This window comes from Microbulbifer sp. NBRC 101763 (assembly GCF_040371615.1).
Classification (GTDB): Bacteria; Pseudomonadota; Gammaproteobacteria; order Pseudomonadales; family Cellvibrionaceae; genus Microbulbifer; species Microbulbifer variabilis.
In genome coordinates this window covers 1-57,303 of the sequence record NZ_BAABQV010000007.1, presented here as the reverse complement: position 1 = coordinate 57,303, position 57,303 = coordinate 1, and the positions used below count along the sequence as shown (strand labels likewise).

58 protein-coding genes (1 of these 58 only partly in view) are annotated in these 57,303 nt (G+C 49.2%); 30 read left to right on the top strand and 28 right to left on the bottom strand.

The window, feature by feature from the left end; genetic code table 11:
• The 10 genes from ABWV76_RS17645 to ABWV76_RS17600 all read left to right on the top strand — a co-directional run.
• Window positions 1-1,039 carry the 3' portion of an argininosuccinate synthase gene (locus ABWV76_RS17645; RefSeq protein ID WP_353376796.1) on the top strand. Its footprint begins 182 nt before the window's first position, so the window shows 1,039 of its 1,221 coding nt (coding positions 183-1,221); its start codon lies off the left edge, out of view; the stop codon is at window positions 1,037-1,039.
• Between the two features lie 155 nt (window positions 1,040-1,194).
• A complete protein-coding gene (ccoN, locus tag ABWV76_RS17640; protein ID WP_020412289.1) occupies window positions 1,195-2,649 on the top strand; it encodes a cytochrome-c oxidase, cbb3-type subunit I in 1,455 nt (484 codons plus the stop codon).
• Between the two features lie 11 nt (window positions 2,650-2,660).
• Window positions 2,661-3,278 (top strand): cytochrome-c oxidase, cbb3-type subunit II, encoded by a 618-nt coding sequence (gene ccoO, locus ABWV76_RS17635; RefSeq protein WP_020412290.1) that lies wholly within the window; start codon window positions 2,661-2,663, stop codon window positions 3,276-3,278.
• Window positions 3,279-3,296: 18 nt separating this feature from the next.
• On the top strand, window positions 3,297-3,530 hold the full coding sequence (locus ABWV76_RS17630; protein WP_020412291.1) for a CcoQ/FixQ family Cbb3-type cytochrome c oxidase assembly chaperone: 234 nt from the start codon (window positions 3,297-3,299) through the stop codon (window positions 3,528-3,530).
• A complete protein-coding gene (gene ccoP / locus ABWV76_RS17625) occupies window positions 3,530-4,438 on the top strand; it encodes a cytochrome-c oxidase, cbb3-type subunit III (RefSeq protein ID WP_020412292.1) in 909 nt (302 codons plus the stop codon). Before ABWV76_RS17630 ends, ccoP begins: the two co-directional genes overlap by 1 nt.
• A 139-nt stretch (window positions 4,439-4,577) precedes the next feature.
• On the top strand, window positions 4,578-5,996 hold the full coding sequence (gene ccoG, locus ABWV76_RS17620) for a cytochrome c oxidase accessory protein CcoG (RefSeq protein WP_282951377.1): 1,419 nt from the start codon (window positions 4,578-4,580) through the stop codon (window positions 5,994-5,996).
• An 85-nt stretch (window positions 5,997-6,081) separates the two neighbouring features.
• The gene (locus ABWV76_RS17615; RefSeq protein ID WP_353376795.1) at window positions 6,082-6,606 is read left to right on the top strand and encodes a FixH family protein; all 525 of its coding nucleotides are present in this window, start codon (window positions 6,082-6,084) and stop codon (window positions 6,604-6,606) included.
• Window positions 6,603-9,047, top strand: a complete 2,445-nt coding sequence (locus ABWV76_RS17610) for a heavy metal translocating P-type ATPase (protein ID WP_353376794.1) — start codon at window positions 6,603-6,605, stop codon at window positions 9,045-9,047. The genes ABWV76_RS17615 and ABWV76_RS17610 overlap by 4 nt, the downstream gene beginning before the upstream one ends.
• A 15-nt stretch (window positions 9,048-9,062) precedes the next feature.
• Complete coding sequence (gene ccoS, locus ABWV76_RS17605; RefSeq protein WP_020412296.1) at window positions 9,063-9,242, top strand: cbb3-type cytochrome oxidase assembly protein CcoS; 180 nt, start codon at window positions 9,063-9,065, stop codon at window positions 9,240-9,242.
• A 3-nt stretch (window positions 9,243-9,245) separates the two neighbouring features.
• Window positions 9,246-9,989, top strand: coding sequence for a sulfite exporter TauE/SafE family protein (locus ABWV76_RS17600; RefSeq protein WP_353376793.1), 744 nt, complete (start codon window positions 9,246-9,248; stop codon window positions 9,987-9,989).
• A 54-nt stretch (window positions 9,990-10,043) separates the two neighbouring features.
• Here the strand turns inward: ABWV76_RS17600 and nadC are convergent, their stop codons facing one another.
• Window positions 10,044-10,898, bottom strand: coding sequence for a carboxylating nicotinate-nucleotide diphosphorylase (gene nadC, locus ABWV76_RS17595; protein WP_282951374.1), 855 nt, complete (start codon window positions 10,896-10,898; stop codon window positions 10,044-10,046).
• A 486-nt stretch (window positions 10,899-11,384) separates the two neighbouring features.
• Between nadC and ABWV76_RS17590 the strand changes: the two genes are divergently transcribed.
• The 8 genes from ABWV76_RS17590 to ABWV76_RS17555 all read left to right on the top strand — a co-directional run bounded on the left by ABWV76_RS17590 (window position 11,385) and on the right by ABWV76_RS17555 (window position 21,833).
• Complete coding sequence (locus ABWV76_RS17590; protein ID WP_353376792.1) at window positions 11,385-13,769, top strand: DUF1631 domain-containing protein; 2,385 nt, start codon at window positions 11,385-11,387, stop codon at window positions 13,767-13,769.
• A 167-nt stretch (window positions 13,770-13,936) separates the two neighbouring features.
• Entirely contained in the window at window positions 13,937-14,497 is a 561-nt protein-coding gene (gene ampD / locus ABWV76_RS17585) for a 1,6-anhydro-N-acetylmuramyl-L-alanine amidase AmpD (RefSeq protein ID WP_444902048.1), read from the top strand.
• 138 nt (window positions 14,498-14,635) lie between these two features.
• Window positions 14,636-15,511 carry a regulatory signaling modulator protein AmpE gene (ampE, locus tag ABWV76_RS17580; protein ID WP_353376790.1) on the top strand — a complete coding sequence of 292 codons (876 nt, stop codon included), beginning with the start codon at window positions 14,636-14,638 and terminating at the stop codon, window positions 15,509-15,511.
• Between the two features lie 178 nt (window positions 15,512-15,689).
• Window positions 15,690-17,117 carry an aldehyde dehydrogenase family protein gene (locus ABWV76_RS17575; protein WP_282951371.1) on the top strand — a complete coding sequence of 476 codons (1,428 nt, stop codon included), beginning with the start codon at window positions 15,690-15,692 and terminating at the stop codon, window positions 17,115-17,117.
• A gap of 107 nt (window positions 17,118-17,224) precedes the next feature.
• Window positions 17,225-18,211 (top strand): threonine ammonia-lyase, encoded by a 987-nt coding sequence (locus ABWV76_RS17570; RefSeq protein ID WP_020412304.1) that lies wholly within the window; start codon window positions 17,225-17,227, stop codon window positions 18,209-18,211.
• A 2-nt stretch (window positions 18,212-18,213) separates the two neighbouring features.
• Window positions 18,214-18,804 (top strand): YbhB/YbcL family Raf kinase inhibitor-like protein, encoded by a 591-nt coding sequence (locus ABWV76_RS17565; RefSeq protein WP_020412305.1) that lies wholly within the window; start codon window positions 18,214-18,216, stop codon window positions 18,802-18,804.
• A gap of 83 nt (window positions 18,805-18,887) precedes the next feature.
• Window positions 18,888-20,255 carry an AmpG family muropeptide MFS transporter gene (locus ABWV76_RS17560; RefSeq protein ID WP_282951369.1) on the top strand — a complete coding sequence of 456 codons (1,368 nt, stop codon included), beginning with the start codon at window positions 18,888-18,890 and terminating at the stop codon, window positions 20,253-20,255.
• 300 nt (window positions 20,256-20,555) lie between these two features.
• The gene (locus ABWV76_RS17555; protein WP_020412307.1) at window positions 20,556-21,833 is read left to right on the top strand and encodes an AmpG family muropeptide MFS transporter; all 1,278 of its coding nucleotides are present in this window, start codon (window positions 20,556-20,558) and stop codon (window positions 21,831-21,833) included.
• Between the two features lie 36 nt (window positions 21,834-21,869).
• On the opposite strand, the gene ABWV76_RS17550 is transcribed toward ABWV76_RS17555, so the two are convergent.
• Window positions 21,870-22,286 (bottom strand): MGMT family protein, encoded by a 417-nt coding sequence (locus ABWV76_RS17550; protein ID WP_353376789.1) that lies wholly within the window; start codon window positions 22,284-22,286, stop codon window positions 21,870-21,872.
• Window positions 22,287-22,514: 228 nt separating this feature from the next.
• On the opposite strand from ABWV76_RS17550, the gene ABWV76_RS17545 reads away from it, so the two are divergent.
• Together ABWV76_RS17545 and ABWV76_RS17540 are read left to right on the top strand one after the other, a co-directional pair.
• On the top strand, window positions 22,515-23,468 hold the full coding sequence (locus tag ABWV76_RS17545; protein WP_245556663.1) for a DUF481 domain-containing protein: 954 nt from the start codon (window positions 22,515-22,517) through the stop codon (window positions 23,466-23,468).
• Between the two features lie 84 nt (window positions 23,469-23,552).
• Window positions 23,553-24,314, top strand: coding sequence for an SDR family oxidoreductase (locus ABWV76_RS17540; RefSeq protein ID WP_020412310.1), 762 nt, complete (start codon window positions 23,553-23,555; stop codon window positions 24,312-24,314).
• Between the two features lie 83 nt (window positions 24,315-24,397).
• Here ABWV76_RS17540 and ABWV76_RS17535 read toward each other — a convergent pair whose 3' ends face one another.
• A complete protein-coding gene (locus tag ABWV76_RS17535; RefSeq protein WP_353376788.1) occupies window positions 24,398-25,174 on the bottom strand; it encodes a hypothetical protein in 777 nt (258 codons plus the stop codon).
• Between the two features lie 201 nt (window positions 25,175-25,375).
• Window positions 25,376-26,521: a cyclopropane fatty acyl phospholipid synthase gene (cfa, locus tag ABWV76_RS17530; protein ID WP_282951365.1), complete on the bottom strand. Its 1,146-nt coding sequence runs from the start codon at window positions 26,519-26,521 to the stop codon at window positions 25,376-25,378.
• A 143-nt stretch (window positions 26,522-26,664) separates the two neighbouring features.
• Between cfa and ABWV76_RS17525 the strand changes: the two genes are divergently transcribed.
• From ABWV76_RS17525 to groL, 3 genes are all read left to right on the top strand, one after another.
• Window positions 26,665-27,135: an FxsA family protein gene (locus ABWV76_RS17525; RefSeq protein ID WP_020412314.1), complete on the top strand. Its 471-nt coding sequence runs from the start codon at window positions 26,665-26,667 to the stop codon at window positions 27,133-27,135.
• Window positions 27,136-27,349: 214 nt separating this feature from the next.
• Window positions 27,350-27,643, top strand: coding sequence for a co-chaperone GroES (locus ABWV76_RS17520; RefSeq protein WP_020412315.1), 294 nt, complete (start codon window positions 27,350-27,352; stop codon window positions 27,641-27,643).
• 48 nt (window positions 27,644-27,691) lie between these two features.
• Window positions 27,692-29,332, top strand: coding sequence for a chaperonin GroEL (gene groL / locus ABWV76_RS17515; RefSeq protein ID WP_020412316.1), 1,641 nt, complete (start codon window positions 27,692-27,694; stop codon window positions 29,330-29,332).
• Between the two features lie 146 nt (window positions 29,333-29,478).
• On the opposite strand, the gene ABWV76_RS17510 is transcribed toward groL, so the two are convergent.
• Window positions 29,479-30,258, bottom strand: a complete 780-nt coding sequence (locus tag ABWV76_RS17510) for a DUF4886 domain-containing protein (RefSeq protein ID WP_353376787.1) — start codon at window positions 30,256-30,258, stop codon at window positions 29,479-29,481.
• Between the two features lie 330 nt (window positions 30,259-30,588).
• On the opposite strand from ABWV76_RS17510, the gene ABWV76_RS17505 reads away from it, so the two are divergent.
• A complete protein-coding gene (locus tag ABWV76_RS17505; protein ID WP_353376786.1) occupies window positions 30,589-33,315 on the top strand; it encodes a LamG domain-containing protein in 2,727 nt (908 codons plus the stop codon).
• A 122-nt stretch (window positions 33,316-33,437) separates the two neighbouring features.
• Here ABWV76_RS17505 and ABWV76_RS17500 read toward each other — a convergent pair whose 3' ends face one another.
• Together ABWV76_RS17500 and ABWV76_RS17495 are read right to left on the bottom strand one after the other, a co-directional pair.
• Window positions 33,438-35,228, bottom strand: a complete 1,791-nt coding sequence (locus ABWV76_RS17500) for a sensor histidine kinase (RefSeq protein WP_353376785.1) — start codon at window positions 35,226-35,228, stop codon at window positions 33,438-33,440.
• Complete coding sequence (locus tag ABWV76_RS17495) at window positions 35,206-35,883, bottom strand: winged helix-turn-helix domain-containing protein (RefSeq protein WP_353376784.1); 678 nt, start codon at window positions 35,881-35,883, stop codon at window positions 35,206-35,208. Before ABWV76_RS17495 ends, ABWV76_RS17500 begins: the two co-directional genes overlap by 23 nt.
• 878 nt (window positions 35,884-36,761) lie before the next feature.
• Between ABWV76_RS17495 and ABWV76_RS17490 the strand changes: the two genes are divergently transcribed.
• Both ABWV76_RS17490 and ABWV76_RS17485 read left to right on the top strand, forming a co-directional pair.
• Window positions 36,762-37,535, top strand: a complete 774-nt coding sequence (locus ABWV76_RS17490) for an SDR family NAD(P)-dependent oxidoreductase (protein ID WP_353376783.1) — start codon at window positions 36,762-36,764, stop codon at window positions 37,533-37,535.
• Window positions 37,536-38,552 carry an AraC family transcriptional regulator gene (locus ABWV76_RS17485; protein ID WP_353376782.1) on the top strand — a complete coding sequence of 339 codons (1,017 nt, stop codon included), beginning with the start codon at window positions 37,536-37,538 and terminating at the stop codon, window positions 38,550-38,552. It begins immediately after the preceding gene.
• A 108-nt stretch (window positions 38,553-38,660) separates the two neighbouring features.
• On the opposite strand, the gene ABWV76_RS17480 is transcribed toward ABWV76_RS17485, so the two are convergent.
• The 4 genes from ABWV76_RS17480 to ABWV76_RS17465 form a co-directional block, all read right to left on the bottom strand.
• Window positions 38,661-38,966, bottom strand: coding sequence for a hypothetical protein (locus tag ABWV76_RS17480; RefSeq protein ID WP_020412323.1), 306 nt, complete (start codon window positions 38,964-38,966; stop codon window positions 38,661-38,663).
• Between the two features lie 176 nt (window positions 38,967-39,142).
• Complete coding sequence (locus tag ABWV76_RS17475) at window positions 39,143-40,588, bottom strand: coniferyl aldehyde dehydrogenase (protein ID WP_020412324.1); 1,446 nt, start codon at window positions 40,586-40,588, stop codon at window positions 39,143-39,145.
• A 222-nt stretch (window positions 40,589-40,810) separates the two neighbouring features.
• A complete protein-coding gene (locus tag ABWV76_RS17470) occupies window positions 40,811-41,077 on the bottom strand; it encodes a PepSY domain-containing protein (RefSeq protein WP_020412325.1) in 267 nt (88 codons plus the stop codon).
• Between the two features lie 103 nt (window positions 41,078-41,180).
• Window positions 41,181-41,612, bottom strand: coding sequence for a hypothetical protein (locus ABWV76_RS17465; protein WP_020412326.1), 432 nt, complete (start codon window positions 41,610-41,612; stop codon window positions 41,181-41,183).
• 142 nt (window positions 41,613-41,754) lie between these two features.
• Here ABWV76_RS17465 and ABWV76_RS17460 point away from each other — a divergent pair, with 142 nt between their 5' ends.
• Window positions 41,755-42,786 (top strand): Fe(3+) ABC transporter substrate-binding protein, encoded by a 1,032-nt coding sequence (locus ABWV76_RS17460; protein WP_353376781.1) that lies wholly within the window; start codon window positions 41,755-41,757, stop codon window positions 42,784-42,786.
• Window positions 42,787-42,907: 121 nt separating this feature from the next.
• The gene (locus ABWV76_RS17455; protein WP_353376780.1) at window positions 42,908-44,593 is read left to right on the top strand and encodes an ABC transporter permease; all 1,686 of its coding nucleotides are present in this window, start codon (window positions 42,908-42,910) and stop codon (window positions 44,591-44,593) included.
• A 6-nt stretch (window positions 44,594-44,599) separates the two neighbouring features.
• Here ABWV76_RS17455 and ABWV76_RS17450 read toward each other — a convergent pair whose 3' ends face one another.
• Together ABWV76_RS17450 and ABWV76_RS17445 are read right to left on the bottom strand one after the other, a co-directional pair.
• The gene (locus tag ABWV76_RS17450; RefSeq protein WP_353376778.1) at window positions 44,600-45,706 is read right to left on the bottom strand and encodes an ABC transporter ATP-binding protein; all 1,107 of its coding nucleotides are present in this window, start codon (window positions 45,704-45,706) and stop codon (window positions 44,600-44,602) included.
• Window positions 45,707-46,289: 583 nt separating this feature from the next.
• Window positions 46,290-46,970, bottom strand: coding sequence for a DUF6629 family protein (locus tag ABWV76_RS17445; RefSeq protein ID WP_353376777.1), 681 nt, complete (start codon window positions 46,968-46,970; stop codon window positions 46,290-46,292).
• Window positions 46,971-47,376: 406 nt separating this feature from the next.
• Between ABWV76_RS17445 and ABWV76_RS17440 the strand changes: the two genes are divergently transcribed.
• The gene (locus ABWV76_RS17440) at window positions 47,377-47,538 is read left to right on the top strand and encodes a hypothetical protein (protein ID WP_157533383.1); all 162 of its coding nucleotides are present in this window, start codon (window positions 47,377-47,379) and stop codon (window positions 47,536-47,538) included.
• Between the two features lie 440 nt (window positions 47,539-47,978).
• On the opposite strand, the gene ABWV76_RS17435 is transcribed toward ABWV76_RS17440, so the two are convergent.
• The 11 genes from ABWV76_RS17435 to ABWV76_RS17385 all read right to left on the bottom strand — a co-directional run bounded on the left by ABWV76_RS17435 (window position 47,979) and on the right by ABWV76_RS17385 (window position 54,275).
• Window positions 47,979-48,482, bottom strand: a complete 504-nt coding sequence (locus ABWV76_RS17435; RefSeq protein WP_353376776.1) for a GNAT family N-acetyltransferase — start codon at window positions 48,480-48,482, stop codon at window positions 47,979-47,981.
• A 95-nt stretch (window positions 48,483-48,577) separates the two neighbouring features.
• The gene (locus tag ABWV76_RS17430) at window positions 48,578-49,177 is read right to left on the bottom strand and encodes a hypothetical protein (protein ID WP_020412332.1); all 600 of its coding nucleotides are present in this window, start codon (window positions 49,175-49,177) and stop codon (window positions 48,578-48,580) included.
• A gap of 727 nt (window positions 49,178-49,904) precedes the next feature.
• Entirely contained in the window at window positions 49,905-50,303 is a 399-nt protein-coding gene (locus ABWV76_RS17425) for a hypothetical protein (protein ID WP_353376775.1), read from the bottom strand.
• A gap of 510 nt (window positions 50,304-50,813) precedes the next feature.
• Entirely contained in the window at window positions 50,814-51,077 is a 264-nt protein-coding gene (locus ABWV76_RS17420; RefSeq protein ID WP_353376774.1) for a hypothetical protein, read from the bottom strand.
• Window positions 51,078-51,123: 46 nt separating this feature from the next.
• On the bottom strand, window positions 51,124-51,456 hold the full coding sequence (locus ABWV76_RS17415) for a hypothetical protein (protein WP_353376773.1): 333 nt from the start codon (window positions 51,454-51,456) through the stop codon (window positions 51,124-51,126).
• 67 nt (window positions 51,457-51,523) lie between these two features.
• Window positions 51,524-52,066, bottom strand: coding sequence for a hypothetical protein (locus ABWV76_RS17410; RefSeq protein WP_353376771.1), 543 nt, complete (start codon window positions 52,064-52,066; stop codon window positions 51,524-51,526).
• A 74-nt stretch (window positions 52,067-52,140) separates the two neighbouring features.
• Window positions 52,141-52,653 carry an HAD family hydrolase gene (locus tag ABWV76_RS17405; protein WP_353376770.1) on the bottom strand — a complete coding sequence of 171 codons (513 nt, stop codon included), beginning with the start codon at window positions 52,651-52,653 and terminating at the stop codon, window positions 52,141-52,143.
• Between the two features lie 112 nt (window positions 52,654-52,765).
• Window positions 52,766-53,161, bottom strand: coding sequence for a hypothetical protein (locus ABWV76_RS17400; protein ID WP_353376769.1), 396 nt, complete (start codon window positions 53,159-53,161; stop codon window positions 52,766-52,768).
• 38 nt (window positions 53,162-53,199) lie between these two features.
• The gene (locus tag ABWV76_RS17395; protein WP_353376768.1) at window positions 53,200-53,538 is read right to left on the bottom strand and encodes a hypothetical protein; all 339 of its coding nucleotides are present in this window, start codon (window positions 53,536-53,538) and stop codon (window positions 53,200-53,202) included.
• A gap of 98 nt (window positions 53,539-53,636) precedes the next feature.
• Window positions 53,637-53,906: a hypothetical protein gene (locus ABWV76_RS17390; protein ID WP_353376767.1), complete on the bottom strand. Its 270-nt coding sequence runs from the start codon at window positions 53,904-53,906 to the stop codon at window positions 53,637-53,639.
• A 42-nt stretch (window positions 53,907-53,948) separates the two neighbouring features.
• Window positions 53,949-54,275, bottom strand: coding sequence for a hypothetical protein (locus ABWV76_RS17385; protein ID WP_353376766.1), 327 nt, complete (start codon window positions 54,273-54,275; stop codon window positions 53,949-53,951).
• 41 nt (window positions 54,276-54,316) lie between these two features.
• Here ABWV76_RS17385 and ABWV76_RS17380 point away from each other — a divergent pair, with 41 nt between their 5' ends.
• Window positions 54,317-54,442 (top strand): hypothetical protein, encoded by a 126-nt coding sequence (locus tag ABWV76_RS17380; protein ID WP_353376765.1) that lies wholly within the window; start codon window positions 54,317-54,319, stop codon window positions 54,440-54,442.
• A 286-nt stretch (window positions 54,443-54,728) separates the two neighbouring features.
• On the opposite strand, the gene ABWV76_RS17375 is transcribed toward ABWV76_RS17380, so the two are convergent.
• The 4 genes from ABWV76_RS17375 to ABWV76_RS17360 all read right to left on the bottom strand — a co-directional run bounded on the left by ABWV76_RS17375 (window position 54,729) and on the right by ABWV76_RS17360 (window position 56,741).
• Window positions 54,729-55,070, bottom strand: coding sequence for a hypothetical protein (locus ABWV76_RS17375; RefSeq protein ID WP_020412340.1), 342 nt, complete (start codon window positions 55,068-55,070; stop codon window positions 54,729-54,731).
• Window positions 55,071-55,157: 87 nt separating this feature from the next.
• Complete coding sequence (locus ABWV76_RS17370) at window positions 55,158-55,736, bottom strand: hypothetical protein (RefSeq protein WP_353376764.1); 579 nt, start codon at window positions 55,734-55,736, stop codon at window positions 55,158-55,160.
• Between the two features lie 106 nt (window positions 55,737-55,842).
• Window positions 55,843-56,091: a hypothetical protein gene (locus tag ABWV76_RS17365; protein ID WP_353376763.1), complete on the bottom strand. Its 249-nt coding sequence runs from the start codon at window positions 56,089-56,091 to the stop codon at window positions 55,843-55,845.
• A gap of 83 nt (window positions 56,092-56,174) precedes the next feature.
• Window positions 56,175-56,741, bottom strand: coding sequence for a hypothetical protein (locus ABWV76_RS17360; RefSeq protein WP_282951338.1), 567 nt, complete (start codon window positions 56,739-56,741; stop codon window positions 56,175-56,177).
• Window positions 56,742-57,303: the final 562 nt, after the last annotated feature.

Below are 57,303 nucleotides of genomic sequence, written 5' to 3'. Positions count from 1 at the left end.
TATCGACGACCTGCGCGAAGAGTACGTGCGCGATTTCGTCTTCCCGGTGTTCCGTGCCAACGCGATTTACGAAGGTGAGTATTTGCTCGGCACCTCCATCGCGCGCCCGCTGATCGCCAAGCGCCTGATCGAGATTGCCAACGAGACCGGTGCCGATGCTATCTCCCATGGCGCCACTGGCAAGGGCAACGACCAGGTGCGTTTCGAACTGGGTGCCTATGCGTTGAAGCCAGGTATCCAGGTAATTGCTCCCTGGCGCGAGTGGGACCTAAATTCCCGCGAAAAGCTGATGCAGTATTGCGAACAGCATAAAATTCCGGTGGATTTCTCCTCCAGCAAAAAGAAATCCCCTTACTCAATGGATGCCAACCTGCTGCATATCTCTTACGAGGGCGGCAACCTTGAGGACCCATGGGCGGAAGCCGAGGAAGATATGTGGCGTTGGAGTGTCAGCCCCGAAGCTGCACCAGAAGAGCCGACCTATATTACTTTGGGCTTTGAGAAGGGGGATCCCGTTTCTATCGACGGTGAGCGCTTAAGCCCTGCTACTTTGCTTGAGAAACTGAATAAGTTGGGCGGAGCCAACGGCATTGGTCGCTTGGATATTGTGGAAAACCGCTACGTGGGAATGAAGTCCCGCGGCTGCTACGAAACACCTGGCGGCACCATTTTGATGAAGGCGCACCGCGCCATTGAGTCCATCACGCTGGATCGCGAAGTGGCTCATATGAAAGATTCCCTGATGCCGCGCTACGCTGAACTGATTTATAACGGCTACTGGTGGTCACCGGAGCGCAGCATGCTGCAGGCTGCGATCGATGAATCCCAGCTGGTGGTTAACGGTGAAGTACGCCTGAAACTCTATAAGGGTAGTGTGAGCGCAGTGGGCCGCCGTTCTGCGGACAGCCTCTTCGACGAGCGTATCGCTACCTTCGAAGACGATGCCGGGGCCTACGACCAGAAAGATGCAGAGGGCTTTATTAAGCTCAACGCCCTGCGTCTGCGGATCGCCGCCGGTAAGGGAAGAAAATTGATTTAGTTGATTTAGATCATCCTTGGCTAGTGCGGGGTGCGCTTAAATCCTTATCTGGCCAATAAAGTGACAGCTGTGTTTGCGCATAGCTGCCGCAGACCATGCGGTGGGCCAGTCCCGCTCAGTGGAACCGATTTTAAAAAAGCAACGGAAGTTTAAACATGACGACAACGGTGGCAAAGACCGGCCCTGTGCCGGACTATGACTACAATATCGTGCGCCAGTTCACCATCATGTCCGTGGTCTGGGGCATTTTTGGTATGGGCATGGGCGTATTGATCGCGGCCCAGCTGGCCTGGCCAGAACTCAATGATTTCTGGCAGCCCTTCTCGCACTTTGGGCGCTTGAGGCCATTACACACCAATGCGGTAATTTTCGCCTTTGGTGGTAGTGTTCTGTTTGCCACCTCTTACTATGTAGTGCAGCGCACCTGTCAGGTTCGCCTGTGGGGCGGCTGGCTGATTCCCTTTACTTTCTGGGGATGGCAGGCCGTTATCGTGGCAGCGGCTATCACCCTGCCGATGGGCTTCACTTCCACTAAAGAATACGCCGAACTCGAGTGGCCGATTGATATCCTGATCGCCCTGGTTTGGGTGGCCTACGCGCTGGTGTTCTTCGGTACCATCATGAAGCGCAGAACCTCCCACATCTACGTGGCGAACTGGTTCTTCGGTGCTTATATCGTCACTATTGCTGTACTCCATATTATTAATAATTTGGAGATCCCGGTTGCTCCTTTCAAGTCTTACTCTATCTACTCAGGCACCAAGGACGCAATGATCCAGTGGTGGTATGGCCATAACGCAGTAGGGTTCTTCCTGACTGCAGCCTTCCTGGGGATCATGTACTACTTCGTACCTAAGCAGGCGGGCCGCCCGGTTTATTCCTACCAGCTTTCTATCGTGCATTTCTGGGCCCTGATTTCCCTGTACGTATGGGCTGGTGGCCACCACCTGCACTACTCAGCGCTACCTGACTGGGCCCAGAGCCTGGCGATGGTAATGTCCCTGATCCTGCTGGCTCCATCCTGGGGTGGTATGATCAACGGCATCATGACCCTGTCCGGTGCTTGGCACAAACTGCGCACCGACCCGACCCTGCGCTTCCTGGTGGTATCCCTGTCCTTCTACGGTATGTCCACCTTCGAAGGCCCGATGATGTCCATCAAGACTGTAAACGCCCTGTCCCACAACACCGACTGGACTGTTGGCCACGTACACTCCGGTGCATTGGGCTGGGTTGCCATGATTTCTATCGGTGCTCTCTATCACCTGGTTCCAGTGCTCTGGAAGCGTCGCGAAATGTACAGCACCAAGCTGATTAACGCGCACTTCTGGCTGGCTACTGTAGGCACGGTACTGTACATCGCTGCTATGTGGGTGAACGGTATTACCCAGGGCCTGATGTGGCGTGCATTTAACGCTGACGGCACCTTGACCTATAGCTTTGTGGAAAGTGTGGTTGCGAGCCACCCAGGTTATGTAGTGCGCTGGTTGGGCGGAGCCATGTTCCTGCTGGGCATGCTGCTGATGGCTTACAACGTTTACCGTACGATCACCGAGAAGGTAAACGATGCCGAAGCCGATAACACCGTTCGAGCTGTACCGGCGGCATAGGAGAGCAGACCGTGAAGAATCATGACATCGTAGAAAAAAATATTGGCTGGATGATCTTTTTCATCATTATCGCCATTAGCTTCGGCGCTCTGGTGGAGATCGTTCCGCAGTTCTTTACCAAGGCGAACTACACGCCCCTGCCGGGCCAGAAGCCGCTGACGGCATTGGAGCTGGAAGGCCGCGATATCTATATCCGCGAAGGCTGTCACGTGTGTCACACCCAGATGGTGCGCCCGTTGCGCGCTGAGGTGGAGCGCTATGGACACTACTCCATGGCCGAGGAATCCGTGTACGAGCACCCCTTCCTGTGGGGCTCCAAGCGTACCGGTCCCGACCTGGCTCGTGTAGGTGGCCGTTACTCCGATGAGTGGCAGCGCGCTCACTTGTACAACCCGCGCAGCGTTGTACCCGAGTCCATCATGCCGGCCTACCCTTGGTTGTTCGACAATGTAGTTACTGGCAATTACACCGCGCGCAAGATGGAAGCACTGCGTTTCGTCGGTGTGCCCTACACCGATGAGGACATCGCCAACGCCTCCAAGCCTTTCGAAGGCGGCAAGGTTAAGGAAATCGATGCTCTGGTCGCTTACTTGCAACAGCTGGGTACCCTGGTTACCCAAAAACGCTAATAGCGAGGAAGGAAACTCGTGACTATCGAAACATTGCGGGAAATCGGACTGGTTTTGGGATCAATCGCCTTTCTGGCTATCTGCTGGTGGGCCTTCTCTCCGAAGCGCAAGAAGCGCTTCGAGGAAGATGCCAATTTGCCATTTGCCGATGAAGAGCAACAGGCCGATAAGGATGAGTCGGCCGCTCAGAAGGATGAATCCAAATCCGGGCAAGAGTCCGGGACTGAACGAAAACAGGGGCAGGACAAGTAATGAGTACATTCTGGAGTGTGTGGGTAATTGTACTCACCCTCGCCAATCTGGCGTTGATTACCTGGGTGTTGTTCGCCAACCGAAAAGTGGCAGTTGACGACCAGGCAGAACCGGAAAACAAAACCACAGGCCACGTGTACGACGGCATTGAGGAGTACGACAACCCTCTGCCCAAGTGGTGGTTCATGCTGTTTATCGCCACGCTGGTGTTTTCAGCGGTATACCTGGTGATCTACCCAGGCATGGGTAACTTCAAAGGCCTTGGTGGTTGGTCATCTGTCGGCGCGCTGGAAGCTTCCCAGGCTAAGGCCCAGGAGAAGTTCGACGAGCAGTTTGGCATTTATCTCGATATGCCCATCGAGGAAATCGCCCAGAGCCCGCAGGCACTGAAAATGGGTTCCCGTATCTTCGCCAACAACTGTGCTGTATGTCACGGTGCGGATGCCGGCGGTAACTTCGGCTTCCCTAACCTGACCGACAACGCCTGGCTTTACGGCGGTACCCCGGAGAAAATCCTGGAAACCCTGTACAACGGCCGTCAGGGCATGATGCCTCCGCAAGGGCCGGTGATTGGGGAAGAAGGTGTTAAGAACGCCACTGAGTATGTTCTCTCCCTGAATGGCCTCGAGCATGACAAGGCTATGGCTGCGGAAGGACAGAAGGTCTTCAATACCGTGTGTATGGCCTGTCACGGTATGGACGCCAAGGGTAACCAGCTCCTCGGTGCGCCAAACCTGACCGATGACCTGTGGCTGTATGGCAGCGATCGTGCGCAAATCCAGCACACGATCCGCAGCGGCCGTAGCAATATGATGCCCGCGCAGAAAGATAAGCTGCGCGAAGACAAGATCCGCTTAGTAGCGGCCTATGTCTACAACTTGTCCAAACAGGACGAGGAACAGCAGTAATCGAATAAGGCCCGGCTATGCTGGGCCTTATTTTTTTGGAAGGAACTCCGGGTGCTGCAGGGACGGAGATAAAAGCCTCATACATAAGTGGCTGACTGTGCCCGCGTGCAGATAATGCCCGTGCGAGAGTGAGGTTTTTGTGAGTGACTTGATTCCCACCCGCGAAGAGCAGGAAGGTAACGGTGAAGTTCGCTACCGCATGCTCTACGAATCGGATGACAAAATTTATATTCGCCATATCCGTGGTATTTACACCCGGATTCGCAAATATACCGGCCTACCGTTACTGTTGGCTTTCTTCTTTATCCCCTGGATTAATATCGACGGGCGCCAGTCTGTCTTCTTCGATCTTCCCACCCGCCAGTTTCATATCCTCGGTACCACCTTCGGCCCACAGGATGGCTTCCTGCTAGCCTGGTTGCTGATTATTGCTGCCTTTGCCCTGTTTGCCGTTACCACCTGGATGGGGCGGGTCTGGTGCGGTTTTACCTGTCCACAGACTGTCTGGACCATGATGTTTATGTGGGCCGAGCGAGTTTGTGAGGGCGATCGCAACAAGCGGATGAAGCTCGATAAGGCCCCCTGGAACGCGGAGAAAATCCTGCGTAAAGGTGGCACCCACGCTATCTGGCTGCTGATTTCTCTCGCCACAGCTCTGGCTTTCGTTGGTTACTTCTATGGTATCCGCGACCTGGTGGTAGACCTCGCGACCTTTGATGCCCATCCGCAGGGGGTCTTTTGGGTCGCCTTCTTTACTTTTGCCACCTACATGAATGCGGGCTTCCTGCGTGAGCAGGTGTGCAAGTACATGTGCCCCTATGCGCGCTTTCAGTCGGTGATGTACGACCAGGACACTCTTGCGGTCTATTACGATGCACAGCGCGGCGAGACCCGTGGTCCACGCAAGAAGAACGTGGACTACAAGGCCGAGGGTATGGGTGACTGTATCGATTGCTACTGGTGTGTGCAGGTATGTCCTGTGGATATCGATATTCGCGATGGCATGCAGTATGAATGCATTAACTGTGGTCTATGTGTTGACGCCTGTAACAGCGTCATGGACAAAATGGGTTATGACCGCGGCCTGATTCGTTTTACCTCAGAAGACGAGTTGGAGACCGGAAAGACCAATTACCTGCGTCCGCGCCTGTTTGGTTATGCCATTGTCCTGTTGGCAATGGTTGGCTTGTTCTCCCATCAGGTGGCTACACGCAACCCGATTGAGACTGAAATTACCCGCGATCGCGGTGCGCGAATGTACCGAGTATCCCAGGGACTGGTGCAGAATGTGTATACCGTGAAGATCAGCAATATGGATCAAGCGGCACATGAGTTCACTATCCGTGTGGAGGGCAACCCGAATTACGATTATTCGGTTCGCAAGCCGCGTACGATCTACCTGGAGGCGGGGGAGATTTTCCCGGTACCGATCCGGGTGAGTGTGCCCAAGACACAGTTGAAAGAGAGCAAGCACGATATCGATATCGTAGTGGAGGCTGTCGATAACCCTGAGCTGGTCGACAAGCACCGAACGGTATTTATTGGTCCCAAGCAGTAGACGGGACGCCGTTCCCGTTGCAAAGTACGGGCCCGCCCAGGTGGGCTCGACTTTTCTGCATAAAACGGTAATTTTTGGTAACGCGATGAATGAACCAACCTCGAAACCCTGGTATCGGGAATTCTGGGCCTGGATGGTCCTGGCACCGCTGATTACAGTGCTGGTAGTGTCCTCTATCACGGTTTCTATAGCTGTGCGCCACGCTGACGATGAGGTCAGGGACACTTATCACAAAGACAGCCGTATGTACCATTTTTCTGCTGAGCAGGACCAGCGGGCCAAAGCCCTGGGATTGGCGGCGATGGTCCAGTTCCAGCGGGGCGATCGCGGGGTGGTTGTCGAACTGAACGGTAATACCGAGTATCCCGAGAAGCTGTTGCTTACCCTCAGCCACCCGCTAGAGGAAGATCTGGATCAGCATATTGTGTTATCCCAGCTCTCCGTTGGGCGCTATTCAGGCTCTTTGCCCGTGGATTTGAACAATCGCTGGTATCTGCGCCTGATGCCTGAACTCGATCCTGAGCTCCACAAAAACGCAGAGTGGCGTCTTAAGGGAGAGATTAATTTCGATCTGGGTGAGGCGGCGCCCCTGAACGCTGCCAGTCGATGACATCCTCCTGTTATCACTGCGGACTTCCGGTCCCTGCCGGTAGCAACCATTCGGTTGTTATTGAGGGGGCTGCACGTGATATGTGTTGCCCCGGCTGTGAGGCCGTGGCGACGGCCATTGTTTCCGGTGGCCTGGATGGCTTCTATCGCTACCGGGAAAAGCAAAGTGACCGCCCGGAACAGGCCCAGCCGCGGGACCGCTGGACCGCCTACGATCTCCCCGAAGTACAGCAGCAGTTTGTTCACGACTGGGATGGCGGCAGCAAGATGGCGGCGCTGCTGATCGGTGGAATTACCTGTGCCGCCTGTGTGTGGTTGATTGAAAAGCACCTGGGACACTTGGCGGGGGTTGGAAAGGTCTCAGTCAATGCCAGTACCCAGCGTGCCCAGATTGTGTTTGATCCTGAGCAGATTAAACCGAGCCAGCTTTTTGAGGCGCTGGAGCGCATTGGCTATCGCCCGGCTCCGGCCACCGCTGCCAACCGGGAAAATGTAATCCAGGCCGAACATCGGGCAGCGCTGCGCCGCCTTGGGGTTGCGGGCCTGGGTACCATGCAGGTGATGATGTTCGCTATCGCCCTGTACTTTGGCGCTGGTAGCGATGGTGTCGGTGAGTTTGAGCGCTATTTCCGTTGGGTGTCGCTATTGGTAGCGACACCAGTGGTGTTCTATGCGGCGCGCCCCTTCTTTAGCGCAGCACTGCGCAGCCTGCGCGCCCGTCACCTGAGTATGGATGTACCTGTCTCCATCGCTATTGGCCTGGCCTACGGTGCCAGTTTCTACGCTACGGTGTTTGGCACCGGCGAGGTGTACTTCGAATCCATCTCCATGTTCACCTTCTTCTTGCTGCTTGGGCGCACGGTTGAGATGCGTGCGCGTCATCGTGCTGGGCTCGCCAGTGGCGGCCTGGCCCAGCTGCTGCCGATGACTGCAGCCAGGTATCAAGGCGATGAAGTGGTTCATGTACCGGTGGCCGCATTGGTGGCTGGCGACCGGATTTTGTTGCGGCCCGGCGACACGATTCCCGCTGACGGCGAAGTGCTGGAAGGGGAGAGTGGCGTGGATGAGTCGCTGCTCAGTGGCGAATCCGCCCTGCAGCAAAAGCTCGTGGGCAGTCCTGTGTATGCAGGCAGTGTCAACGGTGACTCCAGCCTGACTGTGCGCGTGACCGCAGCCGGCCAGTCTACAAGGCTGTCTGCCATCGAGCGTCTGGTGGAGCGCGCCCAGCTGGATAAGCCGGCCCAGGTGGCCCTGGCAGACCGGGTCGCCGGTGTTTTTGTCGGAGTTGTATTGCTGGCGGCTGTGGGGGCCTTTGCGGTTTGGTGGCAGCTGGACCCGAGCAGGGCTTTCTGGGTAGCTCTGTCTGTATTGGTGGTGACATGCCCCTGTGCTTTGTCCCTGGCGACACCGGCGGCGCTGGCCTCAGCGACTTTGCGATTGCAGGAACTGGGGCTCCTGGTGGCCGGTGGCAGCCTTCTGGAAACACTGCCGCGTATCAGTCGCGTTGTGTTCGATAAAACCGGCACCCTAACTCGCGGCGAGCCGCGCATCCTGGAAATTCAATTGATGCGCGATGGCTGGGCCGAACAGCGGGTTAAGGATGTAGCTGCAGCCCTGGAATCACAGACCCACCACCCCTTGGCCCGTGCATTTCGCGCTTGGCGCGGCAACCTTACAGCGAGCAAGCTGAAGGTGCATACCGGTCGCGGCCTGGAGGGGCAGATCGAAGGGGTTGATTATCGCCTGGGCCGTGCCGATTTCGCTGCACCTGAAATACTGGCGCAGCCGCAGGGTGAGGGGCAGTGGTTGCTGCTTGCTGATGGAGACGGCCCTATCGCCTGGATCGCCTTGGGGGATAAACTGCGTGAGACAGCTCGGGATGCGGTACATCAGCTGGAAAAACTGGGCTTGTCGGTAGAGTTACTGAGTGGTGATCAGTCCAACGAAGTTCAGCGCCTGGCCTCGCAGGCTTCCATTGCCCACTTCTGTGCCGGTGCTTCACCGGAAGACAAGCTCTCCCATATGCAGCAGTTACAGGCCGGTGAAGAGAAGGTCCTGATGGTTGGCGATGGGCTCAATGATGTCCCGGTACTGTCGGGAGCGGATGCTTCGGTGGCGATGATGTCCGCTGCGGACTTGGCTCAATCCCGTGCCGATGCCATCTTGCTGAATGGTGACCTGCAGGTGCTTCCCCAGGCAATTTCCCTGGCGCGCAAATGCCGCCAGATAGTTCGGCAAAATCTGGCCTGGGCCCTGGGTTACAACGCCATTGCACTACCGTTGGCGGTTTGCGGCCTGGTACCGCCCTGGGCTGCGGCCATTGGTATGTCGGCCAGTTCGCTGGTGGTGGTTCTTAACGCCTTGCGCCTGTCCCGTGCCAACGCGTCGACGGAAAGTGCGGACAGATCGGTGCCTGGTATGCAGGCACACCATGCAAATTAAAGAGAGGAGTGAATTGTGGACAGTCTCTATTTCCTGATCCCTATTGCAGTGGCCTTGGTTGCCTTCGCTGTAAAACTCTTTTTCTGGGCGGTAAATAACGGCCAGTACGATGACCTCGAGACTGAGGGCCGGAGAATACTGTTTGAGGATGACGTGCAGAATCAGCCCGCAGCGGATTCGGACAAGGAGAAGTAACCAGTGGGAGATTGGGGGTTTTTGGCGGCTGCGCTCGCCATCGGGTTTCTGGGCAGCAGCCACTGTATTGGTATGTGTGGGGGTATCTCGGGTGCGCTCGGAATGGCGGTGCCCGGCAAGCAAACAGCTTGGGTACAGCTCGGCTCATACCAATTGGGACGTCTCGGTAGTTATACGTTAATGGGGGCGCTCGCTGGCGCTCTGGGTGCTGCGATTATTCCTGCCCTGACGCCGCTGCGCTTCGCTGCGGGCATTATGCTGATCGTTATGGCGCTCTATGTGGCCGGTATCTGGCGTGGGCTGGTATGGCTGGAGAAGGGTGGCAGCTATTTATGGCGCTATGTGCAGCCTCTCTCTGCGAAATTGTTGCCAGTTCGCTCTGCGGGGCAGGCGGTTGCCCTCGGTTCCCTGTGGGGCTGGTTGCCCTGCGGCTTGGTTTACAGTGCGCTGACCTTTGCATTGGCTCAGGGCAGTGCTGAGCGATCGGCCTTGGCGATGTTTGCTTTTGGTCTCGGAACCTTACCGGCCATGCTGGCCACCGGTGCTGCCGCTGTGCAAGTGCGCAATATTGTGCAAAAACCGGGAGTGCGTCTGGGTTTTGCAGCGGCTATTTTATTGTTTGGTATCTGGACTATTTGGGGAGCTCTTGGTCATGGGGGCCACGGTGACCACGGCAATCATGGGGAAATGGGGGCGATGGAATCTCCTCAGGCAGAAGAGCAGGGGCACCACCACCATAATCACTGAGTCTTGAGCTGGCGCCGTTTTGACGCGGCGCCATTAGCCGACACCGGATAAAAACTAAAAATCAATTCTCAGGGAGAGGTCGATCGCGCGCAGGTGCTTGGTCAGGCTGCCGGAGGAGATGTAGTCGACATCCAGAGCTGCCAGCTTCTGAATCCGATCCCGGTCTACACTGCCGGAAATCTCTATTTTGGCTTTACCTTTGGCCAGGGATAGGGCGGAGCGAGTGTCTTCGTCATTGAACTCATCGAGCATGATTACATCGGCACCGCTATCCAGTGCCTGCTGTAACTCTTCAATGGTCTCTACCTCCACCTCGACCAGTGCGCCGGGTTTGATAGCCCTGGCCTGGGAGACAGCTGCATTAATACCGCCGGCGGCAGCGATATGGTTTTCCTTAATTAAAAATGCGTCGTAGAGGCCGATGCGATGATTGTGGCAGCCGCCACACAGCACGGCATATTTCTGGGCACTGCGCAGGCCTGGAATGGTCTTGCGGGTATCGAGAATCTTAACTTCAGTCCCTGCAGCACGGTTTGCGAATTCCGCTGCAGTAGTTGCCGTGCCGGATAGTGTCTGTAGAAAGTTAAGGGCGGCGCGCTCACCAGTCAGGATTGCGCGGGCATTACCCTCCAATTCAAACAGCACTGAATCTGCAGCAACCCTGTCTCCATCTTCAAAGTGCCAGGTCAGTTGCAGGTCCTGATCGAGCTGGCGAAAAACCTCTTCTACCCAGGCGCGTCCGCTCAGGGTGCAATCTTCCCGGGTGATTACTCGCGCACGAGCACTGCGCTCCGCTGGGATCAGCTGGGCGGTGATGTCTCCACTACCGACATCTTCATCGAGGGCGGTGTGCACGGCCCTTTTCAGGTCGGTCATGATGTTTGGGATCGCGGAGTCTTGTGGGTGCATTGGAGGACCTCGATAAAAAAGCGCGGGCAGTTTACCAAAACAGACTGGATTTGGGTTGCCTGGGGGATTTACTCGATTTTTACTGGGTTAAATCCTCGGGTAGCAGCTGGCCCTACATTTCGCTGTGACAAGCGTCTCAAATATGTCGCTAAAGTGTGTAAACAGGGGGGGGAACGCGAGTAGAATCGATGGGGTGAGAGAAAAGCTCACTGCGGGAGCCGTCGCCAAATTCGCTAGTCAAATTGACTGCATTAATGCGTTTAAAACCTGAGCAAAATCAAGTAGTTGTTGGATTTTCGGGTGCATTATCTCGAGAGAATTTTACCAGACCTATCCCCGCATGTTTTTAAGCCTTGAGGCCGCCTATTGAAGTGAGCAGCGAGGTGAACAAATGGGACTGGTGATTTAAGACGGCCTATCCGGCCGACAAGATTTCAGCCAGCAAGTGCGCAAAACGCCGGATGGCATGCGAAGGACTTCTTGGAAATGAGTGAATCCAGCAAGGTAGTTTCCCTTTCAGAGAAAAGTGCGGGTCGACATGGTACTTCTATGGGTAAGCCCGCAGTCCTGCCCTCGGCGGTTGTGCTGTTAAAGGAAAAAGCCAGCACCCAGTTGTTTGAGCGTGTCAAAGCGCTGTTTGGGACCGTGGATGATTCACTGTTTGCGATGGCGGAGCGTGCTCACGGCCAGGAAGAGCAGGATGGTCTGTTCCAGGCATTGCGCCTGCTGAGAGTAGAGCGCCGCAATGTCGCTGAGCGCTTCGTCAAAAACGTGCAGCGCGCTTTCCAGATCCGGCAGGAGGAACCGTCGGAACCCGCTTTTGCCCAGGACAATCTGTCACTGGTTCACAATGATGATCTGGAGCAGCTGGTGGCCGCGGATACCATGGTGGCCAATGCCAAGCGAGATTTTGCCGAGCCGCTGACCGAATTGTGCCTGCGCCTGGATACCCTCTACGCCGTTAAGGTGTATGACAAGAACAACCCTCTCGGCCCCGATGTGATCTGCGATGCATTTGTAGATGCAATTCAGGAGCTGGATCTCTATATCCGCGCGCGCCTTACGTTGCTCAAGAAATTTGAGCAAACAGTTATGCAGCAGCTGCGGGGTTTTTACGAATTCTGTAATCAGCTACTTGTAGAGCAGGGCGTTTTGCCCTCACTGCGGGAGCAGCAGCGCGCAGCGCGACAGCGCTCGGCTTATCCGGCAGGGCGTGGTCCCGGCAATCCGGGTGCGGCTCAGGCCGCTGGAGTTGGCAGCGCTGGGGATGGTGCTGCCCAGGCCGGACAGGGAGTACCTGTCAGCGGTCACTTTGCCCCAGGGCTCGTACCCGCTACGGCGGGTATGACACCCATGCCCGCTGGGGATCTGCTCACACATCTGGGAGCTTTGCAAAGTGGGGCTCATTACCAGGATGCCGGTGCAGCCCAATTGTTGAATGTTGGCGATCTGCTGCAGCAGCGCCTGGTTGACTCCAATCAGGCAGCTTCACTGGCAAAAGTGGATAGCGATGTAATCAAACTGGTGGAAATGCTGTTTTCCTTTATTTTGGAAGATCGCAGTCTCGCCACACCGATTAAATCCCAGCTCGGCCGTTTGCAGCTGCCACTGCTCAAGGTTGCGATTGCCGATAAGTCGTTTTTTAGTAAAGGTGGCCATCCCGCACGTAAACTGTTAAATGAGCTTGCCGATGCTGCCACTGGTTGGCAGGCTCCAGACAATTTCGAGTCCGACCCTCTATACAGTGAAGTCTCGCTGATCGTAGAGCGGGTTCTCAGCGAGTTCGATCAGGACATCAATATTTTTGCCACGCTTCTGGAGTCTTTGCGCGAGTTTATTATTCGCGAACGCAAGCGCGCGGAAATGCTGGAGCGCAGGGTTATAGACGAGGCGGATGGCCGGGCAAAAACCCAAGCCGCGCGCGCTCGTGTAGCAGCGGTAATGGATGCCCTGGTAGCCGAGAGAGACCTGCCGCCTGTGGTACAGGATTGGCTGCAAAAGGTTTGGAACAATGTTTTATTCCTCACTTGTGTGAAAGAGGGCACTGAAAGCGAGGCCTGGAGTCGCGATGTGCGCACAGCCCGCGACCTGGTGTGGAGTGTGCAGGCACCAATGCCGGATTCCCGTAAGCAGCTCCTGAGCTTGTTGCCGGTTTTGCAGGAGCGTTTGCGCGAGGGTATTGAAGCTCTCTCCTACAACGCCTTTGAGGCGCGCGCCATGTTTGCCGGTTTGAAGGAAGTTTATCGTGAGCGTTTTGCCCTAGCGCAGCGCCTTACCGAGGAACGCGAACTTCAGGTTAAAGAGCAGGTGGCCCGCGAGGTTAAGGCGGCTACTTCGGTGGATCATTTGGCGGAAGTGGCCGAGGTTCAATCCAGTGAAACTCTGCCGGTAGAGGCCATAGCTCCCGAAGCTGGCGAGCCGCAACCGGCCGCTGATGATAAAGACGAACCGGTAACCGAAGAGACCGCTCTGTTGCAGGAAGTGGCCGTGCCGCAAATGGAAGAGCTTGAGCAGGCGGTTGCCCAGGCGGAGTTAGCAGCATCTTCTGCGGAGCAGGAGGGCCTTGCTCCTCTCGATGAGGCGGACCCCCACTGGCAGATGACTTTCCGCCTCGCCCAGGGGAGTTGGTTTGAGTTGAAGCGCTCTGATGAGGAGCAGTTCCGCTGCCGTTTGGCAGCGGTTATCCGCGATATTGACCAGTTTATTTTTGTGAACCGCAACGGTGCCAAGGTAGCGGAGTTCGGCCGATTGGAGCTGGCTCATGCGCTGCGCTCAGCGCAGCTGTTGCCCCTTGATGACGGTATGTTATTTGAGCGTGCGCTGCAGTCGGTTATTGGCAATGTGCGCAAAAAACGCAGCGAACAGCGCTGATCTGCCTGTTTTAGCTCCCCTGTCCCGGCAACTATTGCCGGGGGCCCACTTCTGTCGCGATACGTCTCTAAACCGATTGGCATATCGATCAACGCTTCCATAGAATGGTAACTGCCAAGGCCCTGAGTTCATTTGGGGTGGTAGTTTGCTGGAACGGAGATCGCAGATTGAAATACCAAGTGGAATCTGGCTGGTTATCCGGTGCGCGCCGGGTGCCCAGTCCTCACTGCAACAGCCGGCCCGACGACTGCCCCGTGGACCTTTTGGTCGTTCACAGCATCAGCCTGCCACCCGGGCAGTATGGCGGGCCTTATATCGATGCGTTTTTCCTTGGGCAGCTGGATATTGATGCCCATCCCTATTTTGCTGAGATTGCGGCTCTGCAGGTTTCTGCACATATCCTTATTGATCGGGATGGTATCGTCACCCAGTATGTGCCCCTTGACCGGCGCGCCTGGCATGCGGGTAAGTCGGAATTCAAAGGGCGCACCAACTGTAATGACTTTTCTATCGGGATCGAGCTTGAAGGCTTGGATACGGATATTTATACCGATGCCCAATACCATGCCCTGGCAGAGGTGAGTGCGGCCATTATGCTGGCTTATCCAGCCATCGGCGTGGACAGGATAGCCAGTCACTCTGATATAGCGCCTGGACGCAAGCTGGACCCCGGCCCCGGCTTTGACTGGGAGCGCTACTTGAATGAGCTCAATAAGCTCGTTGAGTGAAACTTCCACTTCGCGGTGCTGGTGTATCAATCCACATCGCCTTTAAAATTGAACTGCCATTGTGTGAGGTTCGCCTACTTGTTTAGCAGACCCAGGGTGGCGCATCATGATTCAACTATGGGCTGACGCGGTATCACTATGACTCTGCTAATCGTTTTATTCACTTTGGCTCTGGTGCAAATCTGGGGGTCTGGTGCGCCTTTGCACCGCGATGGCTGGTTTGATAAATGGTGTGAGCGAATCTCTAAAGTGCCGCAACTGCAATCGAATGGCGGCTTGTTGCTGGGGGCCAGTATTCTGCCACCGGTGCTGCTGATTGCGGTGGTGATGGTAATTGCAGAATCCAACTTTGGAGGCTTGGGAGCGCTTTTACTTGGGGTGCCACTGTTACTTTATTGCCTGGGACGAGGCAATTTTAACGAGATTGTAAGCGTTTACCTGCGCAGCTGGTATCGGGGCGACTTCAAGGGGGCTGAGGAAGCTGCGGCCCCTTTTCTACAGGATATCCACGAGACTCCGGCAGATGGCAAGTGCCTGCATGAACAGGTCTTCCGCGGTGCCGCTTACAGTGCCTTCGAGCGCCTCTTTGCCGTTCTTTTCTGGTTTATTTTGCTCGGGATACCGGGTGCGCTGCTATTTCGTTTGAGTGCTCTCTATGCAGAGCGCGCTCGCGGGACACAGTGGCAGGCAACTGCAGCCCGCTGGCTTTGGTTACTGGAGTGGTTGCCGGTAAGGATCATGGGGCTCAGCTTTGCGATTGTGGGTAATTTTGCCGGTTGCTACCGAGCCTGGCGTCAGTGTCTGATGTGTCGTGAGAGAGATACGGCACAGGTGCTCGAAGCCTACCTGGAAGGGGCGTTAGGAGGAATTGACGCCAGTGAATGCAGTGCCAGTGCAGATCTTTCACAAGTCCAGCGTCAAAGTGGCGCGGAAATAGAGGGGCTGCAGTCCTTGCTTTCCAGAACCCTACTGTTGTGGGTTACCGTGTTGGCCCTGACGGTTTTGTTCGCCTGATTTTTTGAAGTTATTCAGAGCTGAAATGAGTAAATTATTCTTTAACTGAATTACATTTTGGAAAAATTTCCCAGTAATTGCTTGACTTTTAACCATCCTCCCAGATGATTGCGCCCGCTATCGCACTCCGGAGATTACCGGGTAGCGGGATGCTTATACTCAGTGGAGGAAGTAGGGTTTGAATGTTTCATTACTGGAACCGCAAATGCTGTCAGATCTCAGTGCTGCAAATGGTAGGGACTCCGCGGCGTTAGTCGCTGGACTAAGGGCATATTTTCGCAGTGGAAGTACCCTTGAGCTGGCCTGGAGGCGTCGCCAATTAATTCAGCTGCGCAAAATGCTCTCGGAGAATGAGGCGCGCTTTATTGGGGCCTTGAATGAGGACCTGCATAAGGCTCCCCAGGAAGCTTACCTGACTGAGATTTCGTTTCTCTATAGTGATATCGATCATACCCTCAAGCACCTCAAAAAGTGGGTACGCCAGCGCAAGGTTTCCTCGCCACTTCTCACCCAACCTGCGAAAAGCTATATACAGCCAGAACCTCTTGGGGTGATATTGATTATTGGCGCCTGGAATTATCCCCTTCAACTATTGCTGTCGCCTCTTGTGCCTGCCATAGCGGCGGGTAACTGTGCAGTGGTCAAACCGTCGGAATTATCCCCTGCGGTTTCTCATTTGATCGCTGAGTTGTTGCCCAGATACCTGGATAATGATGCCTTCGCCTGTGTTGAGGGAGCTGTGGCAGAGACCACGAGCCTTTTGGAGCAGCGCTGGGATCACATCATGTACACCGGCGGTGGTCGGGTAGCCAGGATTATTATGGGGGCAGCAAGTAAGCACTTAACTCCGGTTACCCTGGAGCTTGGCGGCAAAAGCCCCTGTATTGTGGCCGATGATGCAGATATCGATATTGCCGCGCGGCGTATAGCTTGGGGGAAATTTACCAATGCGGGGCAAACCTGTATTGCACCGGATTATGTACTGTGTACCAAGCACACCGCGGACCGTCTTGTCCCTGCTATCCAGCTGGCGGTAAGGGAAATGTTCGGGGACAGCCCCCGTCAAAGCAGCGATTATGGACGGATAATCAATACCCAGCACACATTGCGTTTGGCGGACCTCCTCGGTGATGGTGAGGTGATTTTTGGTGGGGATGTCGATGTGGATAGTTGCTACATGGCGCCAACCCTGATGCGCTGTGTCAATCTGGAGTCCCCGGTAATGCAGGAAGAGATTTTTGGTCCCTTGCTGCCGGTAGTTGAGTTGGATGACTTCGGAAAAGTGGAAGCGTTTGTTAATGAGAGGGAAAAGCCGCTAGCGCTGTATATTTTTACCCGGAGTGATGCCATCGCTGACCGGGTGCTTTCCCGCTGCAGCTCCGGTAATGCCTGCGTGAACGATTGCATGATGTTTATGCTGGCCCAGGATCTGCCATTTGGAGGAGTGGGAGCCAGCGGTATGGGCTGTTACCACGGTGAGCATGGTTTCAGAACTTTTAGCCACTACAAAGCCGTGATGAAACGCAAAAATATTCTGGATGTTGACCTGCGTTATGCGCCGTACACCAATCGAAAATTTAAGTGGTTGAAAATACTGCAGCGATAGAGTGGCCAAAAATATTTAGCGAGATATGGGCGAAAAGGGAATTTTGCTGGTTTTTTAGTGGCTTGAGTTGGTACATTCAGTCGTAAATTAAAAAGACCAACAGAGCTATGCCCTCGGACCCCAATGACCTGCCTACCAGTGCTGATGTTTTTTGCGCGGCACAAACAGTCTCCGGAACTGTCCATCGAACTCCCTTGATTCGCTCCCAGCTTCTCAATGAGCTGGGTGGCGCCAATCTTTGGTTTAAATGTGAGCACTTGCAAAAAGTGGGTGCGTTTAAAGCACGTGGAGCTGCAAATGCACTTTCCCTCTTGCCTGAAGGAGCTGAGTTGGTGGCGACCCACTCCTCAGGCAATCATGGCGCGGCGTTGGCATGGGCTGCTGCGGAGCGATGTTTGCCCTGTATTGTTGTAATGCCAGAGACGGCGCCCGATATGAAGCGCATGGCTGTGGAAAGTTATGGCGCAACAATTGTTACTTGCGGTCCTACCCTGGCAGACCGTGAAGAGGCTCTGCAAAAAGTGGTGCAAGAGACAGGGGCCCATGTAGTGCCGCCCTATGACGACAGCAGGATTATTGCGGGGCAGGGCACGGTAGCTCTAGAGGTTGTTCAGCAATGTCGGGAGCAGGGTTTTACTCCGGATGTGATTGTGGCCCCTGTGGGTGGCGGTGGTCTGCTCGCAGGCACTGGGCTGGCAATAGCGGCGTTGGCTCCAGATGTATTGGTAATAGGCGCAGAGCCCGCTGGCGCGGATGATGCGCAGCGATCTTTGCGTGGCGGTGTTCATATCACTACCCAGCAGCCCCATACTATTGCCGATGGCTTGCGAACAACGCTTGGGCACCGGAACTACAGGGTAATTCGCCGCACTGTGAGAGATATTGTGACGGTTTCTGAAAGTGGTATTGTGCGGGCAATGCAACTATTGTGGACTCGCACCAAGCAAATGGTTGAGCCCTCAGCTGCCGTGGGGCTCGCAGCTGTGCTCGAGCACGGAGCGCGTTTTCGCAACAAGAATGTCGCAGTTGTATTGACCGGTGGCAACATGGATCTGGGCAAGGTTTCAAGCCTGTTGGCCAGTGTGGAAGAGTAACAATGAGAGTGTTGGATATGAACCTAGGATTTCGCCGCATAAAGTACAGCAAAATTGCCAGTTTCTTTGCAGCGACAATATTTTCTTTGATGGCTGTTGCCTCCCAGGCCGGGCAGTTGACACTGTCTTCTACGTCTTTGAAACCCGGCAAAAAAATGCCATTAGCTCATGTATATGCCGGCTGTGGCGGGGAAAATGTCTCTCCGCAACTGAGCTGGGAGGGGGCCCCCGAAGGCACTAAAAGTTTTGCGGTGACGGTTTATGATCCCGATGCACCGACAGGCAGTGGCTGGTGGCACTGGGTGATTTTTAATATCCCTGCTGACGTAACCAGTCTGCCAGAGGGTGCTGGAGACCTGAAGAACGGCCTGATTCCCGAAGCTATTCAGGGGCGCAATGACTATGGAAATCCTGGATATGGTGGCGCCTGCCCACCCAAAGGGCACGGCGACCATCGCTATCGCTTCCGTGTATATGCCCTGAAAGTGGATTCCCTGCCGTTAGATGAAAATTCATCTCCCGCCAAGGTGGGCTTCAATGTGAATGCCAACAAGTTGGCCGAGGCAGAGCTCGAGGTTCTGTGGGGCCATTGAGTTAGGTAGCTTTTTGGGTGCAGACATATTGCCTGCGCTCTTTCTTTATGGCCGGCAATAGGGCTCAAAGGGGAAGATTGAATATGTCGCGGCAGCAACTGACATGGGGGCAAGCACTTGGAGCTTATTTGAAGCCCCGTGTAATCACCATGTTTTTCCTCGGCTTTTCTGCCGGCCTTCCGCTTTTACTGGTCTTCTCAACCCTGACTGCCTGGCTGCGCGACTACGGTGTTAGCCGCACCGCTATAGGCTTCTTTGCCTGGGTCGGAATTACCTTTTCAATAAAGGTGCTCTGGGCTCCCATCATTGACTATTTACGGTTGCCTTTACTGACCAAAAGCCTGGGAAAACGGCGGAGCTGGATGCTGGTGTCCCAAGTGGGCGTTGCCATTGGCTTGGTGGGTATGGCCAGTGTGGATCCCCAGCTGTCCTTGTTGCAAGTAGCTCTGCTCGCTCTGTGGGTTGCATTCTGCTCGGCTTCACAAGATGTGGCTATTGATGCCTACAGAATTGAAGCCATGGATGAAGACTACCAGGGAGCTATGGCGGCTAACTATGTGTTTGGTTATCGGGTTGCGATGCTGATTGCTGGGGCTGGGGCACTATTTATTGCAGATTTGTTCAGTTGGTCTGGCGCCTACCTGGCAATGGCCGTTTTGATGGGGGTAGGTGTGATCACCACTTTGTTGATCACAGAGCCCGATCACTCGAAGGTTAGTAAAGAGGCTGACGTACTGCAGAGTGAATGGGAGCAGCGCCTGTTGGGGAAGGGCGAACACAGTCGCTTGAAGCAGTGGTTTGTTCGTGCTGTCGCCTGTCCCTTTATTGAATTCTTCCAACGCAATGGGCGCTTTGCTTTTGTTTTATTGCTGTTTATCGGTATTTTCCGCCTAAGCGATATTGCGATGGGGATTATGGCCAATCCCTTCTACTTGGATTTAGGCTTTTCCAAAACAGAAATTGCAGAAATCAGTAAGCTGTTCGGATTCTTCTGTACTATTCTCGGCTCCTTTCTAGGTGGAGTCCTGGTGGTGCGCTATGGCATTTTGCGCCCGCTGATACTCGGGGCGGTAATGGTTGCCTGCACCAACTTACTGTTTGCCCAGCTTGCACTGATTGGTCCGGATAAGGCATGGCTGGCCCTGGTGATCAGTGCCGACAACATCAGCGGCGGTATTGCTAATGCGGTCCTGGTCGCTTACCTGTCGAGCCTGGCCAATAAGGCTTATACCGCAACCCAGTATGCCTTGTTCAGCTCTCTGATGACGCTGCCGGGTAAATTTATCAGTGGTTTTTCCGGTATGGTGGTTGATGCTCAGGGTTACGCCCATTTCTTTATTTATGCTGCCTTAATGGGAGTTCCGGCAATTTTACTCTCTATCTATTTCTGGCGGCGTGAACAGCGTGAATGGCATCTGGAAGAACCGCAGCCAGACTCACGCGCGACCTGAAGAGAGCCATTCCAGGGTCTAATTTTATTGCTGGCATACAGATCTGCTTTATGACAGAAGCTTTCCTGTGTGCCGGTCACTCATCTCGTTTCTACGCCCCCGGATAATTCCTCATCAACGGGCATTTTCTCCGACTTGTGTCTATGGTGGTTGTATTACTCCTCCGCTCGAAACCTGTAATGGTTATTGGTTTTTTATAGAGATAAGGGAGGGGTTTTGGTGTCACTTATGGCTGTTAGCTGGGATGTCTAAGAGCTGTAGTTTTCAAGAATGATAATCAGCAATTAAAAGCGACAAACTATGGCCCACGAAACGGTTCGGGAGGCGGTATTCAATCGGCGTATGCTGATCTGTATCGGTACCGGATTTTCCTCAGGAATGCCACTTTTTGTCCTGATTCAACTGGTGCCTGCCTGGTTACGTTCTGAGGGAGTAGACCTGGCTACCATCGGGATTTTTGCCTTACTTGGTCTGCCCTACACATGGAAGTTTCTGTGGGCTCCATTAATGGAGCGCTTTGCTTTCCCGATTTTAGGGCGTCGTCGTGGTTGGATGCTCGTAATGCAATTGCTGCTGATAGTCTTTATTGGCGGCTTAGGTATGTTCAATCCGCAGTTCAATATATGGACAATTGCCACTTTATGTTTTGGTGTGGCTTTTTTTAGTGCCAGCCAGGATATTGTCCTGGACGCCTTCCGTCGGGAAATATTGCCGGATCATGAGTTAGGTCTCGGTAATTCCTTTCATGCGAATGCCTATCGAGTAGCGGGCCTGATACCGGGTTCGCTCAGTTTAATCCTGTCGGATCATTTGGCCTGGGACCAGGTTTTTTGGATAACTGCAGCTTTTATGTTGATCGCTGTATTTATGACCTTGATGGTTTCAGAGCCCCAGCACCCGGCTGCGCCACCAAGGACTTTGCGCGAGGCTATCGTGCTGCCATTTGTCGAATTTTTTAACCGCAACGGCGTAAAGCACGCAGTATTGGTGCTTGCTTTCATGTTCCTGTACAAGCTCGGCGATAATATGGCCACTGCATTGGCGACACCCTATTACCTGGATATGGGGTACACCAATACGGATATTGGTATTGTGGCTAAAAATGCCGGTCTCTGGCCCGCCGTGATTGGGGGATTTCTCGGCGGCCTATTGATGGTGCGTATTGGGATTAATAAGTGTCTGTGGATCTTTGGAGTTATCCAGCTCGTATCCATTTTTGGCTTTATGATTTTATCTGAGGCTAATGGGGATCTGGTGGGCACACCGGGTTTTAAGCCGAGCCTGTGGCTACTGGCGATAGTGATTGCTTTTGAGTATCTGGGGGTTGGTCTTGGTACTGCAGTTTTCATCGCTTTTATTGCCCGCACAACCAGCAAATTACACACGGCTACCCAATTCGCCCTGTTTACTGCGTTAACCTCGTTACCCAGGACCTTTGCCAATGCTTCAACAGGGTATTTGGTTGAGTCTGTGGGGTGGACGAACTTCTTTCTTCTGTGCGCCGCGTTGGCAGTTCCGGGGATGTTACTGCTCTTTTATGTCGCGCCGTGGAATGGTGATGCAGCGGAGGAAGCCTGATTACTACCGCCTAAACTTGTACAGCTCCTTTCGGGGTTATGGTCTCCAGCGATACTTGGCCATGTCCACCCGCCCCTTTAACAAGGTAATCCCTTCTTCTTCCAGCCGCTTGCGTTGGCGGGAAGCCCCGGGTTCGGCTAATGAGATTCTTCCCTGGGCGTTGATTACCCGGTGCCAGGGTAATTTGGTGTCTTTGGGTAGTTTCCGTAATGTCTGACCAGCTAGTCTGGCGGCTCTTGGATAGCCGGCCATTTCGGCGAGATCTCCATAAGTGACGACCCGGCCTGTTGGTATTGAGGCCAAAACCCGGCATATTCTGGCGAGAGCGCTGCCTGGTGTTTCTGGGCCGGTGGTATTGATCTCTACAGGCACAAAAGCCTCATTTCTTAGTGGTTTATTAGATTTAGCCGCCAGTTTGCCGTATTTGTCTGCAAATAAGCTATAAAAAAGCACGGATTAAAGCCGGGGTATCATACTGAGCCGTTACAAAATAGGTAGCATTGGCGTGCCACATTTATGACAGTTGTGGCATTATTGCCGATTGAATAGGGCTTTCATCACAGTTTTCATCGCAAGCTCATCCAGAAACTTCAAGGTTCTCCTGTGGTTCTATCGACACAAATTCCCCGGATTTTTGCCAAAACTCTCCTTTGCCTTGCACCCTTACAGGTTTTTGCGGGTGTGCTCACCCTTGAGAATGGTGATCGCATTCAGGGGGAGCTGGTGCTTGTAGATACTGAACAAGTGGTATGGAAATCTGAGACCTTCGGTGAAGTTAAGGTCGATAAATCCAAGGTTGTATCCATGGATGTGGATACCGATCTCAAAGTTGCCGGGCGGGATGAGCCATGCACGCTGGCAGGGCACCGCCAGGAGCAGTGGGAACTCTACTGCGCAGAGGGTGGAGGTTGGTTGATCGACTTTCCTGGAGTGGAGCGTGCTGAGCCCTATCCACACTTTGTCAGTAATCCAATGACATTCAAGGGTAATGTGAGTGCGGGCGGCGTTTTTGAATCCGGGAACCGTGAGCGTGAGGACCTGGATGCAAATGTTAACCTGGATGTGCGCCATGGGGATTTCCATCACCTGGTCGGCGCCCTTTACCAGAATCAAGACAGTGAGGATGATGGCGCGCTGGAAAAATACCGGCTGACTTATGACCTGCGCTGGATTTTTGCAGAAAAGTGGTTTGCTGCAGCAAATACCGCCTGGGAGCATGAAGAGGCGCGGAACTTGGACCTCGGCACAACCATGGGTCTGGGTCTTGGTTACCTGTTTTATGACACAGACAAAACAGCATTTTCACTGGAAGGCGGTGTTAGTAGCCTGCAGGAAGATTTTATTGATACGGAGCTGAGTGAGAATCAGGACGACCAATATGTGGCAGGGCGTGTCGCGCTGAATTACCGTTATAAATTTTCCCTGGGCCCGGAAATTTACTTTGACCAGGAAACCCTGCAGTCTTTCGATCACAGTGATGACTACCAGGCAAATGCCAAGGTGGGGGTGAGAACACCACTGGTTGAAGGAGTGCTGATGGAAATTGGCTACCAGTGGCAGTACGACAACACACCATCGCTGGAAAGTGAAAAAGAAGATACCAAAGTAACCGTTGGTGTTGGTTACCAGTGGTAATAGCCTGGCGGCATTCTCCCAACTTTGCCGGAATAACAGGCCTTAGAGAAATAAAATCTAAAAAATACTAATGAGGAGTGCAACATGCAGATTGCCGGCAGTATTGTGGCGATTACCGGTGCTGGCCAAGGGCTGGGAAGAGCAATGGCCGTTTACCTGGCGGAGCGCGGGGCCCGTTTGGCATTGATTGATGTCAACGAAGAGGGGCTAAAGGAAAGTGTTTCTGCCTGTGAACAGCTCGGTGCCGAGGCGCGAAGCTATGTGATCAATGTCGCTAATGAGGAAGAGGTAGATAAAGGCTTCCTCCAGGTCGCAGAGGATTTCGGTGGTCTGCAGGTGTTGATTAATAACGCCGGTATTATGCGCGATGGCATGTTGCTCAAGTGTAAAGAGGGCAAGGTCACTGACCGTATGTCACTGTCCCAGTGGCAGTCTGTTATTGACGTAAACCTGACTGGGGTATTCCTTTGTGGCCGTGCCGCAGCCGGAATTATGGCGGAAAGTGGCAAGGGTGGAGTGATGGTGAATATCTCCAGCCTGTCTCGTGCCGGCAATATGGGACAGACAAACTATTCCGCCAGTAAGGCTGGTGTTGCTGCCATGACGGTAACCTGGGCCCGCGAGCTGGCTCGTTACGGCGTGCGCGTAGCTGCAATTGCTCCCGGTTTTATCGGCACTGATATGGTTGCGCAAATGCGCCCGGAAATCCTGGATAGTCTGGTTAAGCAAGTGCCATTGAGACGCCTGGGTGAGCAAGAGGAAATTGCCTCAACCGTGGCGTTTATTCTGGAGAATGACTATGTAACCGGTCGAGTTCTGGATATCGACGGTGGTGCACGTATTTAACGATTCAGTAGCGTGTTATCAGATGAGGGTGAACTTTGTTCGCCCTTTTTTATTTCCCTTTCAGTAATGATTTTAAGATTTATCTATCCCTTCCTCGCATATCTTGTGTTGAGAGTCTTTCGATAAAACAGGTATACAAACAAGGAAATAATGAGCCAGGCCAGGATGGATGCCACTTCGTGAAATACTGTTTGTTCTAAAGATAAGTGAAAATCCCGCAACGCAAAGCCTTTGATTAGTGCCGACCAGGCATACAGCATCTTGCACATATGCAGTGCCCACCATGGTCGGCCTGTTACTTGTGGTCGGAAAAAAAACGTATAGACATCGAGCCCCATAAAAACCAGCATTAATGCGGATGGAGCCAGGTAAATATTGGCATAACTTGGGTGTTTACCAATATCGTAAAGAAAAACCTGGAAATAGAATACTGCGACCCAGGCAGCTATGGCAGCCAGTATCCAATCGATAATATTGGAAGTGATTCTGCCATCATTGGAGTGCTTGATTCTCGGCCATATTCGATAGGCAGAAAATATGGAGTAGCTGAATATGCTGATCAATCCCAGTAATAAAAGGTTTGGGTGAGTATTGTAGACATAGGCAATATCGATCTGGTACTCGGGAATGTCGGCCTTGAGATGAGGAATGATGTAAGGGTTGAATAGCATCAGCAGGGCACTGATGGAAAAGATAATGGCAATCAAGAGTGAGCTGAGGCCACCGATCCGATGGTAACGGCTGCCCTTTTTCATCAGAAGAGTTAATGGAATAGTAATAAACGTTAGAACTATAGCCGCAACCGTATGAACCTCTATAAGTAACTTTAGCTCTTGAGGGGTTGTGAATAGATAATGCATAGAGTAACGACCTGGCGGCAGCAAGTATTATTCGGGCTTGCTGATAAGTAGCGATAGCTAATGGATTTGATTGTCAGGAGAAAGGTCTGGGTGAAGCATTGATAGTAGTAGAGCTAAATCACCGCCACTAATTGCTCCCCCAGACTTTTGAAACTCTCAATGTTGGAAGAATTTGAAGTCTTCAATCAAGAATTTCTTACCCTAGCAAATACGTTCCACACCATCGGTTCTATTTTTCGATAACATCCACTGCCATAACTGCATTCTGCGAACTCTAAAGGATGCCGCGCATAACAGAAGGTAATAACGCCACATACGATAAAAGCGTCGACCATAGCGATCGGCGAAGCGAGGCCAATTACGTTCAAAATTATCATGCCAGGCCATCAGGGTTTTATCGTAATCGGGGCCAAAGTTATGTAGATCCTCACAGGTCAGTAGCTCCTGAGCTGCCAGAGTGATTTGACTGGCGGCAGGTATTTCTCCATTGGGGAAAATATACTTCTCAACCCAGGGGTCGGTAGGTGCGGGTTTGGATTTACCAATAGTGTGAAGTAGTAAAATGCCGTCTTTTTTCAAACAGCGTTTTGACACCTCCATAAATGCGCGGTGGTTTTTTCGTCCTACATGCTCAAACATTCCCACGCTGGCAATTCTGTCAAAGGGTTCATTGAGTTCGCGGTAATCCTGAAGGTGCACGGTGATCGGCAGGTTGGCATAGCGTTCGGCGACGTAGGCTCTCTGCTCACGGGATACTGTAACCCCGACACACTCTACCTGGTATTTCTGTGCCGCATAACCGATGAGGCTTCCCCACCCGCAACCGATGTCTAATAACTTCATTCCTGGTTCAAGCTGCAGTTTGCGGCAGATAAGGTCCAGTTTTGCTTCCTGGGCCTCATCTAGGGTCTGGGCCTCCTTCCAATAACCACAGCTATATGTAAGGCGGCTATCGAGCATGGCGGCGTAAAACTCATTACCTAAGTCGTAGTGGTGCTCACCGACCTCGAACGCCCGGCGACGGCTTTGCAGGTTGAGCAAGCAGCTGCGTATATAGGGGAAGATATGGCGCCAGTTCTTGAAGTGACGGCTCAAGTCGGAATCTAGAATACGGTAGATGAACTGATCTATGGCCTGTACATCCCAGTCCCCGCGCATATAGGTTTCCCCCAACCCCATACTTTGGCGGGCGACGATCTCATCAAGTGCCTCTTCGCGATGGAGCTGGATATCCCAGGGGCGGTCACCGTTAATACGGATATCGGCCTCGGCTAAAATATCATCAACAAAGTGGCGGCTTCGGCCTATGGCTGGTGCCTCTATGGCATCTTGCTGCTCGCTTGCCATTCAAGTCTCCCTCTCTCCTGGTTAGCGTGGGGTCGATTATGGCGCCCTTGAATAATTTGCCTCCCCACTCCATTTAATACAGCATGTCGAAAATATCCCCAGCCCCGGATTAGCCGTGTGCTGTTAGATCAGGAATCCTCTCTATGCGTCCCTTGCTGCTGCTTCTATTTATAGCTCTACCTGTACTCGAATTGTGGGTATTAATCGCCGTAGGGAGTGAAATCGGCGCCTTGCCCACCATCGGCCTGGTGTTTCTAACGGCTATCATCGGCGTGACGCTGCTGCGTCGCCAAGGGCTCTCTACCCTGGCAAGGGCCCAGGAGAAGATGCGCACTGGTGATATTCCTGCCCAGGAGATGGTAGAAGGTATCTTTCTCGCCGTCGGCGGTGTTCTGCTGCTGACCCCCGGCTTCATTACCGATATTCTCGGTTTCGCCTGCCTGATACCGGGACTGCGCCAGTTATTACTGGGGCGGTTACTTCGCCATGTCACTATCGTTCGACCAGGTGGCCCCTTCCAACCGAATGCCTCCAGACGTGGCCCCGATATTATCGAGGGAGAGTACTCACGGGATGAGCGGAACTCCGTTGAGCACAAGCGCCACAAAGACTGATTTGGTTGAATAGTGCACACTTTTACACTTCAAACGGCACTTTTATAGTTTTTTCACTTTAGGGTGTTGAAATCTATTCTCCCGCCCATAGATAGGGATCAACTGAGAATTAAGCCCCGCCTCTGAGGACCAGAGAGGGGTGAGGTTACCGGCCCGATGGGCCTGTACCGCCAATGTTGGAAAACCTTAAAACGACTCAATGGAGAACTTATCCATGAAAATTCGTCCTTTACACGACCGCGTCGTAGTACGCCGTAAGGAAGAAGAAGCGATGTCAGCTGGCGGTATCGTGCTGCCAGGTGCTGCCAAAGAAAAGCCAAACCAGGGTGAAGTGGTAGCCGTGGGTGAGGGCAAGCAGCTGGACAATGGCGATGTGCGCGCACTGTCTGTGAAGGTAGGTGACACGGTTGTTTTCGGTCGCTATGCCGACAGCAATACCCTCAAGGTGGAAGGCGAAGAGCTGATCATCATGAGCGAAGGTGATATCTACGGCGTGTTGGAAGGCTAAGGCCAGCCTTTAACTTTACTCGCAAAAAGAATTTGAGGAATAAGAATCATGGCAGCTAAAGACGTAATTTTTGGTGACGACGCTCGTCAGAAAATGCTGAAAGGCGTAAACATCCTGGCAGACGCTGTAAAAACTACTCTGGGTCCTAAAGGCCGCAACGTAGTTCTGGACAAGTCCTTCGGCGCTCCTACCGTAACCAAAGACGGTGTTTCCGTAGCGAAAGAAATCGAGCTGAGCGACAAGTTCGAAAATATGGGCGCACAGATGGTTAAAGAAGTTGCTTCCAAAGCTTCTGACACCGCTGGTGACGGCACCACCACCGCTACTGTTCTGGCTCAGGCTATCGTAACCGAAGGTCTGAAATCCGTAGCCGCTGGCTTCAACCCAATGGACCTGAAGCGCGGTATCGACAAAGCGGTAACCGCAGCGGTTGACCACATCGCTGGCCTGTCCACTCCTTGTGCCGACACCAAGTCTATTGCTCAGGTAGGTACCATCTCCGCGAACAGCGACGAGAGCGTTGGTACCATCATCGCTGAAGCCATGGAAAAAGTTGGCAAAGAAGGTGTTATCACCGTTGAAGAAGGTTCCGGCCTGGAAAATGAGCTGGACGTAGTAGAAGGTATGCAGTTCGACCGAGGCTACCTGTCTCCTTACTTCATCACCAACCAAGAGAACATGACTGCCGAGCTGGACAATCCGTTCATCCTGCTGGTAGACAAGAAAATCTCCAATATCCGCGACCTGCTGCCCCTGCTGGAGCAAGTAGCTAAAGCCTCCAAGCCGCTGCTGATCATCGCTGAAGACGTAGAAGGCGAAGCGCTGGCAACTCTGGTTGTAAACAGCATGCGCGGCATCGTTAAAGTTGCTGCTGTTAAAGCACCTGGTTTCGGCGACCGCCGTAAAGCCATGCTGCAGGACATCGCTATCCTGACTGGCGGCACCGTGATTTCTGAAGAAGTTGGCCTGGAGCTGGAAGGTACCACTCTGGAGCACCTGGGTACTGCTAAGCGTGTCACCCTGTCCAAAGAAAACACTGTAATCGTTGACGGCGCTGGCAATGTTAAAGACATCGAAGCTCGCGTTAGCCAGATCCGTGCACAGATCGAAGAGTCCTCTTCCGACTACGATAAAGAGAAACTGCAAGAGCGCGTAGCCAAGCTGGCTGGCGGTGTTGCGGTAATCAAAGTAGGCGCCGCTACTGAAGTGGAAATGAAAGAGAAGAAAGCCCGCGTTGAAGACGCCCTGCACGCTACCCGCGCCGCAGTAGAGGAAGGCGTAGTACCTGGCGGTGGTACCGCTCTGGTTCGCGCTACCCAGGCTATCTCCGTAACTGGCGACAACGAAGACCAGAACCATGGCATCGCTGCAGCTCTGCGCGCTATGGAAATGCCTCTGCGTCAAATCGTTTCCAATGCTGGTGACGAAGCTTCTGTAGTTGTTGACAAGATCAAGCAAGGCGAAGGCAACTTCGGTTACAACGCTGCTACTGGCGAGTATGGCGATATGCTGGACATGGGTATTCTGGACCCAGCAAAAGTAACCCGCTCTGCTCTGCAAGCGGCAGCCTCTATTGCTGGCCTGATGATCACCACCGAAGCCATGGTTGCAGAAATCCCGGAAGAGAAGCCGGCTGCTCCTGACATGGGCGGTATGGGTGGAATGGGCGGCATGGGCGGCATGATGTAAGCCGGCCTTAAAGCCTACCCCAAAAAGCCCCGCAATTGCGGGGCTTTTTTATTTTAGGTACATGGAATGATAGGTTAATACTGGTGCTGCGACGCAGCAAACAATCTGATTAATGGGGATACAACAGACCCAGATCCAGGAATAGCCTATGGATCTAAATTAAGTTTCTTAGTTTGTTGTGCTAGTAATTCGGCTGTTTCCTTAGATATGCCATTGATTGGTGGAGCATTTAATTGAGGTTGTTTCAGTAGATAGGAAACAAAGACCGCGGCAGATAGATATACACCATTCTGATTGGGGTGGCTTCCATCATGAGCGTATAGGTCAATGACTTTATCTGAGGAGCTAATTGTTTCCCAAGCGAGGCCGACTGGTATTACTTTTGAAGATGTTGTCTGGGCTATATTCTGATAACCCTCAAACAAGCGGGATTGCATTTTACTGCGAGTATCATTGGAATAATTTTGAGTGTCTCCATGCTTACGGCCCCAGGTTAGAAAGAGGAGAGGAGTGGCACCGGCCAATCTAATTTCATTGGTGAGTTTTTTTGCGTAGGGGTAAATCTCTTTATGCCTCTGTTCTTCGGAGAATGAGGGAAGCTGGCTTTGCTCCTGAAGCACCACATAATCCCATGCCCTCTCATGAATAGCCTCTAGTGTATCCGCAGACTCAGAGTGTTTTTGTAAGGTCCACCCTCCCGGAGTTATGGAGCTATATATAATTTGTGCTCCATTGCTTTTAGCAATTGCCTGAATTATCGGAGGAAGAGGGCGTGTGTAGCTATTGCCGATAAAAAGCACAGATAGAATTTCCTGAGTTTTCTGCTCAGTCTGCTTCTTTGGCTCTACTAGTAAGTAAGCTCCTACCAATAATAGAAAGATAAGAAAAAATATTTGGATTTTTAGGTGGCTTTTAAATTCTTTCATTGTGTTAGATTTCCAAGTGGGGCTATTACCACTTAGGATAGGTCTATTTTGTAATTTGTTCTGTGCAGCGTGTTTAAGGATCTACATTCTTATGTGGTTGAATAGGTTATTGAGGGAATAACTTGTTATCTTGAAATTAGTCATCTGATTATTTTTCGTTACTTTATGAGCTGTGAGAATAATTATGAATATGAACGATCAAGATTCGCTAAATATAAGTCTTATTTTAATTTGGGGGGAAAACATTACATATATTTAATATTCAGTCCAGCAGAGGGTTAGTATGTCCTTTTAGACTTCCCTTTCAGTAAATGGGAGGAAAGAGCAGATATGTTGCTATCAAAAGGTAATCTTGTACTAGCTGCCTGTCTTGCAGTACTAGGCTGCAAGGATTCGGGGGACTCTGGAGGGAGGCAGGTGTTAGAATCCAGGGGTTCGCATGTAGACTTAAGCCAAACCTCGGCTGGTTTTTTTGCGCACTATACCCGTGTCAACTCAGTAGATATTCCGGAAAAGATCACAGGACCTTATGCTGACATCATTGTGAACCTTGAAGGGAAAGGTAAGCTTGTTTTTGCTCGTGATCATAGTTATCGGCCTGTTTGGCACTTTGGAAACAATTCTAATCCTGTAGCGCATTTGGCTGATATTTCGAGTGATGCCAATACTCGCTTTGATAAATCAAATGACTTTTCTTATGTTCGTATCTTAGAGCAGTCAGATGAAAAGGTTGTTATTCATTGGCGTTACTTCCCGAAAGCTAATGCGAAAATGGGGCGAGATCCCGAAGGGGTAGTCCATGAGATATATACGATTACTCGAGATGGCAATGTAACCAGGTTATACCGGCCAGGCACTGATACCATCACAGGCTGGGATGTGCGTCGAGGGGCTATTATTCAGACTATGCGTCTCACGGAAAATGGCATAGCCGATGTACAAAATAAGTCTGGAGAGCTACAGGCAGGTGTGTCTCAGGGTAATGGGAATACGATAGTTGATTATACTCCCCCTGCCTTACCAGTGGCGCATTGGAAGTTTGATGAGGGGGAGGGCACGAGTACTGTTGAGAGCTTGAAATCAGCGACTGGATATATTGACAGCCACGGGGGTGATTGGGTCGCTGGTGTGTCTGGTTCGGCCCTTTTTTTTGACGGTTATAGATCAGCAGTGGTGGTCGCGCAGGATGAGGCACCCATATTTAAGGAGGCTCTTTCTATTGAAGCCTGGATTAATCTAGCCGCTTATCCATGGAATAATGCTCCTATTATTCACCAGTCAGATAATATGGGAAATGAGGGGTATTATTTTGGAGTAAGTTCTGACGGTAAGCTGCTTTTTACGGTAAATGGAAAAACTTTAACTTCTGATAGTGTAATCCCAGTTAATCAGTGGATTCATGTTGGTGTTTCTGCAGAAAAGAGTTTGTCGCTCTATATCAATGGTGTTTTAGATAAAAGCCAATCTTATGATGTCAATCTTTCAATTCCAGATATGCCAATGATTGTTGGAATGAATAATTCACCTTTACCAGCAACAGATGGGGTTCGGGAGAGTGAATTGAATGAATTCAATCATTTCTCCAGTATATTCGGTATTGAGGGGGCAATAGACGAGATTGCCATTTATAAGCACTCTCTGACTTCTAAGGATTTTGATGATAGCTACAACGGTTTTTTATTGGCACAAAAGAAAGCTCCAGATCCTGGTTTTACGAAGCGGCAATTGCCAGACCTTGAAAAATACCCCCAGAAGTTTGGTGGGATTTATACAAAGTTAGACTTTCATGATGCTTGGGATAACCTATGGAGGGTTACGGACAACGAAGATATTGTAGTCCGATTCGATAATAAGCCGATCAGTTATGTATATTGGCGAGGAACATCACACGGCATGAACTTGGTGACAGATAATCGGTGGATGTCTGATCAAAGTGTGGAACTGGTGATTCCCGATCCGGATGATCCTGAAACCCCAGCTTCAGTCAACCCAATTGTTTCTTTGGCTGAACACATGTCTGATAAGGCCGCTCTACGCACCCATGTTCGTATGATTGAAAATACTCCTGCACGGGTTAAAGTTCACTGGCGTTATGCAGCCGCAGATGTATTTGATTTACTCGTTTTGGATACTGCTTATATTGATGAGGTGCATACAATTTATCCCGATGGGGTGGCAATCCGGGATGTTTTTTACCATCCTGCAGCTGATGAAGGTGGCGTAGAATTTTATCAGGACTTCCAATGGTTACTAGGACCGGGTCAAAAAGCTGAGGACTTCCTGAATTATAATGCAGTTTCGATTGCGGGGCTTACGGGTGACTCCTCTGATATCATTTATCCTATATCCTTAGACAGGCCTAGTGATGGAGTGGACCCCAGTCCTTTGCCCGGTAATATTGCGGTGCTCAATAGCCAAACTAACTGGAAGGTCTTTGGAGTAAGTCAGGCAGGTGGTTTTTTCCCCTCTGCTAATGAGGAGAGTTCAAAGCATATAGATTTCCTGGGAGGTATTTTTCCGTTTGCAGGCCCTTGGAATCATTGGCCAATAGCTCAAATTCCTTCCGATGGTCGATTCTCCGTTGCCAATGATAGAGTTTCTCACTTTGCGGTTGGTAATCTAGAGGCCTTTGAATATGGCTCTGGATCTATGATGTATGGCTTTACCCAGGGAACACCGGTTGATTTACAGGGCTTGGCAAGTTCATGGATTTCTCCACCTGTAATAGATGCGGTTCAAGGTGTTAAGGGCAATGTAATTAATTTTATCACTGATGAAAGAGCCTATAGCCTGACATCAGATGGGATATCAGGAGATATTTCTTTACTGGTGAAGGCTAATGATAGTAGTCCTTTGGTAAATCCATCACTAATTATTCGCCAATGGGAAACAAGCAAAACTCCGAAAGTAAAATTCAATGGCAAAGTACTATCCGATGTAAAATTGGGTATTATCAGAGATACAGATGGATCCCAGACTTTGATTGTGTGGTTACCTGTGACGGCAATCACGGATTCATCCATTGAAATTGTTCGTAATTCTGTTGGTGAGAGTTAATCTTCTTATTGGTTGTTGCATTTTAAGAATAAGCAGAATAGCCGTACCATAGTATGGCTATTCTGCTTTGTAAGTGGAAATTATCTGTATAGAATTTTTAACTTCCTCGTACGGATAAATATTCAATATAATTCACTGAATTTACTTTCCTGAGAATTTAATGAATGGGCGGGATGTGGATCTGTGATTGAAGGGATATCTATCTGTATCTTTAATCCATTGCAGTTAGCTAGGTGAATCTTAGCTTTGTGCAAATTACAAACAGCCAAAACAAGACTTAATCCAAGTCCATTACCTTTTGTATGCCTATGCGATTCCAACCGGTAAAATCGCTCAAAGACCTTTTTATGATCATCTTCTGGAATTCCCGGACCGCTATCGTGTAGCTGCAATTGAAGATATTCCCTACCTTGTTGAGGTTGAGCTGAAAGCCTAATATCCAGTTTGCCACTTCCTGGTGCGTACTTAATTATATTGTCAAATAGGTTTGCAATAGACTGAGACCATTGGTTTTTATCTCCAAAGATCATATGTTGGTCATCAATCAAAGTAACGGATGGAAGTATTCCCTGATCATGAAAAATCGGTTCATAGACTTCTACCAGGGTTTTAAGAAGGTTATGAAGCGAAAAGTGCCGAAATGCTGACCTTTGTGCTCCTTGCTCAATTTGCGAGATTCTGAGTAACGCATTAAAGCACTCGATGATCCTGTCGTTTTCATTAATAATGGCTTCGATAGTATCTTTATCTGGTTTTTCTATATGCAATAATAGTTCTAGCTGGCCTCGTAGCCGAGAAAGTGGGGACTTCAAGTCATGGGCAATATTGTCGGAAACTTGTTTTATTCCCATCATCAATTGTTGGATTTTGTCCAGCATTGTATTGATATGTATAGATAACTGATCATAGTCTCCGCCATTACTATTATATGGGATCCGTTTGTCCAGATCTCCAGACATAATTTGGCGGCATACTTTGTTAATCTCGCTTATTCTTCTGACTGCTTGCCTAGATACAAGATATCCACAAATTAGGCTAATAATTGCAGTGATCAGAAGTCCGTAAAAAATAACAGAGTTAAGACTTTTCAATAGGTGATATTCTTGGGTGAAATCCTTCCCCAGTATTAGTTCTCCCCCGTCACTTAGTAGAGAAGTTCTTGCTAGGCATATGTGCTGTTCATCTTCTTGACCAAATGTAGAGTCTGGATTGTAGGTTGCCGTGTAGGTAGACTTATAGTTCTTGCTTTGTGGGAAAATTCCTTCGATATTACTAAGTATAATATTTCCCTTCGCGTCTTGAAGTTTTACACAGAGATCCTCTGTATCTAGAAAATACTCTGTCTCAATGTAATATTTTGCGAATAGTGTTGCATCTATGTGGCGTTTCTTATGATATTGGGGCCAATGGCTAAATCGCTCATCAGTAATGTTGTCTACATAATCGTGAAAATCTTCGGGGAATTCACTATTAAGTAGATGCCAGATTAGGTTGGCGGGAATTTTTTCTAGTGGGGGATTGATATTCTCTCCCAGTGCGAATAATCGCCCTTGAATAGTAAGTTTCTCCTGATTGCTTAAGCTGCTTTTATTTAAAAGATTTTTGAAGTAGTGTGTGTAGTCGCTAGTAAATTTTGATGGTGAAGTGTGGTTGTTAATGAAATTTCTAGGTTTTACATTTTTAAAGTTTGGAAATATATCAGGGTGAAAAAACTCTAGATCATTGATTTCCGCAATAGATTCTTTTGTTATATTTTCAATTTTATGAAATGTTGGATTTGCCAACGATTGTTTTGTGATTAAATAGATGCTTGCCAATGAAATACTGGAGCTAAGGCAGACGCAGCTGAATGTGATAATTGCCAGTCTGAAACTGGAGCTTTTATGTAGTTTAATTTTTTTCGCGAAGGACATAGCCGGCCCCCCTTACTGTGTGAATAAGAGGACTGTCCTGAGATTGGTCAACTTTCTTTCTCAATCTGCTTACGTGCACTTCTACTACATTAGTTTTCGGGTCAAAATGAAGATCCCAGACTTGCTCCAAAAGCATTGTTTTTGTAACAATTTGACTTTCATGTCTCATAAGATATTCCAGGAGTTTGAATTCCTGGGTTAATAGTTCAATACTACGGCCTCTGCGTTGTGCCTTCCTTGTTAAGAGATTGAGCTCAAGGTCTGAAACAATAAGGAATTCGCAGGTGTTGGACTGAGGTTGGCGCCTACCAATGACTTCGACTCTGGCTAAAAGTTCTGCAAAAGAAAAAGGTTTGGAAAGGTAGTCATCACATCCACTACGTAAACCCTCTACGCGATGGTCGACGTCTCCGAGGTTACTTAGCATTAAAACTGGTGTACTGATTTCCATTCCCCGCAGGGATTTTAATAGTTTTAACCCATCCATACCAGGAAGCATTCGGTCAAGGATTATTACATCAAAATTTTCGATGCTGGCTTGAATTAACCCTGTTTTTCCATTATGGCATAGCTCTACACCATGCCCTTCCTGACTAAGGCCCTTGTGAAGGTAATGACTTAATTTGATGTCGTCTTCTATTATAAAGATTCGCATATATCTTTAGCTGGTAAATAGTTTTGGTTGCCGGTTATTTGTTGATCGAGTTGTTTTTTTAAGGTTTTCTGATTTGCCTCAGACTAAGCCATGTACATATGGTGAATATAAAAACGTAACTAAATATTGCTAGGCACTTTCAGCCTTTTAGATATGAAAAGACTTAATTAAAAGTGACAAATGCTATTTTTACACCATTCTGAAGAACTGGAAGTAGTGAAGTCTTTCTAGTTTTTTGTTTGTGGAGAACACTAACAAAAAAAGAGTTGTTAGGCTAAAACTGCGTCTTAAGTTGTGTGTTAAGTGTGCTTCATACCCCTTGTAATATCAATGCTATGTGGATCAGTTATTGATAGAATACCCTTTTGGTTAAGCTCACCTTGGTGTAAACAGTGCATTAAAAATGACCTGTAATCTATCGGGAAATTTAGAGGCTGTTAAAAAGCTTTGGTTCACGGAGTTACAGCAAATGACTCAATTGAGGTAGTAGTTCTTGCTCTCCAGAGTAGACAGACGTGAGACCAGGAAGTCAAAGCATCGGAAAAACATGAGTAACGATAGCTTGACTGCACTGAGTTTTAATATGGATGAAGTGCACGAGGGTAATGATCACAGCTATTGATAGGTACTTGAGAAAATTATCCCGTTTATACCGAAAGGAGCGCCTTCCGAATTCCTGGGGTTGCAGTTTCAAGGTCCGCAGAACGGGAAACGAGATCTTGAGCTGGTTTCGACGTTTCTGCGAAACTCTTAGAGTAGGGTGAAGGTATGCCTTTGGATGATGGCACGTTTGGATAGTCAACCGGCACAATCGGATTCTTAGCTGGCGTCTTTAGCTTATATACTGATTCCAAGATTAACGCTTGGGAGACAGTTAAATGGAAACGGCACTTATTACAGGAGCCTCAGGTGGTATTGGCCTTGAGTTGGCCAGGATACATGCGGCTAAGGGCGGCAACCTGGTTCTGGTCGCTCGGTCTGAGGGGAAGCTTTTAGCACTCAAACAGCAGCTGGAGAAGGATTTTGGTATCCAGGCAATGGTTATTGCTGAAGATCTTTCCGACCCTTTGTCCGCACAGAGAATTTTTGAGCGAACCCAAAGCGAGGGTGTGGAGGTTGGTACCCTTATCAATAATGCGGGATTTGGTGGTCACGGTCTCTTCTATCAGCGAGATCTGGAAGCTGAGCAGGGTATGATGCAGGTGAATATGGTTTCCCTAACCAATCTCACCCACCTGTATGTCAAAGGCATGGTTGCCCGCAATAGTGGGCATATCCTTAATGTTTCATCCACGGCATCTTTTATACCCGGTCCTTTACAGGCGGTTTACTACGCAACTAAAGCCTATGTGACTTCCTTTAGCCAAGCCTTGGCGGAAGAATTGAAGGGCACAGGTGTAACAGTAACCGCTTTATGTCCGGGCGCTGTTGCGACTGGGTTTGTAGCGGCTGGTGATCTTCAGGGAGTAGATATCTGGAAGAACGCCCGTTCAGCAGAATCCGTTGCAAAATGTGGTTACGGGGCTATGGAACGTGGGGATTTGGTTGCTTTTAATGAGAAGCGGCTTAAAGTATTTCTGAATTGGATAATGCCATTACTGCCCCGTAAAATGGTGTTGAAATTTTCCCGCCAGACGATGGAAAAATCTTGATTGCGAGTAGACCCGGTAATGACCAAGCGCGCAGCTAAATTTCTGGTATCCCCCAGCTGGAAGCTGATGTTACACGATATGAATATCGACTCAGCCATGGCTCTGGCTTATGCCGGGTTACCTGCAGATCTATTGCAGCGAGAGTCTGTGACACTTACTCCAATAGAGTACTTCCGCTTTTGGTGTGGTATAGATCAGGCCTCAAAGGATAGGCCGCTACCGCTCTTGTTGGCGGAGCATCTTACAGCTGAATCGTTTGATCCCCCTGTGTTTGCGAGTTTGTGTAGTGCAAACCTAAATCAAGCCCTATTGCGGATACAGCAGTATAAACCCTTGATTGGTCCCATGGATTTGCACCTGGATATTACCGAAGAATACACAAAGCTCAATTTAGAGTGCTATGGAAGTGATGGTAATATTCCTACTGCTTTGGGGCTAAGCGAATTAATTTTCTATATCCGCCTGGCCCGGTTGGGAACCCGGGAGAAAATTCGGCCATTGGAATTGGCGTTACCACAGTTACCAGAAGATCAAACGCCTTATAGAGAGTTTTTCGGTTGCTCAATTAAGCAATCAGATCGGGTACGAATTTGTTTCTCGGCGCAAGATGCGCAAAAGCCATTCCTGACCGCCAATATGCCTATGTGGGATTTTTTTGAGGGCAAATTAAGTCAGCAGTTAAAAGACTTGGATCGCGAAGCAACAATGGGAGACCGGGTAGGCTCTGTATTGATAGAACTCTTACCAGCGGGTGAGAGTTCTATCGAATCTGTCTCTGAGCGTTTATCTATCAGTAAAAGAACTTTACAGCGAAAACTTGGGGAGGAGAACCAAACCTTTCAGACAGTGTTACAGGAAGTCAGGTCAAATTTGGCCGATCACTATCTTGCCAGGTCCAGCCTACATTTGGGAGAGATCTCCTTTATGCTTGGGTTTAAGGAGCCCAATTCATTTATTCGAGCCTACCGAGGTTGGAAAGGAATAACACCATTACAATATCGGGATTCGATTGATTAGGCGACTAAAGTTATTTCTGGTAATAAAATTTAGTCGATTTTCTTTCGATTGTAGGTCTTACCGATGCACAATTCGAGAATATCAAAAATAAAAGATCTACTGGATTTGTTACCTGGCTGGACGATCAGCAAAAATTATTCCGTTATCTGGATTTACTTCCAGAGCTCTTAGTTCTCCTTGATACACGGCTTGTATTTTCCAGCGACCACCAACAAACCGCATACTGGTTATAGGTTTGAATCCCAGACTGTAGAGTTTTGCCCTAATAGTTGATGGATCAAGTGCGATTACCGAAGGGGTCGCCCCGTAAAGGTCGGGGCTATCATAGATAGGTGCTGGTTTATTAGGGTCTATCCCCGGGGGGATTGGATTGGTCAAGTTGCTCACGAGCACAACGGTTGTAATAAAACTCACATGAGGCTCCACACTACATAAAAGCCATATACTTAGTGTGGACAGGGGATGATCGTAGCGCCAGTGCTTAGGGGAGTATTTTTGGGTTTCCTTGCCAAAAAAATACCCCGGCAATGAGTTTTGCCGGGGCAATAAAATCAATTAGCGGTTAAAAATTTTACAAATGTATCTTGCGGTTAACGGGTCATCTTCAACATTACGTTCAAGATTTTGTTTGTGACATTCCCGTAGGGAGGGCGCATAAGTTTTAGTAGGTCAACAGGGCCCTGCTGAAATATTGGGCGTAACTTTGAAAAAGTGAGAAACCCTTCATAGCCGTGATAGTGCCCCATTCCACTCTCACCTATACCACCAAATGGAATATCGTGTTGGCCAACATGTAATACACAGTTATTAATCGATACACCGCCGGACATAATCCGCTCAATATAGCGGTTTTGCAGATTTTTATCGTAGGTATATGGGTATATTGCCAATGGTCTTGGGCGGGCATTGATATAGTCGATGACTTCCTCGGGCCTTGAGTAGGTCATAATTGGCAGGAGCGGGCCAAAAATTTCCCTTTGCATCGCCAGCATATCACCGTTCATATTAACCAGAATATGTGGTGGGAACTTGCGTAAGCTGTCATCCCGCTTGAGTTGCCCGCCACTGAGGTCATATACCTTAGCTCCTTTGTCGACTGCATCGTCCAGGGTTTTCCACAGGCGCTGGTAGGCGTTGCTATCAATAATGGAGGTGTAGTCAGAGCTGTGCCAATCTGGAAAGCGCTTCTTAATTAGCTGTGTCGCATGCGCAATAAAATTGTCCAGCTGGTTTTCTGGAAGGAAGAGGTAATCTACATTTACGCAGATCTGTCCGGCATTTACTAATTTCCAGTGGATCAGGCGCTCTGCCGCTTTTTCAATCGGGAAATCAGGGGCGATGATAGCCGGCGATTTTCCTCCCAACTCTAATGTGACTGGAGTTAGGTTTTCTGCAGCGGAGCGCATTACAGCGCGGCCTGTAGTACTTGAGCCAGTAAAAATTAGGTGATCAAATTTCAGGCTGGAGAATAGTGGGCCTATTTCGCCATAGTCGGCGATAAAAGAAAGCTTCTCCTGGGGAAAATACTTGGGGCTGATCTCTATTAACAGCTCGGCCAGCCGGCATGAGTTTGTGGACATCTTGACCATTGCCTGATTGCCTGCGGCAAAGACATTGGTCAATGGGGAAATGCTCAGGTTAATGGGAAAGTTCCAGGGCACTATCACTCCAACTACACCAATAGGCTGGGGCACCACAGTATTTTTTGAGAGCGGGTAGGCCTTGAGGTCAATATGGCGCCGTCGAGGTTTCATCCACCTTTTGAGATTTTTTATCGCATCCTTGATACCTGCAAGTGCCGGGTAAATCTCCAGGAGCAGGGTTTCTTCCCTCGAGCGGTTCCCATAGTCTGAACATATGGCTTCTATGATCGCCTCCTGTTGTTCCCTCAACATTCGCGCCAGGGTTTTCAGGTCCTGTACTCGCTGTTGATAACTGGGGACTGGGTTGGCGTGATAGGCTCGACGCTGGCTATCCAGCTGACTCTGGAGTAGCGCCTTGTCTGCATCCTGCCGGGTAAGGGTCTGGATGGTCATTTTATTATCCTATGGCGTTTATCTTCGACCAGATTAACCGAATAATCGTTTGGGAGATTGACCAATCGCGTCAGCAGATTGACTAAATAGTAATTAAAGCGCACGTTCCAACTTTGAGGGTGGAAGTGCTAAGGGTCTGGCCCCGTCACAATAAATGTGTGCGGGGCGATAAGTAGGATCCTCGTAATTCGAGGGTCAGCACTTCTTTGTAAAGGCGACTGCTTAACTGTTGTCAGGTTTGTCAGACAAAACTTCTGCAGAATTAGGATCTACTTCCAAGTCGTGTTTCTGGTCTCCTTTATAGGCCTCAATTTTCCAGCGCCCATTGTCCAAGTCTACTTCGACAATGGGAGTAAAGCCTTGTTGTTCGAGTTTTGTCAGAACAGTGGATAGAGCCATAGCACCAGGAGGGGGTTTCTCATCGGCAAGAGCGGGATGGAGAGCGACCGCAGCGATACTCGCTAGTAATAGCTGGTAGGTGGTCTTCATGGTTGTACTACCTCGCTTGTAGTTGATTGACCGCTATTAGCGGAATAAATTGACCCCGCTCCTCTTCCCAGAGGAACGGCGGTAGAAGCGGTTTTCTGGCTCTTTATGGGCCCTGGCTACCTCCTTGAGTAAGGCGCTTTTGGATCTGCTCACACCACTCGGGACTTCCCGGTTCTATTCCGGGAAAGCTGCCACCTGTCAATATGGTTACTGCAGTAAACCATTCTTTACTGCCAACTGGAGGCAGGCCGGATGGGTATAGTTTTGCTATATGGGCACTTTGTCTGGCGATGATTTGTTGCTGCGCCCAAGCGAACCACTCTGGGGTGCAATCCCTTGCGTTCATACTGTGTTCTGTTGGTGGTGCTGGAGTGTTCCCTATAGGCGTGGGCGGTGCGACTGGCTCTTTCATGGCTTCTCTGGCAGTCCCGTCAGGGGCAGGGGTGTCGGGCTCGGGAGATCTGTGGCTATCGGACTGACGCTCACAGCCGTGAATGACAAGCATCAAGACGAGTAGGGGAGCAAAGCGGACCATGAAAACTCAAAAGGGTGACTGATTTGCTCCTAAGCATAGGAGGGATTTTGCGACTTTGCCGGTTACAGAGGTTCCAGGTTGACATTAACATTCATCCAAATGAGAATGCTTCTCAAGTTATCCCGAGGGTGATAGGACTCCCATGTTTACCAGATCTCTATTTCAAAAAGCGATTGCAACTATTGGTTTGATTGGTGCCATTGGTGCCAATGCCGCTGAGCAAGTCAATATTTACTCTTACCGCCAGCCCTTTCTGATTGAGCCGATACTGGAAGAATTCACCGAGAAAACCGGTATTGAGACCAAAGTGGTCTACGCGAGCAAAGGCTTGAACGAGCGACTGCAAAGGGAAGGGCGCAACAGCCCCGCCGATCTGGTGCTCACCTCCAATACCAGTAGCCTGATGGACCTGCTTAACAAGCAGTTGACCCAACCAGTAAACAGTGAAGTCCTGAAAGACAATATCCCGGCACAATTCCGCGATGAGGCCGGCAACTGGTTCGGCCTGACCACCCGGGCGCGTTTGATTTACGCTTCCAAAGACCGTGTTAAGCCCGGTGAAATTACTCGCTATGAAGAGCTGGTAGACCCTAAATGGAAGGGGCGAATCTGTACTCGCAGCGGCAAGCACCCCTATACCCTGTCCCTGATCGCCTCCATGATCGCCCATCACGGTGAAGCAGAAACCAAGCAGTGGCTGCAAGGCGTGAAAGCGAACCTTGCACGTAAGCCCCAAGGCAATGACCGGGCTCAGGTAAAAGCGATCAGCGAGGGTGTCTGCGACCTTTCCCTGGGTAATAGCTACTACTTCGGCAAAATGATTACCAATAAGGAGCAGCCGGAGCAGGTGGATTGGGCCAAGTCAGTCAACCTGGTCTTCCCTAACCAGAAGGATCGCGGCACCCATATGTTTATTTCCGGTGCGGCGCTGACCAAGCATGCCCCCAACCGTGAAAATGCCGTTAAGCTGCTGGAATTCCTCAGTGGCGCCGATGCTCAATACACTTACGCTGAGAAAAACTTTGAGTTCCCGGTGCGCCCCGGCACTGCCCGGTCTGGGTTGATTAAGGAATATATGGGTGAATTCAAGGAAGACGATCTGAGCCTCACAGAAATCGGTTCCTACGTTCCGGCGGCTTCCCGTATGGTTGATGAAGTGCGCTTTGACTTTTAGAATGGTCAACTAATGGGAATTGCTGTCTGGCATATTGGCAGCACTATCTCAGCCTTATTCGAACGGCCCTGTCGAGAGACCAGGGCCGTTCTTTTATAATAAGCTTTTGATTCCTTAATCCATGCTAAACCGAGCGAATTTATCAGCTTCCCGCTGGCTGCTACTGATAGCTACTATTTCCCTACTAGTGGCCCTGCCAGTGTTATCCATCTTTTGGTTGGCATTTTTCCCTGAAGAGAATATCTGGCCGCACCTGTTAGACACGGTGCTGCTCCACTATGTGTCCTCCACATTGATTCTGGCTGGTGGTGTCGGTTTGGTAACGCTGATGGCGGGCGTGGGCAGTGCCTGGCTGGTGAGCATGTGCCAGTTCCCCGGACGCCGTTTGTTCGAATGGGGGCTGTTACTGCCGTTTGCTGTTCCCGCCTATGTGATTGCCTACGTCTATACGGATTTGCTGGAGTATGCGGGCCCTGTGCAAAAGTCCTTGCGCGTCTGGTTTGGCTGGCAGACGGCCAGGGATTACTGGTTCCCCGAAATCCGCAGTATGGGTGGGGCGATTGTCATGCTGTCACTGGTGCTCTTCCCCTATGTGTATATGCTCGCACGCGCGGCATTTATTGAGCAGTGCGGCAGTATACGTGCGGCGAGCCGGTCATTGGGCTGTACGCCCTGGCAGAGCTTTCTGAGAGTATCCCTGCCAATGGCACGCCCGGCAATTGCAGTGGGTTTATCACTGGTGTTGATGGAAACCCTGAATGACTTCGGCACTGTCGACTTCTTTGCCGTGCGCACCTTGAGTGTCGGGATTTACGATACCTGGCTGAGCCACGGAAATTTAGGGGGCGCAGCACAAATTGCCTGTAGCACTCTGATTTTTGTTGTTCTGTTAATTACGCTGGAGCGAATGGGGCGGGCGAGACAGAAGCACTTTGTACAGTCACCAAATTCCCAACGTGAACGCTATGTATTGCGCGGTTGGCGAGCCGGCGTAGCCCTGTTGTTCTGCGGGTTACTGCTGGTGGCGGGTTTTATTATTCCCCTGCTGGTTTTGGGAGGATACGCACTTAGTAACTTCTCCAGCTATTGGAGCGAAGATTTTATACAGATCGCCAGCAATAGCTTGTTACTGTCTATCGCAGCCGCATTGGTCTCTGTATTGCTGGGCTTGCTGTTGGCTTACGGTAAGCGGTTGCAACCCAAAGGGCCCGTGAAGCTTTTAGTCGGCTTTTCCAAGCTGGGTTATGCAATGCCAGGGGCGGTATTGGCGATTGGTGTCCTGATTCCACTGGCTGCATTTGATAATGCCGTCGACGCTTTTTTACGTGAGCACTTCGATATCTCCATAGGGCTACTGTTAAGCGGTAGTATTTTTGCCATTATTTTTGCCTACACGGTGCGCTTCCTGGCCGTATCCACGGGGGCCATAGAATCCAGTCTGGAGAAGGTAACCCCATCAATGGATAGGGCTGCCCGCTCTTTGGGGCGTAATAGCTGGCAAACCCTGTGGGCCGTGCATTTACCTTTGGTGCGTACAGGCCTTCTCACAGGCGGCTTGGTGGTCTTTGTGGATTGTATGAAAGAACTGCCGGCGACTTTGCTACTGCGCCCCTTCGGCTTTGACACCCTGGCGACCTATGTTTATCAATTTGCTTCCGATGAGATGTTGGAACGCTCGGCCATGGGGGCTTTATTGATTGTCCTGGTGGGATTAATTCCGGTGATTATGCTGAGTCGTTCCATTGGTTGGCGTAGAGGTGAGGAGCGCACAGCCCTGGCGAGCTCTGAAACGCCCGCCTTGTCTTGATAGCTTCTATTGGGCTTGGTCAAACACCAGTGCAGAGGAGAGGTGTAGGGGAAGTTTATCGCCCGGTGCCGCTTGAATATCTGCCTTCAAAGCGGCCTCGATAGTATCCCCTGCGGCCAGCTGGAAGCGATAGCTTACCTGGTTACCGAGAAAATTCTTTTCCAAAACCTGAGCCATCACAGCACCGGGATGTTCGCCTGCGGCAATATCCTCACTGCGCACAAACAGCTCGAGCTGATCTCCACTTTCGTACGCAGCTGTCGGCACCTTTACTTCCCCCAGAGGGGTGCTGATCAGGTCATTGCCCACAACAGTACCGGAAATGATATTTCCTTCACTGACGATTCTCGCAACCGCCAAATTCCTCGGCTTCTGATAAGTATCCTGTGGGCTGTCCCACTGCTGTAATTGACCTTGGCTGAGTACTCCCAGCTTGTCTCCAGCAATAAAGGCCTCGTGGCGGTCGTGGGTAACAATAATCGCGGGGATTTTTTCCTCACGTAGTATATGGCGGACTTCGGCGGCGAGACTTCGGCGCAACTCGGTATCCAGATTGGAGAAGGGTTCATCCAGAAGCAACAACTTGGGGCGTGGTGCCAGCGCTCGAGCCAGAGCGACACGCTGCTGCTGTCCGCCGGATAGTTGGTGCGGGTACTGTTGCCCGAAGCCTTCGAGGCGCACTAACCGTAGTAACGACTGAGTACGGGATTGCCGCTTGTTTTTTGGCATCGACTGGATACCGAAGGCAATATTCTGCTCAACGGTAAGATGTGGGAAGAGGGCGTAGTCCTGAAATACCACCCCTATTTTCCGCTGCTCTGCTGGAACCTGTATCTCAGGGGAGGAAATCACCTCCTTTGAGAGCTGGATTCTCCCTTCAGTAACCGGCTGAAAACCTGCAATGGCGTGCAGCAGCGTCGTTTTGCCACAGCCGCTGGGGCCCAATAAACAGGCAATTTCCCCTGCCTGCAAAGCAAACGAGACTGATTCGATAACCACCTGCTCGCCGTAGCAGCACTGCAGGTTTTCTATAGAGAGTATGGGGTGCACAGGTTTTCCGGTAGTTTGGCTTTTAAACACTTCGGGCAGCTTTCGAGTGTAGTTGCTGATCATACTTACCACTAAACCAACCAGTCTAGTGTGAAGCATGCTTTTAGCTGTACAGCGGACGCTTCTTTTGATCGGAGTAGAGTTGGGTGTTTTTTAAGCAGGCAGGTTGTTTAAACACTCAACATAAACCTCATACGCTAATATATCCATTCTCAAGGATATTGAGATTTCGCCTACTCCATAATCATAGTGATCAGCTGAATAGTATCGACATCTAATTGTAAAATAAGCTGGTCCAATTCAGATTATACCATCAGCCTAGGTATTTAGTCGTGTATTGGGCTACAAGTGATTTCGAGCGGAGATAATAATACATCACTTACATTGAATTTTTCAGGGAGGGATATCTTCACTGGACGCTCATCAATACTGAGGTCGATGTGATGATTGGAATTCGCTTTTGAAGTGAGGAAAACTGGAGTAAAACTTTTTGAAGAGGCTAATCAAAGCTCCGTATACGCCTGAGTTTTCCTCTGGTCTATGCCACACTTCCGTTTTAGGCCGAAACCTAACTATACAAGGTATCTACTAAACGTGGGTAAGTTCTACCTTTAGCGCTGTGGCCAAATTAACTTTGCCACTATAGTCATGAAGCTTGTTTTTTAATCTTTGCTTTATGATCATTTATTAATAGAAAGTAAATCCATAAGGTCGATATTGCAGCAAAGAAACACCAGGTTGATACCCATGTTTCACGCTGAGTAAAGTAGACGATAACACCGAGTAGCATGACAAGTGCCCAAAACTTTCTAAAAATTCGATTGCTCGATAATAGAAATAAGAAACCAAGTGAAGAATAAATAATATGTCCTGCTGTAATGGAGAATAAGCTGTCATCGGACATGATATAACATAGGCTATGCCCACATACACTCGTTTTTATTAAGTGTCTTGGCCCTGTTTCTAATAGGACCGGTATCCAAAGGTATAAGCCAAAAATAAAACCTACCATAATTAATATAATAAAAAAAATCCTTTTCCATCTTTTTGTTTCAAGGCTAAAGGCTACGATTGGTATCCAGGCAAGCCAAAAAAGTAGAGCAAAAAATAAAAAGAAAATAGAAGATGCTGTTGTCAGTGAGGTTAAGTTTCCGTTGTGTCCAATCCATACCACGCCTTCACTCACTTGTTGTAGCGCAAAAAGAATAGGGGTAATCGCGAGCAACAAATAGGTTTTATCATTTTTTATAGCGTGTCTTATACACAAAGTACCGCCGACAAGAAGCAGCGCTGCTGATCCGAATGATGCTGTGGCTGAAAAACACATAAGGATATTCTCTATATGTAGAATAATGTATTTTAAGCCAGGGTCTTATGACTTAATCTACAACATAACAATAGCCTTAACCTGGAAAATCAGTATAACTTCGCTAATTTGTACTAAACTTTGGAGTTGATCTGTGAAGACTATATCAAGTTCAGTTCTTTCAATTCTTCCAGTGAGTGAATCTGAAAACATCAACAAAGATGCATCAAAATTGCCCACGGAAATCGATACTTATACAGACAAAGTCTATGTCGCATGAGGGTAACAAGCCAATGCGATGCCGCTCGGTCAGTAGTCGTTCTTTATTCAGTTATAAACGCTGGCCACCGTTTTGACCCTTGAATTGAGGATCGCCCGTTGCATATTAAGGTAATAATGCTCCCACTAAATTCAATGTATTTGGGGTATGTCGGTACTATCTGGTCAAACGCGTTACGCGCGTTTAGCTTGGATCGCCACTGATCCCGCGACAACGGAGCTATTGAGTATGACTAATGTGGTTAGCGATGGCTCAGTCCGTCGCGTCTTGCTCAAACTGGCAGAAAAGCTCGCTAAAGATTTGTTGTAGCAACATTTACTTGAGAGTTATCGTCTCCTATCAACGACAACTTGGATTTTAGACGTGGATACCACGGTTAAACCTACCCGCGGTAAACAAGAACCGGCAGTCAAAGTTGATAACCCCATAAACCTGGGCGTCCTTGTCACACTTTTATGATCGTGAATTTACGGCTCATTTTGGATGTTGTGGTAAAGGCGGACACTCACTGCCATTCGAGTCACAGTTTTCCCGGATTACTGGTCATACTCGAACGACTAGAGCGTTCAAAATGGCCTCGTTTTGTACTTTGGTAACCCCAAGTAACTTAGTTGCATGCCACGGAAATAGCCGACAACAATAAAATTAGAAAAGTCATCTTGATATTTAGGTTATTTATAGATGACTTCCAACACTCTAATAAGGTGAAAAAAGAGGCGTAGCGTATAGAGATCGGATTAATTGGTTTTTTAGGCTGGTTTAGGTAATGCGTAGATATCTCTACTCAAACCGTCATTAAACTGTACCCGCCTAGTTTTTTTTCCGCCTAGCCTTTCTACTAGGGCACGTGCAGCAATATTCTCATCATCCATATAGGTTTCTACTATATTCCATTTGAACTCATTATAAGCGTGCAACAAAGCTGCATTAGATGCTTCTGTAGCTATACCTTTTCCTCGCCCTTCAGGTGTTACCCACCAAGTAAGTTCTCTAGGCCAGTCTTTACCCTGCCAAAAACCACACGTTCCAATATAGCTATTATCTGATTTTAATTGGATGGCCCAAACACCAAAGCCAAGTAAATGCCATGATCCTAGATCGGCTTTCAATCTAGACCAAACTTGTTCTTTTTTAATAGGCCCGCCATACATTTTTGATGCTTCTTTATCTGTATAAAATTCCTCATATACTTCAAAGCACTCTTCGCTTGGCGGAACTAATCTGAGCCTTTCGGTCTCTATTATTGGTATCATAATTTTCCCTTCAGTTTAACGCCTTTAGCAGCGGGCCGAAAAGGCGCCAGGATTTTTGATCCGTTGCCTAAACTTGTTAGAGTAAATATCGCACATTAGTTTTCGCGGACAAAGTTAATCAGACAGAGCGCTAAAAGCAAGGTTGCAATAACGCCAGATCCTCCAGCAATAGCAGAGGGCAAAAAGGCATCTCGTCCAAACGCAATCAAAATTGCATTAGCGAATATGGCAACAGCGCCAACTAATGCAGTCACACCTCCCAATGCCTTGCTATTCCCATGCATTTTGGCTATTCCAAAAATGAGTGCAGCAAATCCTAACAAGAGCTTTGCTGCGTAATAGATCATGAAGGACAAGGCTACAACTGCTCCTGCCGTAGTTCCAAGCACGTCAAGTTGACTAGCGGCTTCGCGAAATGGTCCGAACATAGTAAGACCAATACTAACCTGGACTACATTCAGTACTGCGCTGAACGCAATAGCGGACCATCCAACTTGATAGTTACTAGCTTGCACCATCGCGGCTCCGGCAAATGCTGAGAGAATAGTGAAGAGTAAGGCTTCGAGCCCCCAGAGAATTTGCCGCGGGGCGTTAATCTCAGCAATGTAGAGAGCAGTATAAACTGTCTGCGTAAGCGCCAGTACCAACAGCAGATATGATGTGATTTGGACAGTTTGTTTATTAGTAAAATTCATAATTACATGCCTCGTATTTTCTATGCCCGACTTTTGCTTTTAGGTGTAACTATCGTTCCAATACAATCCGTCTAAAGTTATTAGCTGGTGGCCGATTAGTCCAATTCATCAGGTTCCGTCTCACGCCGCCATCACCCACCGGAAGTAACTGGCGCTTTTTGTGCTCAGCAAAAAAGGTGACAGTTACCGGAGGTCCGTTGTCTGCCCTTGTTTGGTTGTTCTTGCCCGATTCTGATGTTGAAAATCCTTTTCTCCAATGGGTAAATTGAGATCCACCTTCGGCAGCTACCGAAGGCTTTGTTTACCACAGTTCGTTGCAGAGCCGGTTCATAAAGACCGATAGCAAGTAGGAACGTGACAGGCACTCACTAGGCATAATTCGAACAGTCATGTGGGCTTTGAGCCCGAATAGCATTGACGATGATGCTTCTCACCATCTAGATTTCTACTAGAGACGGTACTCTGAAACCCGTCTATCTATATGAGAATAGAGAGGCATGTAAATAAACATAAAAGTGCCATACAAAAGAGTAAAATTCCTTGTGAATTTTCCTCTTCCAATCCTTCCAGTTCTTTCCAAGCCCTTTGACTGCTTTTCTCGCCATTTAAACACTTATAGCTACCATGCTCTTATCAATAACGCCCACAGCAGGAGCGGCAGAAACGTAGTGTAGGCCGTCCCGCGCAGGCCCGAAGGCGAAGGGCCGGAGCAACCTGCCTGTATTTTTTAAGCATTTTTTCGCTCAGCAAGTTTTAACATACTGCATATCACCAAGGCCATTAACTCTGCAGGTAGAGTGAAAAGCAAGAGCACTATTGGTGCGACGATAACATGTATTTGTGTCGCTGATGTGTCTGAGTTTTCAGCGCGACCGTTCAAGGTGTAGTAGGTATAAGCAACCATGCTTAAGGCTACAGAAAAGATAGCTACAAGCTTGAAAGGTAGCTGGGGAAAACTGGAAAATTTAGAAACACCTTGTAAGATCAGATTGGCCAATATTGGCGCAGCTACAGCACCAAGGTTAGCTACGCAAAAGCCCCAAAAGTTGAAATAGCCTTCTTCGTACCAATTGTAAATCGATAGTAAGAAAATAAACGCTATCAGAACCCAAAGATATTTGTTCATACTTATGCTTAACGTTGCTGACACGCGCTTGTCGTGTGCTCAGTATTATTAAATTTTTTAACGTCCATAAGGCCACTCCGAGCCAATCGGCTCTGAAACATGCCAATAAAGAAGCTCGATGTACCGCAGGGGGCCATATACCCATACTGCAACTTGTCCTACCCCGGCAGCGAATGGCTGAAGTGAACCAACAAAGTCCCCTCTGCGCACACTATGCTGATATATCTTCTTACCAGTCCCTACCTCTGATTTGTAACCAGTCGCATGTACGAGAATGTCACTACGCCTGATCTCAACATATCCCAGTAGGTAAATTGCTAAAGCAACTAGGAGAGCTATTTTTTTCATGAAATTTAACGCCTCAATGTGCGGCGAGCGTTAGTGAGTCCAGCCCAAGCTCGCTTGGGCGATGCACCATTGACTTGTTATGAGTGATTCCTAGTACCAACTCGAATTGCTTATAGTTTTTTATTTGATAAAGACCTACTGATGCAGATTTAGCTAATGGCATTAACCATCCGCCACGATACAGCCAACGCCCAGAATCGTTGCCACCAGTTTAAAGCCCTTTGACCAATCCATTCGTATCTTTTTGTCAGACGCAACCTTGGTTTGCCACAATGAGTAAAAGGCTTCAATATCTTTTGGCTGAGTTAGCTCATTTATTTTTTTGAACTCACCATCAAAAACTGTAACGGACTTATTCTCTGCGAATGTCGCGCTACAAAATAAAGTCAGTGACAGAAATAGTATGTTCTTCATTAAATTACTCATAACGCCCGCTGAGGCCCGAAGGGCCGTAGCACCCTGCTTGCGTTTGTTAGGTGATTGATGCTTGCGCAGAGCTTTGCGTACCATTTTCACTTGCCGATAAATAGTGATTCCATACACCCGCTGCACCTGTAATTGCTACGCACACTAGAAAGCAGCCGATACATCTAAGGGCATTTACTCTATTTTTGTTACCTAGATCAGTAAACAAAGAAGGCATGAAGACCGCAAATGGGAGCGCCGCTCCCCATTTTCGATTTTCCCTCATGTTCTTGTTCGCTTCAAAGATATAGAAAAAACCAGCGATTCCAAATCCTAACCCAGCGACACTGGATAGCAAGAATAATACGTAGCTAACTAAGGCTATTCCTTCTGTACTCATAATCACCTAACGCCTTGCGGAGGGGCGAAGGGCGCAGCACCTTGTCCCGCTTGCGCAATTGTTATGTTTATGGCTGGCACGGTACTAGGTACTTAGCGTCAGGTTTTGGGACATTTTCTTCTTTTCCATTTATCCAGTAAGGGCTAGGGTGGACTAGGGAGAAAGATGGTAGTTCGATTTCCATTTCCGTACCACCTGAGGTTATGCTCCCCCGAACAGCCCAATATCTCCCAATTGTTCCCCACCCATGGTGAACTACTCTTGAGATGGTAATCTGAGTGCCTGACGGAACCTCAAATAGCATAGTCCTCTGTTTTTCAAATAGGAGCTTATCGAATTGTTTTTTATCAAATGCTTCACGATTTTCAAGATAAACAGTCCAGCTAGACGGAAATCCACCTTGTCCTACCGCCTGCACACTATTACATAGTTCGCTATTTTCATTAAATCCAGTTAAGTCAGCACATCGCCCTTCGTAAATGAATGCATTCTTCTTGAATTCGAAGCACTGCCCGATTAAATGCATTGCTTCAGGGGCCTCGCCCATATCCATGGAGGTGATGCAACCTGCCAGCAACGCAGGCAATAGTAAAACTAATTTTTGATGCATAAAAAATAGTTCTTAGTAAACATAACGCCCGCGTCATTTGCCGCAGCGCATCGGAGGTCAAATGCACGCGTTTATTATATTTTCGCCGCATTCTTTAGGTTGCTACCCTTTAGCGACACAATTTGATCTGCCAAAGTGAAAAGCTCTTCATCAATGGTACTGCCGTAGTATGGTTTAACTTCAATCACATTATTGTATTCAGACTTCACCAGATGTGGCTTATCATCAATGACTATAAAATTTTCGTAGCTCCAACCTAGCTCAACGATTTTTCTTGTATCTTTGACAAGCGCATCATAACCGTCATTTTCAGTTATTTGAGCGCAATCTTCCCTAGTCAAAAGAAACTCTAGGTTATCTACACCACCAAAAAGTCTTTTAACGATATCCTGAGTATACAGGCCATAAGACGCTGTCCAAACCGCTAAAACGAAATGCTCGGACAATTCTGCAAGGAGTCTCTCGGCTCCGGGCCTTATATGCACCATCGCATTTGATATAGAAAAACTTGGTTTCTTACCAATCCATTCATGGCATGAGTGAATTAGTGTTTCATCCAAGTCAAGAACAACTAGTTGCCTGCTCATAGTGCCCTAATAAATATAACGCCTACGATAATGGGCCGCAGTGCCGGCGCGAAGCGCCGGAACGGAGGTCCGAGGCCACTTGCGGCCGGGCGTTGATTGTATTGTTAGACATTTAAGAAAACCATTCCTTTGACTCTTTTGCATTTAGCAGTAGAAACACGAAAAGAAAACACACTGCCTCCCCTATACCCGTGTATATAGAATACTCCTCTAAAGGGGTATAAATACTCATACCTGCAACCAATAATGCCAGAATTAGAAATGTATTCTTCGGATTGTCACTTCTAGTTCGGATTGAGCTTGAAACCCAATATAGAATTCCGGCCCAAACCGGGATAAATAGATAGTTATATATATCGTAGGGCCCTTCTTCCGAGGCATAGGTCAGCTCTTCAATTAGAAAGATCATAAAGCTAAGCACAATAAACCCAAATGCAAAATATATTGTTTTTGGCATCACTTTCGTATCTGTATTTAAATCTGATTCTGGAATTTTGTATGGGTCCATGATTTATGCCTAACGCCAAGCCTCGCTGCCTGTGATTGTTAACTTTGATCTACGCTCTTGAGCTTAACTCGCGCACCTAGCTTCCTAGCAATTCCAGTGAGCACAGAGTCAAAGGGATTTTCATACTGAATAAAACGAACCCCATGCTCAGTAAAATGAAAGCAAACTTTCCCATCGTAAGGAAATCGCTCTAAGTTCATAGAGCTTGGAACCCAGTAACCAGACCCCGGAATCTCAATTTCTAGAAACTCTTTTGTAAATGGGTTTTGCTGAATCAGTTTATCGGTGACTAGAAAGTTCGGCTCTCCACTCACAACTTCACGCCATTCATCAACCGATATCCTTCCCCCATCCCTTTCTATGATGCAATGCTTCATTGGCTACTCGTAAAGCTAACGCCTTGCTTAGGGGTGCGCACTTTTTGCGCGTCCCGTGGAGGCCCGTCTTTTGGGCCGCAACATACTACAGCAACTTGTTAAGTGTTGTAGTAGTAATTTGCCAGGACTATGCCGACAATAACTAAACAACTAAAAGCTACTTGTTTAATGCTAAAGCCCTTCTTATCACTGGCTCTGGCTGAATATTTAGCTATGGCATAAATAGATATGCCATATAAAAATAGTCCGGCTATGAGTACCAGCCAAGACTTATATATTACAGCCAAAACCGGTATTGCTATCGGCAAAAATACATAACCAATTGCCGTAGCTAGTTTTTGAAGAGCATCTCTCAGTTCTGGGTGCATAGACACTTTAGCCTGTCCGATTTCCTGCGCTTGTTAAGTTCGTTATTTTTCGCCTTCATAGCCCATATGATAAACATACTTTTCTAACGATCTCATTAGCCAGCTATCGTCGTCACAGTGTATGTGCGCTTGATAGTGCTTTCCTTTTTCTTGCAATGAATACCAGTGTTCCATGTCCTCTGCGAATATGACATCACCCGGTAATGGTTCAGGAGTCATAAAATAGGGATCTACTGTCTCTAGTTTTTTCCACCATGCTTCCAATTCAAATGGTGTCATTTGAGGAAACCAGAACCAATGCTTATAGCCATACTCTTCTTCGAGTAAGACCATGAATTCTTTTTCTCTATACTCGATATCTTTCTGCATGACTCAAGAATTTAACATCCACAGCTGGGGCGGCTTACCTTATGCGCGTCTTGCGCGAAAATGGGAGCGAAGCGGCCAGCACAAAGGTGCATAGCATTGACCGTCCGGTGCAGCGCCTGGTTAAGTTTGATTGGCACGGTGCCCATTATAAGCAGCTCTATACTTAGTGAGATTTACGCTTAAAAAGTCGCATCCAAAATATGCCTTCAAAAATTATACCTAGAACCAGGAAAATTGCGCCGCCTGCCGGAATACCAAATACATAGCATGCAATTGCAACAAAGAAACATAGCAGTGTCAGCCCCCACCTTTTTATCAACTTCAATGCGTTCTCCTTTTTGATTTTTCGTAATCACTCGACCGCAAATTTAACGACCACAGCACGGGCGGCCAGAGCGCAACGTAGGCCGTCTCGCGAAGGACCGAAGGGCCGTAGCAACATGCCTGTAATTGTTAGCTGCCTTTGCGTAATTGCTCATTATATATTTCCTGTATCTCAGCATGGCCAACTACTCTTGAGCCTTCTCGAACCTCCAGATGAGCACCAGTCTCTAGGCATTTTGGGTATGCCTCTGGCGTGATGAATTTAACAAACGCTAGAGTGCGCCTGTTAGGTTCCGCAATCCCCGCATCAATAAACCAATGAATTGTAGTCGTGAGGTAGTCGGCTTTAACCCTGTAATGAGGTCGGTATCCATTCTTTACGATGATATCTTTACCGGAAAGACATATCTGCACAAGAACATCAGGCTCCCAGTCTGGATTTTCAATTCTATTGAATTTATCAGATATCACATTTGTCTCTTACAACAGTTAACGCTTGCAGCTGGGGCGGAAAAACCAGAGCGAAGCGGCGATTTTTGCGTCCCTAGCCTGCACTTGTTAGCTGCGGACCTCTACCACAGCTACGGATTTACATACTACAAAGCATGTATCAAACACCAATGCCTTGCACCCACCCTCAGGATTATATGAGGGAATAAAATTAGTTTTAATGTGATTACCAACTGCACTTTGATAAAGCTCCATTAGCGGTTTTGGCCCCTGCGCTAGTTGCCCATTAGAGCCTTTACAGAACTCTATGAACTGGCCTGCGTTATATGTATTGGCAAAGTCAGTAAGGGGACGCCAGCCACCAAATAGTTTTTCATGAGCCTCCCAAACTCGCCCTAGTATTTCATACCTATTTTCTGGCTGTGAGGAGTAATAAAGATACCCATGAGGCTCATTGTGATTCCATAGTAACTGGTGAGAATCCGTAAATTCGATCTCGCCAGACACAGAAGGCCGCACTTCGCTTTCTGTTACTCCATGACACGTAATCTTGAAATAGCGCGTAACATCATAGTCGTTCCAATCATCACACTGGAAATCGATTATTAAATCATCTGAATAATCTACGGCGGTGATTCGACCGTTAAGATCTTCGTATAGCTTCTCTGATAATTCTTTGATGTTCATATTTACGCGCAGCTAACGCCTTTATAAACGGCGTGCGTTTTTCAGCGCGTCCAGTTGCAGCCGTTTTCTGGCTGCAACGATGTTTAATAAACTTGTTATATCCTGGCTATTTGTAGATTTTGGGATCAACTTCATATTCTCCACCCATTTCCTTGGGCTTCAAGCTCGGGTGTTGCTCGTAGATGGGGTTCATGAAGCTAGTAAGTAGTTCACCCATCACTTTTCCTGTGGCTTGCTGGTAGTTTTTAAACTCTTGTTCAGAGCATCCATCCTTAATAAGAGCAAGATTATTATCCATTGCAGCCCCTATTTTAAGTGCAAGCAAGCTTGTTTTTTCAGCTAGTTCTCTATCCATAGGTAGTATCCGTATAACGCCCGCAACACGGGACAATTTGTAGCGACGAAGGAGCGGAAAATTGTTCCTCGTGCTTGCGTTTGTTAAGTGCACTTTTCATTTGCACAGATTTTCATGTATTGACTATCAAACTCCGGGGGATTTGTTGTGCCCCTAGTACTTAGCCATGTAGGGAAGGCCAGTACAGAATTAGTGGGGAGCTCTATTTCTAAACCTTTATTATCCCCTGAAACTATCTCGGCTCGAATAGCCCAATAGTAGCCGTTGGACCCCCAAGGATATTGAACCAACCTAGTCATTTTGAATACAGTGCCCTTGGGTATAGCCTTAATGATTGTGCGTTGCTTCTCGAATGCTAGCTTCGTGAATAGCCTTTGATCCCATGAGGCCTTTGAAGCAAGGTATTGCTGATAGTCTTTAGGTGTAGTTGAATATTCGTTCCCAGAGTTAAAAGCTTGGACAGCAGTGCACCATTCTGTCGATTGGATACCCGCATTTACATCGGCGCACCGGCCTTCATACAAGTAGCCATCTTTGACGAGCGCAAAATATGAACCAATGAAGGCTTCTGCTATTGCCTCATTAGTTTTGTCGTGGACAACGACACAACCACTAAGCAAGACAATAAAAGACACGACTAGGTATTTCACACACACCTCTTGTGCACTTAACGCCTTTGTAACGGGCAGCTTTGCTGCGAAGCAGCGCTTAAAGCTGTCCAGCCCGAAGGGCGATCGTTGACAAACTTGTTATGTGTTTGCGCTACGACCCCCAACTATTGCGAACCAAAAAAACGCTACTCCTGCTAATACAACCGCAAGTGCTGTGTGGTTTGGCTCTATGCTGCGTATATAAATCAAAGGCGAACCAGCCATCGCCAATGAAACAAATAGGTATGCAAGTTGCGGCCACCTTTTTGTACCGTTCATATTCTTCCGCCAGGCATTCAACAACAGAGTGCCAGCCGGAATGAAAACGATCATGAATACTTCAAATATTCCCATATATCTCTACTACACATAACGCCGCCAGCAGGGGCCGAAAAACCAGAGCGAAGCGGCGGTTTTTTGGTCCCTCTGGCTGGCCTTGTTAGGCAAAGTACTCATCTAGGGCCTCCCTCTGGTGCTTTGTCATGACGCGGTTCGGTAAAACGTATTCTGCTTTTGCGCCATCGAAGCACGAACACTGATTAAGCCAAGGAATGCCGTACTC

Coding starts and splice junctions, on each gene's coding strand:
- ABWV76_RS17475 (WP_020412324.1), bottom strand. CDS start 40,588: ATGACCATCCAGACCCTTACCCGGCAGGATGCAGACAAGGCGCTACTC.
- cfa (WP_282951365.1), bottom strand. CDS start 26,521: ATGGCAAGCGAGCAGCAAGATGCCATAGAGGCACCAGCCATAGGCCGA.
- ABWV76_RS17470 (WP_020412325.1), bottom strand. CDS start 41,077: ATGAAGACCACCTACCAGCTATTACTAGCGAGTATCGCTGCGGTCGCT.
- ABWV76_RS17610 (WP_353376794.1), top strand. CDS start 6,603: ATGACATCCTCCTGTTATCACTGCGGACTTCCGGTCCCTGCCGGTAGC.
- ABWV76_RS17390 (WP_353376767.1), bottom strand. CDS start 53,906: ATGCACCCAGAACTGAGAGATGCTCTTCAAAAACTAGCTACGGCAATT.
- ABWV76_RS17370 (WP_353376764.1), bottom strand. CDS start 55,736: ATGAACATCAAAGAATTATCAGAGAAGCTATACGAAGATCTTAACGGT.
- ampE (WP_353376790.1), top strand. CDS start 14,636: ATGACTCTGCTAATCGTTTTATTCACTTTGGCTCTGGTGCAAATCTGG.
- ABWV76_RS17380 (WP_353376765.1), top strand. CDS start 54,317: ATGCGCGTCTTGCGCGAAAATGGGAGCGAAGCGGCCAGCACAAAGGTG.
- ABWV76_RS17490 (WP_353376783.1), top strand. CDS start 36,762: ATGGAAACGGCACTTATTACAGGAGCCTCAGGTGGTATTGGCCTTGAG.
- ccoN (WP_020412289.1), top strand. CDS start 1,195: ATGACGACAACGGTGGCAAAGACCGGCCCTGTGCCGGACTATGACTAC.
- ABWV76_RS17450 (WP_353376778.1), bottom strand. CDS start 45,706: ATGATCAGCAACTACACTCGAAAGCTGCCCGAAGTGTTTAAAAGCCAA.
- ABWV76_RS17460 (WP_353376781.1), top strand. CDS start 41,755: ATGTTTACCAGATCTCTATTTCAAAAAGCGATTGCAACTATTGGTTTG.
- nadC (WP_282951374.1), bottom strand. CDS start 10,898: ATGCACCCACAAGACTCCGCGATCCCAAACATCATGACCGACCTGAAA.
- ccoP (WP_020412292.1), top strand. CDS start 3,530: ATGAGTACATTCTGGAGTGTGTGGGTAATTGTACTCACCCTCGCCAAT.
- ABWV76_RS17385 (WP_353376766.1), bottom strand. CDS start 54,275: ATGCAGAAAGATATCGAGTATAGAGAAAAAGAATTCATGGTCTTACTC.
- ABWV76_RS17510 (WP_353376787.1), bottom strand. CDS start 30,258: ATGAAAGAATTTAAAAGCCACCTAAAAATCCAAATATTTTTTCTTATC.
- ABWV76_RS17395 (WP_353376768.1), bottom strand. CDS start 53,538: ATGAAGCATTGCATCATAGAAAGGGATGGGGGAAGGATATCGGTTGAT.
- ABWV76_RS17540 (WP_020412310.1), top strand. CDS start 23,553: ATGCAGATTGCCGGCAGTATTGTGGCGATTACCGGTGCTGGCCAAGGG.
- groL (WP_020412316.1), top strand. CDS start 27,692: ATGGCAGCTAAAGACGTAATTTTTGGTGACGACGCTCGTCAGAAAATG.
- ABWV76_RS17495 (WP_353376784.1), bottom strand. CDS start 35,883: ATGCGAATCTTTATAATAGAAGACGACATCAAATTAAGTCATTACCTT.
- ABWV76_RS17415 (WP_353376773.1), bottom strand. CDS start 51,456: ATGAGTACAGAAGGAATAGCCTTAGTTAGCTACGTATTATTCTTGCTA.
- ABWV76_RS17445 (WP_353376777.1), bottom strand. CDS start 46,970: ATGTGTTTTTCAGCCACAGCATCATTCGGATCAGCAGCGCTGCTTCTT.
- ABWV76_RS17590 (WP_353376792.1), top strand. CDS start 11,385: ATGAGTGAATCCAGCAAGGTAGTTTCCCTTTCAGAGAAAAGTGCGGGT.
- ABWV76_RS17505 (WP_353376786.1), top strand. CDS start 30,589: ATGTTGCTATCAAAAGGTAATCTTGTACTAGCTGCCTGTCTTGCAGTA.
- ABWV76_RS17425 (WP_353376775.1), bottom strand. CDS start 50,303: ATGAACAAATATCTTTGGGTTCTGATAGCGTTTATTTTCTTACTATCG.
- ABWV76_RS17440 (WP_157533383.1), top strand. CDS start 47,377: ATGTCGGTACTATCTGGTCAAACGCGTTACGCGCGTTTAGCTTGGATC.
- ABWV76_RS17570 (WP_020412304.1), top strand. CDS start 17,225: ATGCCCTCGGACCCCAATGACCTGCCTACCAGTGCTGATGTTTTTTGC.
- ABWV76_RS17430 (WP_020412332.1), bottom strand. CDS start 49,177: ATGAATTTTACTAATAAACAAACTGTCCAAATCACATCATATCTGCTG.
- ABWV76_RS17435 (WP_353376776.1), bottom strand. CDS start 48,482: ATGATACCAATAATAGAGACCGAAAGGCTCAGATTAGTTCCGCCAAGC.
- ABWV76_RS17615 (WP_353376795.1), top strand. CDS start 6,082: ATGAATGAACCAACCTCGAAACCCTGGTATCGGGAATTCTGGGCCTGG.
- ABWV76_RS17520 (WP_020412315.1), top strand. CDS start 27,350: ATGAAAATTCGTCCTTTACACGACCGCGTCGTAGTACGCCGTAAGGAA.
- ABWV76_RS17560 (WP_282951369.1), top strand. CDS start 18,888: ATGTCGCGGCAGCAACTGACATGGGGGCAAGCACTTGGAGCTTATTTG.
- ABWV76_RS17565 (WP_020412305.1), top strand. CDS start 18,214: ATGAGAGTGTTGGATATGAACCTAGGATTTCGCCGCATAAAGTACAGC.
- ABWV76_RS17500 (WP_353376785.1), bottom strand. CDS start 35,228: ATGTCCTTCGCGAAAAAAATTAAACTACATAAAAGCTCCAGTTTCAGA.
- ABWV76_RS17365 (WP_353376763.1), bottom strand. CDS start 56,091: ATGGATAGAGAACTAGCTGAAAAAACAAGCTTGCTTGCACTTAAAATA.
- ABWV76_RS17410 (WP_353376771.1), bottom strand. CDS start 52,066: ATGCATCAAAAATTAGTTTTACTATTGCCTGCGTTGCTGGCAGGTTGC.
- ABWV76_RS17455 (WP_353376780.1), top strand. CDS start 42,908: ATGCTAAACCGAGCGAATTTATCAGCTTCCCGCTGGCTGCTACTGATA.
- ABWV76_RS17420 (WP_353376774.1), bottom strand. CDS start 51,077: ATGAGTAATTTAATGAAGAACATACTATTTCTGTCACTGACTTTATTT.
- ABWV76_RS17555 (WP_020412307.1), top strand. CDS start 20,556: ATGGCCCACGAAACGGTTCGGGAGGCGGTATTCAATCGGCGTATGCTG.
- ABWV76_RS17400 (WP_353376769.1), bottom strand. CDS start 53,161: ATGGACCCATACAAAATTCCAGAATCAGATTTAAATACAGATACGAAA.
- ABWV76_RS17405 (WP_353376770.1), bottom strand. CDS start 52,653: ATGAGCAGGCAACTAGTTGTTCTTGACTTGGATGAAACACTAATTCAC.
- ABWV76_RS17535 (WP_353376788.1), bottom strand. CDS start 25,174: ATGCATTATCTATTCACAACCCCTCAAGAGCTAAAGTTACTTATAGAG.
- ABWV76_RS17525 (WP_020412314.1), top strand. CDS start 26,665: ATGCGTCCCTTGCTGCTGCTTCTATTTATAGCTCTACCTGTACTCGAA.
- ABWV76_RS17465 (WP_020412326.1), bottom strand. CDS start 41,612: ATGGTCCGCTTTGCTCCCCTACTCGTCTTGATGCTTGTCATTCACGGC.